Annotated in this window: 50 protein-coding genes (2 of these 50 cut by a window edge); 16 read left to right on the top strand and 34 right to left on the bottom strand. The window is 68.1% G+C overall.

The window, feature by feature from the left end; genetic code table 11:
• The 6 genes from J2S76_RS17935 to J2S76_RS17910 form a co-directional block, all read right to left on the bottom strand.
• On the bottom strand, positions 1-285 hold the 5' portion of the coding sequence (locus J2S76_RS17935) for a branched-chain amino acid ABC transporter permease (protein WP_307062616.1). The gene continues 792 nt to the left of window position 1, outside the view; only the first 285 of its 1077 coding nucleotides appear in the window; it begins with the start codon at positions 283-285; its stop codon lies beyond the left edge, outside the window.
• Between the two features lie 21 nt (positions 286-306).
• Positions 307-1179: an ABC transporter permease subunit gene (locus J2S76_RS17930; protein ID WP_307062614.1), complete on the bottom strand. Its 873-nt coding sequence runs from the start codon at positions 1177-1179 to the stop codon at positions 307-309.
• A gap of 496 nt (positions 1180-1675) precedes the next feature.
• Positions 1676-2914: an urea ABC transporter substrate-binding protein gene (locus J2S76_RS17925; protein WP_307062612.1), complete on the bottom strand. Its 1239-nt coding sequence runs from the start codon at positions 2912-2914 to the stop codon at positions 1676-1678.
• Between the two features lie 19 nt (positions 2915-2933).
• Entirely contained in the window at positions 2934-3590 is a 657-nt protein-coding gene (locus J2S76_RS17920) for an ANTAR domain-containing response regulator (protein WP_307062610.1), read from the bottom strand.
• Positions 3590-4738: a transporter substrate-binding domain-containing protein gene (locus J2S76_RS17915; protein ID WP_307062608.1), complete on the bottom strand. Its 1149-nt coding sequence runs from the start codon at positions 4736-4738 to the stop codon at positions 3590-3592. The genes J2S76_RS17920 and J2S76_RS17915 overlap by 1 nt, the downstream gene beginning before the upstream one ends.
• Positions 4739-4946: 208 nt before the next feature.
• Entirely contained in the window at positions 4947-5876 is a 930-nt protein-coding gene (locus J2S76_RS17910; protein ID WP_307062606.1) for a LysR family transcriptional regulator, read from the bottom strand.
• Positions 5877-6025: 149 nt separating this feature from the next.
• Between J2S76_RS17910 and choX the strand changes: the two genes are divergently transcribed.
• From choX to J2S76_RS17895, 3 genes are all read left to right on the top strand, one after another.
• Positions 6026-6970 (top strand): choline ABC transporter substrate-binding protein, encoded by a 945-nt coding sequence (choX, locus tag J2S76_RS17905; RefSeq protein WP_307062604.1) that lies wholly within the window; start codon positions 6026-6028, stop codon positions 6968-6970.
• An 89-nt stretch (positions 6971-7059) separates the two neighbouring features.
• Positions 7060-8574, top strand: a complete 1515-nt coding sequence (gene betC, locus J2S76_RS17900; RefSeq protein WP_307062602.1) for a choline-sulfatase — start codon at positions 7060-7062, stop codon at positions 8572-8574.
• Between the two features lie 271 nt (positions 8575-8845).
• On the top strand, positions 8846-9163 hold the full coding sequence (locus tag J2S76_RS17895) for a hypothetical protein (protein WP_307062600.1): 318 nt from the start codon (positions 8846-8848) through the stop codon (positions 9161-9163).
• 77 nt (positions 9164-9240) lie between these two features.
• Here the strand turns inward: J2S76_RS17895 and J2S76_RS17890 are convergent, their stop codons facing one another.
• The 8 genes from J2S76_RS17890 to J2S76_RS17855 form a co-directional block, all read right to left on the bottom strand.
• Positions 9241-9972, bottom strand: coding sequence for a DUF1028 domain-containing protein (locus J2S76_RS17890; protein ID WP_307062598.1), 732 nt, complete (start codon positions 9970-9972; stop codon positions 9241-9243).
• A gap of 10 nt (positions 9973-9982) precedes the next feature.
• Positions 9983-10681 carry an ABC transporter ATP-binding protein gene (locus J2S76_RS17885; protein ID WP_307062596.1) on the bottom strand — a complete coding sequence of 233 codons (699 nt, stop codon included), beginning with the start codon at positions 10679-10681 and terminating at the stop codon, positions 9983-9985.
• Positions 10678-12507, bottom strand: a complete 1830-nt coding sequence (locus tag J2S76_RS17880; RefSeq protein WP_307062594.1) for an ABC transporter permease subunit — start codon at positions 12505-12507, stop codon at positions 10678-10680. The genes J2S76_RS17885 and J2S76_RS17880 overlap by 4 nt, the downstream gene beginning before the upstream one ends.
• Complete coding sequence (locus J2S76_RS17875; RefSeq protein WP_307062592.1) at positions 12500-13336, bottom strand: branched-chain amino acid ABC transporter permease; 837 nt, start codon at positions 13334-13336, stop codon at positions 12500-12502. Before J2S76_RS17875 ends, J2S76_RS17880 begins: the two co-directional genes overlap by 8 nt.
• A gap of 288 nt (positions 13337-13624) precedes the next feature.
• Entirely contained in the window at positions 13625-14779 is a 1155-nt protein-coding gene (locus J2S76_RS17870; protein ID WP_370874778.1) for a substrate-binding protein, read from the bottom strand.
• A 57-nt stretch (positions 14780-14836) separates the two neighbouring features.
• Positions 14837-15667, bottom strand: a complete 831-nt coding sequence (locus J2S76_RS17865) for a nitrilase family protein (RefSeq protein WP_370874782.1) — start codon at positions 15665-15667, stop codon at positions 14837-14839.
• Between the two features lie 269 nt (positions 15668-15936).
• The gene (locus tag J2S76_RS17860; RefSeq protein WP_307062589.1) at positions 15937-16551 is read right to left on the bottom strand and encodes an ANTAR domain-containing response regulator; all 615 of its coding nucleotides are present in this window, start codon (positions 16549-16551) and stop codon (positions 15937-15939) included.
• 33 nt (positions 16552-16584) lie between these two features.
• Positions 16585-17742 carry a transporter substrate-binding domain-containing protein gene (locus tag J2S76_RS17855; protein WP_307062587.1) on the bottom strand — a complete coding sequence of 386 codons (1158 nt, stop codon included), beginning with the start codon at positions 17740-17742 and terminating at the stop codon, positions 16585-16587.
• 367 nt (positions 17743-18109) lie between these two features.
• Here J2S76_RS17855 and J2S76_RS17850 point away from each other — a divergent pair, with 367 nt between their 5' ends.
• The 4 genes from J2S76_RS17850 to J2S76_RS17835 are packed head-to-tail and all read left to right on the top strand — an operon-like array spanning position 18110 to position 21798.
• Entirely contained in the window at positions 18110-19132 is a 1023-nt protein-coding gene (locus J2S76_RS17850; RefSeq protein ID WP_307062585.1) for an ABC transporter substrate-binding protein, read from the top strand.
• Positions 19129-19956 (top strand): ABC transporter ATP-binding protein, encoded by an 828-nt coding sequence (locus tag J2S76_RS17845; RefSeq protein WP_370874776.1) that lies wholly within the window; start codon positions 19129-19131, stop codon positions 19954-19956. Before J2S76_RS17850 ends, J2S76_RS17845 begins: the two co-directional genes overlap by 4 nt.
• Before the next feature lie 10 nt (positions 19957-19966).
• Positions 19967-20833, top strand: coding sequence for an ABC transporter permease (locus J2S76_RS17840; RefSeq protein ID WP_307062581.1), 867 nt, complete (start codon positions 19967-19969; stop codon positions 20831-20833).
• A 41-nt stretch (positions 20834-20874) separates the two neighbouring features.
• On the top strand, positions 20875-21798 hold the full coding sequence (locus J2S76_RS17835; protein ID WP_307062579.1) for an acetamidase/formamidase family protein: 924 nt from the start codon (positions 20875-20877) through the stop codon (positions 21796-21798).
• A gap of 10 nt (positions 21799-21808) precedes the next feature.
• On the opposite strand, the gene J2S76_RS17830 is transcribed toward J2S76_RS17835, so the two are convergent.
• The 9 genes from J2S76_RS17830 to J2S76_RS17790 form a co-directional block, all read right to left on the bottom strand.
• A complete protein-coding gene (locus J2S76_RS17830; protein WP_307062577.1) occupies positions 21809-23680 on the bottom strand; it encodes a response regulator in 1872 nt (623 codons plus the stop codon).
• On the bottom strand, positions 23667-24551 hold the full coding sequence (locus J2S76_RS17825) for a CheR family methyltransferase (protein ID WP_307062576.1): 885 nt from the start codon (positions 24549-24551) through the stop codon (positions 23667-23669). Before J2S76_RS17825 ends, J2S76_RS17830 begins: the two co-directional genes overlap by 14 nt.
• The gene (locus J2S76_RS17820) at positions 24548-27676 is read right to left on the bottom strand and encodes a response regulator (protein WP_307062574.1); all 3129 of its coding nucleotides are present in this window, start codon (positions 27674-27676) and stop codon (positions 24548-24550) included. The genes J2S76_RS17825 and J2S76_RS17820 overlap by 4 nt, the downstream gene beginning before the upstream one ends.
• 214 nt (positions 27677-27890) lie before the next feature.
• The gene (locus J2S76_RS17815; protein ID WP_307062573.1) at positions 27891-29630 is read right to left on the bottom strand and encodes an ABC transporter ATP-binding protein; all 1740 of its coding nucleotides are present in this window, start codon (positions 29628-29630) and stop codon (positions 27891-27893) included.
• 21 nt (positions 29631-29651) lie between these two features.
• Positions 29652-30731 carry a siderophore-interacting protein gene (locus J2S76_RS17810; protein ID WP_307062571.1) on the bottom strand — a complete coding sequence of 360 codons (1080 nt, stop codon included), beginning with the start codon at positions 30729-30731 and terminating at the stop codon, positions 29652-29654.
• On the bottom strand, positions 30724-32712 hold the full coding sequence (gene fhuB / locus J2S76_RS17805; protein WP_307062569.1) for a Fe(3+)-hydroxamate ABC transporter permease FhuB: 1989 nt from the start codon (positions 32710-32712) through the stop codon (positions 30724-30726). Before fhuB ends, J2S76_RS17810 begins: the two co-directional genes overlap by 8 nt.
• Positions 32705-33613, bottom strand: coding sequence for an ABC transporter substrate-binding protein (locus tag J2S76_RS17800; protein ID WP_307062567.1), 909 nt, complete (start codon positions 33611-33613; stop codon positions 32705-32707). The genes fhuB and J2S76_RS17800 overlap by 8 nt, the downstream gene beginning before the upstream one ends.
• A complete protein-coding gene (locus J2S76_RS17795) occupies positions 33610-34437 on the bottom strand; it encodes an ATP-binding cassette domain-containing protein (RefSeq protein WP_307062566.1) in 828 nt (275 codons plus the stop codon). Before J2S76_RS17795 ends, J2S76_RS17800 begins: the two co-directional genes overlap by 4 nt.
• Entirely contained in the window at positions 34431-36563 is a 2133-nt protein-coding gene (locus tag J2S76_RS17790; protein ID WP_307062563.1) for a TonB-dependent siderophore receptor, read from the bottom strand. Before J2S76_RS17790 ends, J2S76_RS17795 begins: the two co-directional genes overlap by 7 nt.
• A 245-nt stretch (positions 36564-36808) precedes the next feature.
• Between J2S76_RS17790 and J2S76_RS17785 the strand changes: the two genes are divergently transcribed.
• Entirely contained in the window at positions 36809-37699 is an 891-nt protein-coding gene (locus tag J2S76_RS17785) for an AraC family transcriptional regulator (RefSeq protein ID WP_307062561.1), read from the top strand.
• 50 nt (positions 37700-37749) lie between these two features.
• A complete protein-coding gene (locus J2S76_RS17780) occupies positions 37750-38907 on the top strand; it encodes a YncE family protein (protein ID WP_307062558.1) in 1158 nt (385 codons plus the stop codon).
• On the opposite strand, the gene J2S76_RS17775 is transcribed toward J2S76_RS17780, so the two are convergent.
• The 5 genes from J2S76_RS17775 to J2S76_RS17755 form a co-directional block, all read right to left on the bottom strand.
• On the bottom strand, positions 38790-39482 hold the full coding sequence (locus J2S76_RS17775) for a TetR family transcriptional regulator (RefSeq protein ID WP_307062556.1): 693 nt from the start codon (positions 39480-39482) through the stop codon (positions 38790-38792). The genes J2S76_RS17780 and J2S76_RS17775 overlap by 118 nt on opposite strands.
• Positions 39479-40705 carry an amidase gene (locus tag J2S76_RS17770; RefSeq protein ID WP_307062554.1) on the bottom strand — a complete coding sequence of 409 codons (1227 nt, stop codon included), beginning with the start codon at positions 40703-40705 and terminating at the stop codon, positions 39479-39481. Before J2S76_RS17770 ends, J2S76_RS17775 begins: the two co-directional genes overlap by 4 nt.
• Positions 40706-40714: 9 nt before the next feature.
• Positions 40715-41947, bottom strand: coding sequence for an amidohydrolase family protein (locus J2S76_RS17765; RefSeq protein WP_307062552.1), 1233 nt, complete (start codon positions 41945-41947; stop codon positions 40715-40717).
• A 319-nt stretch (positions 41948-42266) separates the two neighbouring features.
• A complete protein-coding gene (locus J2S76_RS17760; RefSeq protein ID WP_307062550.1) occupies positions 42267-42932 on the bottom strand; it encodes a GntR family transcriptional regulator in 666 nt (221 codons plus the stop codon).
• Positions 42933-42937: 5 nt separating this feature from the next.
• Positions 42938-43711: a maleate cis-trans isomerase family protein gene (locus J2S76_RS17755; RefSeq protein WP_307062548.1), complete on the bottom strand. Its 774-nt coding sequence runs from the start codon at positions 43709-43711 to the stop codon at positions 42938-42940.
• Between the two features lie 293 nt (positions 43712-44004).
• Here J2S76_RS17755 and J2S76_RS17750 point away from each other — a divergent pair, with 293 nt between their 5' ends.
• From J2S76_RS17750 to J2S76_RS17720, 7 genes are read left to right on the top strand one after another with little or no spacing between them, the layout of a single operon-like run.
• Positions 44005-45606, top strand: coding sequence for an ABC transporter substrate-binding protein (locus tag J2S76_RS17750; protein WP_307062546.1), 1602 nt, complete (start codon positions 44005-44007; stop codon positions 45604-45606).
• A gap of 23 nt (positions 45607-45629) precedes the next feature.
• Positions 45630-46613, top strand: coding sequence for an ABC transporter permease (locus J2S76_RS17745; protein ID WP_307062544.1), 984 nt, complete (start codon positions 45630-45632; stop codon positions 46611-46613).
• Complete coding sequence (locus J2S76_RS17740) at positions 46610-47542, top strand: ABC transporter permease (RefSeq protein ID WP_307062542.1); 933 nt, start codon at positions 46610-46612, stop codon at positions 47540-47542. The genes J2S76_RS17745 and J2S76_RS17740 overlap by 4 nt, the downstream gene beginning before the upstream one ends.
• Positions 47539-48519 (top strand): ABC transporter ATP-binding protein, encoded by a 981-nt coding sequence (locus J2S76_RS17735; protein WP_307062540.1) that lies wholly within the window; start codon positions 47539-47541, stop codon positions 48517-48519. Before J2S76_RS17740 ends, J2S76_RS17735 begins: the two co-directional genes overlap by 4 nt.
• On the top strand, positions 48516-49574 hold the full coding sequence (locus tag J2S76_RS17730) for an ABC transporter ATP-binding protein (RefSeq protein ID WP_307062538.1): 1059 nt from the start codon (positions 48516-48518) through the stop codon (positions 49572-49574). Before J2S76_RS17735 ends, J2S76_RS17730 begins: the two co-directional genes overlap by 4 nt.
• Positions 49571-51073: an amidohydrolase family protein gene (locus tag J2S76_RS17725; RefSeq protein WP_307062535.1), complete on the top strand. Its 1503-nt coding sequence runs from the start codon at positions 49571-49573 to the stop codon at positions 51071-51073. Before J2S76_RS17730 ends, J2S76_RS17725 begins: the two co-directional genes overlap by 4 nt.
• Before the next feature lie 8 nt (positions 51074-51081).
• Positions 51082-51672, top strand: coding sequence for a GAF domain-containing protein (locus J2S76_RS17720; protein WP_307062534.1), 591 nt, complete (start codon positions 51082-51084; stop codon positions 51670-51672).
• A gap of 22 nt (positions 51673-51694) precedes the next feature.
• Here J2S76_RS17720 and J2S76_RS17715 read toward each other — a convergent pair whose 3' ends face one another.
• The 6 genes in view from J2S76_RS17715 to J2S76_RS17690 are tightly spaced (at most 12 nt apart) and all read right to left on the bottom strand, a layout consistent with a single transcriptional unit that may run on beyond the window.
• On the bottom strand, positions 51695-53299 hold the full coding sequence (locus tag J2S76_RS17715) for a gamma-glutamyltransferase family protein (RefSeq protein ID WP_307062532.1): 1605 nt from the start codon (positions 53297-53299) through the stop codon (positions 51695-51697).
• A complete protein-coding gene (locus tag J2S76_RS17710; RefSeq protein ID WP_307062530.1) occupies positions 53296-54180 on the bottom strand; it encodes an amidohydrolase family protein in 885 nt (294 codons plus the stop codon). The genes J2S76_RS17715 and J2S76_RS17710 overlap by 4 nt, the downstream gene beginning before the upstream one ends.
• Entirely contained in the window at positions 54177-55175 is a 999-nt protein-coding gene (locus tag J2S76_RS17705; protein WP_307062527.1) for an NAD(P)-dependent oxidoreductase, read from the bottom strand. The genes J2S76_RS17710 and J2S76_RS17705 overlap by 4 nt, the downstream gene beginning before the upstream one ends.
• Positions 55172-56329 carry an aromatic ring-hydroxylating oxygenase subunit alpha gene (locus J2S76_RS17700; protein WP_307062525.1) on the bottom strand — a complete coding sequence of 386 codons (1158 nt, stop codon included), beginning with the start codon at positions 56327-56329 and terminating at the stop codon, positions 55172-55174. The genes J2S76_RS17705 and J2S76_RS17700 overlap by 4 nt, the downstream gene beginning before the upstream one ends.
• A gap of 12 nt (positions 56330-56341) precedes the next feature.
• On the bottom strand, positions 56342-57292 hold the full coding sequence (locus J2S76_RS17695; RefSeq protein WP_307062523.1) for an arginase family protein: 951 nt from the start codon (positions 57290-57292) through the stop codon (positions 56342-56344).
• Positions 57289-57367, bottom strand: the end of a protein-coding gene (locus tag J2S76_RS17690; RefSeq protein ID WP_307062716.1) for an ABC transporter ATP-binding protein. Its footprint extends 581 nt past the window's final position; only the last 79 of its 660 coding nucleotides appear in the window; its start codon lies beyond the right edge, outside the window; the stop codon is at positions 57289-57291. Before J2S76_RS17690 ends, J2S76_RS17695 begins: the two co-directional genes overlap by 4 nt.

Below are 57367 nucleotides of genomic sequence, written 5' to 3'. Positions count from 1 at the left end.
GCCGAAATTGATGGTGAGGATGCCATAGGCATAGCCGGCAATGCCGAAGAACGCCGTCTGGCCGAAGCTGAGCGCGCCGCCATAGCCCCAGATCAGGGACAGGCCGAGCGCCATGAAGATCCAGGTGAAGAAATATACCGTGTTGCCGACCGTGTAGCCGTCCGAGAACAGCGGGTAGGCGCAGGCGCCGGCCAGCACGATAAGGAAGCCGATCCAGAAACCGGGGCCCCGGCCCAGCGTCTGCGGGCCTTCGAGGCGGGCGAAGAAACGTGAGAGCGCGTTCATGTCAGTTTTCCGTGTCCGGGATCAGGCCCGCTCGCGCAGGAGGAAGCCGGAGATGCCGCGCGGCAGCACCCGGATGACGATGATGACAGCCATCAGCAGGCCGATCTGCCCGGCCAGCTGGCCGTACCAGGAGGTCATGCTCGCCTTGACCACGGCGAGAATCGCCGCCGCCGGGGCGGTGCCGAGGAACACATCGGCGCCGCCGACCACCACGGTGACGAAGGCTTCCATGATGAAGGTGGTGCCCATGGTCGGCACCAGCGTCATGGTCGGGGCGTAGAGCCCGCCCGCAAGGCCGGCGAGGCCGGCGCCGAGCGCGAAGGTGAGGCTGTAGACGAGCCGGGTGTCGATGCCGAGCGCGGCTGCCATGTGCGGCACCTGGATGGTGGCGCGGGCCATGACGCCAAAGCGCGTCCAGTTGAACAGCGCGTAGAGCCCGGCGATCACCACCACCGCCATGCCGCACAGCACGAGGCGATAGAGCGAATAGGAATAATCGCCGACGGTGAAGCTGCCGAAGGGCGTGCCCACCCCGGCCATGGTGGAGCCGAGCACGATCAGCGTGCCCTGGGTGAAGATGAGGCTGAGGCCCCAGGTGGCGACGATGGTGTCGAGCGGGCGGTCATAGAGATGGCGGATGATGAGGATCTCCACCAGCGCCCCGACCGCCGCCGAGGCGAGGGCGCCGATGAGGATGGCGAGCGGCAGCGGCACGCCGGCATGGGCGGCCGAGACGGTGACATAGGCCCCGCACATGATGAATTCGCCATGCGCCAGGTTGATCACGCCCATCATGCCGAAGATGACGGCGAGGCCGCAGGCGGACAGCACCAGAAAGGCGAAGGCATCGCCGAACTGGTAGAGCGCGGAGAAGGCGAGTGTTCCGACATCCATGTGCGGTGGGGCCCTTGATCTTTCGCTTCGAGAGGACGGCATCATCCTGAGATGCGCGGAAGCCGCGCCTCGAAGGAGGGCCGTCCGGGTGAGCCTCCTTCGAGGCCGGCCTGTCGGCCGGCGCCTCGGGATGACGCCGTTGATGCGTCACCTCGGGATGACGCCGTTGATGCGTCACCTCAGGATGACGCCGTTGATGCGTCACCTCGGGATGACGCCGTTCGTGCAGGACGTCTTTACTGAAGTCGTCTTTACTGAAGTCGTCTTTACCGATCAGGCGATCGCCCCGGCCAAGCTGGGGGGTCGGGCCGGGGCGATGCCTTCGGGTGCCGCCGAGGGGGACAGGGCGGCAGCCGGGTGGGTGAGCTTTCTGTTCCCTCTCCCCGCTGGGGAGAGGTGGCCCGCGCAGCGGGTCGGTGAGGGGCTCTTTGCAGAACCCTGCCAAGCCCCCTCACCCCAACCCTCTCCCCGCCGGGGAGAGGGAGTGGTCGACCGATCAGTTCTTCGGCGGCGGGTTGGAGGGCGTGTACTGCGCGCTCGGGTCGCTCTTGGTCAGGTCGCAGCCGGCTTCGCCCAGCCAGTACGGCTTGATGCCCTCCCACACCTTCGGGAAGGTGATGGAGTGATCCGCGCCGACCTTGGCGAGATAGATGGTGTGCGACATGTGCTGGCTCTTCGGGTCGAGGCAGACCTTGCCCTCGGGCGCGTCCATGCAGACATCGCCCTTGGCGATCTCCTTGCGCAGGTCGTCGCGCTTGGTCGACTTCGCCCGCTCCACCATCTGCTTGTAGAGATAGACGGCGAGATAGGAGTTCTCGGCTTCCTGGTTCACATAGGGCTCGTCCGGGAACTTGGCCTTGAACTTAGCGAAGAAGTCCTTCGAGGCCGGGGTGTCGACTTCCTCGATGTAGTTGGTGGTGACGTACATGTCCTTGAGCGATGGCGGCTTGAAGCGCTTGTGCTCATAGCCCTGACCGACATTGACCGAGGAGGCCATCGGCAGGTTGACGTTGGCGGAGGCGGCCTGCTCGTAATAGGAGGCCTGCGCGGTGCCGACCAGCAGCGTCACCACGAAGTCGGGCTTGGCCTTCTGGATGTTCTGGATGTTCTGCGAGAACTGCGACACGCCGAGCGGGATGAAATCCTCGCCGACCATTTCGCCGCCATTCTCCTTGACGATGTTGCGCACCCATTCGGCCGAGATCTGGCCGAAATTATAGTCGGCGGCGAGTGTGTAGACCTTCTTGCCGTACTTCTCCATGAGGTACGGGATGAGGGTCGAGAACTGCTGCTCGGGCACCGCGCCGGTGACGATCATGTTGGCGTCGCAGACGCCGCCTTCATACTGGTTGTTGTAGAAGGCGAGGCCGTCGAACTGGTTGACGATCGGGCGGTAGGCCTCGCGCGAGGCGGAGGAGAAGCCGGCGAACACCACGTCGACCTTGTCGCGCTGCAGCACGCGGCGCATGAATTCCTGGTAGCGGGTGTTGTCGGACTGGGTGTCGTAGATCACCAGTTCGAGCGGGCGGCCATCGATGCCGCCGGCCTTGTTGATCTCCTCGGCGGCGAGCTGGATGGCGTGCACCTTGCCGATGGTCGCGGCGGCGAAGTCGCCGGACTGGTCTTCAAGCACGCCGAGCTTGATCGGATCGGCGGCGAAAGCGTGGGCGACGCTGAGCAAAAGCGTTCCCGTGAGGGCTGCGGCACGCAGCCCCCGCATGGTCTTTCCGTTCATTTTCTTCTCCTGTGAAAGGTTATCTTCTTTCCGCGCGTGGCTCCGCCGGGCGGAGCTGCATCGGTTCATCGAGGGGGCCAGCCCTCGCCGTCAGGAACGCCTCGCAATAGGCCTCGAGGGTCTGCCGCGAGCGCATGCTTTCGCGCCGAAGCCATTCATAGGCCTCGTCGTCATCGACGCCCGCCTCGGCCATGCGGGCGATGATGGACTTCACCACCGCGCGGCGGCCACGCCGGCGGCGATCCATGTCGTCGAGCCGCGCCCGAAGGTCGCCGCGCAACAGGAACTGGTTGATGCCGAGGAACAGCGCGGTGTAGACGGCGCCGCCCTGCACCGGCTTGCGCAGGAACGCCGAGGCGCCGAGCTGGATCAGGTGCTTCAGCCGGCTGGGCGCTTCCACCCCGACCAGGCCGATCACCGGAACGGGGGGATGATGGGCGCCGGCGTCGGTGTCCAGCGCCACCGGGTTGTCGAGATCGCCATCGATGAACAGGATGTCGCGCTCGGGCTGAAGGCTGGCGAGGTCGATCTGCGCCCGCCCGTCCACCAGTTCGGGATAGACCGCGGTGACGCCGAGCTTGCCGAGCGTCTTTTCCAGCGCTTCCACCGCGGTGAGGCTGGACGTGACGATGTGCGCCCGCCCGCCATTGAAGTTCTGCAGCAGCCGAGGTGCCATCACTTTACCACTCTCAGTGAAGAGTTGCGGGCAGCGACCGCATAGCGCGGCGAGGACTGGACGAGATAGGGGTCCGGGCGCACCGGGCCGGGCGCCTCGACGAGAATGTCGAAGCGCGCCTGCGCATTTGAAATCCCGATTCGTGGCGTGAGATAGGCGTGCAGGGTCTGCGGGTCGATCCGCACCTCGCCCTGCGGGGCGAGCAGATGCTGGCGGGTGGCGGCTTCCTTCACCGCCTCGACATCGTCGGTGCCGGCCTCGGCCAGCGAGAGGATCAGCAGCTTCATCGCGATATAGGAGGCTTCCGCATCGGCCGAGCTGGTGGGGCCGTCGGGGAAGGTCTCGCCATAGAAGCGGGTGAAGGCGGCGTTGGCGGGGGAGGCGAGCGAGGAGAAATAGACCGAGGAGGAGAGATGCCCGTCCACCGCCTCCTGGCCGATCTCCTCCAGCTCCGGCTCGGAGAGGGTGCAGCTGACCACCGGGAAGGCCGTGCGCTGGTCGATGCCGCGCGCGGCGCAGGCGGCGCGGAAGGCGCGGAAGAAGGCGTAGTTGCTGGTGCCGATCAAATTGTTGAACACGAAGGCGGGCCGCGCCTCCAGGATCGCCTCGACCACCTGGTCGATCTCGGTGTCGCCCACCGGCACATAGCGCTCGGCCAGCACCCGGGCGCCGCGCGCGGTCATCGCCTCGCGGAAGATGCGGGTGTTCTCCCACGCCCAGATATAGTTGGAGCCGACGCAGAAGGCGGAGGAGCCGAGCGTCGCCAGCGCGTGGTCGACGAGCGGCAGCACATGCTGGTTCGGCGAGGCACCGGTGTAGATGACATTGTTGGAGCTCTCGAAGCCCTCATAATGCGAGGGGTACCAGAGCAGCCCGTCATGCTTCTCGAAGCAGGGAATGACTTCCTTGCGGCTGGACGAGGTGTAGCAGCCCACGACATGGCGGATGCCGTCATGCAGCAGGTCGCGGCTCAGCGCGGCGTAGCGGCCAAGCTCGCCGCCGGGATTGACCACGACAGGCTCGATGGCGAGGCCCGGTGCCGGACGTTCCGCCACCGCCAGCAGGGCGCCGTTCAGCATCGAGCGCGCGACCACGCTGTAGGGCCCCGTGGTCGAGAACATGACGCCTATGCGGACGGGCTTCGACACGCCTTGCTCCAACCGGGCCTAGGGCCCAAACGATTGCGGGCCGAAGCCCAAAACAAAAAACGCCCGCCGGCCGTCAGGCCGTGGGCGTCGTTGCCACCAACCAGCAGCGCGAAAACGCCGTCGTTGGAAATGTTGTCCGAAAGTGCCGCGACAATGGGCAGCTTTGCCCGTCGCTCGTTTCTTAGGCTCGCGTGAAGTCACCTTCTTGTCAAGAACCTTTTTCACGCGCGGGCCCGCCTGTGGAGCCTGCGCGCGCCTCGCCGAGAATCCAGGCGATAAGATCGCGCGCCGGCTCGGACAGGGTGGCGCCCGGCGCCAGCCAATAGCCGGTCTCGCGGCGTGCCAGCGACGGGCCGACCGCCACCAGCGTGCCGTCCGCCAGCGCCCCGTCGATCAGCCCGGCCCAGCCCAGCGCCACCCCCTGGTCGGCCATCGCCGCCTGCACCACAAGGCCATAGGTGTTGAGGCTGAGATCGCTTCCCGCCGGCCCGCGCGCCAGCCCCATGGCGGCGAACCAGTCGCTCCAGCCGAACCAGCGCGGATGCGGCGTGCTTTCCAGATGCAGCAGCGGCAGGTTGCCAATGCGCGCCGGGTCCTGCCCGAGGCCGTGACGGGCGGCGAAGCCGGGGCTGCACACCGGCCAGATCCGTTCCTCGACCAGTTGCACGCTCTCGGGCGGAAAGTCCCGCCGGGCGCCGAACAGCACGGCGACATCCTCCGCCCCGTCGAGGCCGTGATCGGCGCCGGCGGAGGCGATGATGTGCACGTCGGTCTCCGGGTGTACCTGCCGGAAGGCGGCGACGCGCGGCATCATCCAGAACGAGGCGAAACCGTAATCGGTGAACAGCCGCACCACCGGCCGCCGGCTGAGGCGCCGCACCGCGCGGGCGGCATTGTCGATCTCGCCGGCCGCCGCCCGGGCGGCGCGGTGCAGCACCTCGCCCGCCGGGGTGAGCGCGCTGCCGCGATGGCCGCGCACCAGAAGCGGCGTGCCGAGCTGGGTTTCCAGCTCGCGCACCACATAGCTCACCGCCGGCTGCGACAGGCCGAGCGCGCGGGCGGCGCCTGTGATCGAACCGAGCCGCCCGACCGCCTCGAACACGCGGATCCAGCCAAGGTCGAGAGCGCGTTCAGACATAGAGCCAGCTTATGTCTTTCATCGAAAATATCCGGCTTCACAGGCCAAAGCATTTAACCGCCTGATGTGCGGGAGGCAAGGAAGCGGCCGGTCTCACAAGGCGGCTCCTTGCACATTTCACGCGTCTCATCCCCTTCCAGAGGTGTCTCATGATGACCCGTACCGTGCTGGCCGCTTCGGCCCTTTCGCTGCTTCTCCTGGCCGGCCCCGCGGCGGCGGCCGACGCGCCCGCCTGCAAGACCATCCGCATGTCGGACCCCGGCTGGACCGACATCACGTCCACCAATGCCATTGCCGGCGTGCTGCTGGGTGGTCTCGGCTACACCCAGGACGTGAAGACGCTCTCGGTGCCGATCGGCTATGAATCGATGAAGAACGGCAATGTCGACGTCTTCCTCGGCAACTGGATGCCGGCGCAGCAGAAATTCATCGACGCGCTGAACGAGGCGAAGGCGGTGGACGTGCTCGCCACCAATCTCGAAGGCGCCAAGTTCACCCTCGCCGTGCCGAACTATGTCGCCGAGGCGGGGGTGAAGGACTTCAAGGACCTGGCCGCCAACGCCGACAAGTTCGACAGCAAGATCTACGGCATCGAGCCCGGCGCGCCGGCCAACCAGAACATGCTGAAGATGATCGAGGCCAATGATTTCGGCCTGAAGGGCTGGAAGGTGGTGGAATCGGGCGAGCAGGCCATGCTGGCGCAGGTGAAGCGCTCGCAGAACGGCAAGAACTGGATCGTCTTCCTCGCCTGGGCGCCGCACCCGATGAACGAGACCTTCGACCTCACCTATCTCTCCGGTGGCGACGCCTATTTCGGTGCTAATTTCGGCGGCGCGGATGTGCGCACCCTCGCCCGCGCCGGCTGGGCCACGCAGTGCCCGAACGCGGCGACCTTCTTCAAGCAGCTGACGTTCGACCTCGCGACCGAGAACGCCATGATGGGCAAGATCCTCGATGACGGGCAGACCCCCGAGGCCGCCGCCAAGGCCTGGATCAAGGCCAATCCGGCCGCGCTCGGCCCCTGGCTCGACGGCGTGACCACCTTGGACGGCAAGCCCGGCCTGCCGGCGGTGAAGGCCTCGCTCGGCCTGTGAGCCCTTGCGGCGAGGCCGGCGGCGACCGCTGCCGGCCTGCGCCCGCCTCGTCCTGACCTCGACACTCCGCCTGCCGCCTGGAACGTGCCATGACGCGCCCGAACATCCTCATCCTGATGGTCGACCAGCTGAACGGGACGCTGTTTCCCGACGGGCCGGCCGATTTCCTGCACGCGCCGCATCTCAAGGCGCTGGCGGCGCGCTCGGTGCGCTTTTCCAACACCTATACGGCGAGCCCGCTCTGCGCGCCGGCACGGGCCTCCTTCATGTCCGGCCAGCTGCCCAGCCGCACGCGGGTCTATGACAATGCCGCCGAGTTCACCTCTGATATCCCGACCTTCGCCCACCATCTGCGCCGCGCCGGCTACCACACCGCGCTGTCGGGCAAGATGCACTTTGTCGGGCCGGACCAGTTGCACGGCTATGAGGAACGGCTGACCACGGATATCTATCCCGCCGATTTCGGCTGGACACCGGACTATACCAAGCCGGGCGAGCGCATCGATTGGTGGTACCACAATCTGGGTTCCGTCACCGGCGCGGGGGTGGCCGAGATCACCAACCAGCTCGAATATGACGACGAGGTGGCCTATCACGCCACCCGCAAGCTCTACGATCTCGCGCGCGGGCACGATGCCCGGCCCTGGTGCCTCACCGTGAGCTTCACCCACCCGCACGACCCCTATGTCGCCCGCAAGCGCTTCTGGGACCTCTATGCGGACTGCCCGGCGCTGGACCCTGTGGTGCCGCCGATCCCGTTCGCGCAGCAGGACCCGCACGCGCAGCGCCTGATGCTGGCGAGCGACCATGCCGCCAGTGCCGTGACGCCGGAGGATGTGCGCCGCGCGCGCCGGGCCTATTTCGCCAACATCTCCTATATCGACGAGAAGATCGGCGAACTGCTCGACGTGCTGGAACGTTGCCGGCTAAGCGACGGCACGATTGTCGTCTTCGTTTCCGACCATGGCGACATGCTGGGCGAGCGCGGCCTGTGGTTCAAGATGAACTTCCTGGAGGGCTCGGCGCGGGTGCCGCTGATGTTTGCCGCGCCCGGCCTTCCCGCCGGCCGCATCGACCGCGCGGCCTCAACCCTCGACGTGCTGCCGACTTTGGCGGAACTCGTCGGGCTCGACCTTGGTGGGGTGATGCCCTGGACCGATGGCGAGAGCCTGGTTGGCCCCGCGCAGGGGCGCGGCGAGCGCAGCCCAGTGCCGATGGAATATGCGGCGGAAGGCTCCTATGCCCCGCTGGTGGCGCTGCGCGACGGGCCGTGGAAGCTGATCCTGTGCGAACTCGACCCGCCGATCCTCACCCATCTCGACGACGACCCGCAGGAACGCATCAACCGCGCGCAGGATCCGGCCTGCGCCGGGGTGATGGCGCGCATGACGGCGGCGATGAATGCCCGCTGGGACCTCGCCCGCTTCGACGCCGAGGTGCGCGCCAGCCAGGCGCGGCGCCATGTGGTGTATGAGGCGCTGCGCAACGGCGCCTATTACCCCTGGGATTTCCAGCCGCTGCAGAAGGCCTCGGAGCGCTATATGCGCAACCATATGGACCTGAACGTGCTGGAAGACGGCCAGCGCTTTCCGCGCGGCGAATAAGGTTCCGCCTCTCTTCCCGGTCACGGCTCGAACCGCCAGGAACCGCCAGTATGCTGCGCCGCGGCGCAGATGAGTTGCGGCGCATCACGCTATTGCGATCGAGAAGCGCCCGTCGAGTGGAAACAATGGCGCGGGGCGCACGTTGTCCTGGCAGATTCACCGGCTGCGCAGATGTGATGCGGTGAGGTGAATGAGAGTTGAAACAATAGACGTGACGTGTTTGCGCGCTGACTAATGTGCCAAAGTGTCGCTCTGTTCAAAGGATGTTATTATGAAGAAGACTGTTTCCATTCCGATGCTGGGTGCTGTTCTCGCGGCTGCGTTTGTCGGCCCCGCTCTTGCCGACACCAACCGTCCGATCATCGGCCAGAATTCCGGCTGGTCGCCGCAGACCAACCAGACCCAGAACCATGCCGCGCCGCGCCATGAGGGCTGGTCGCAGCAGGGCCAGGGTACCATGTATGAGGGGCGCAACGCCGCCACCATGTATGAGGGGCGCAACGCGGCCCCGATGGGTAGCCCGAACACCCAGGGCGTCGAGCCCTACATCGCCAACCAGATCGAGCAGAACGCGCGCAGCACCGACTGAGTGCGGCCCTCTCCTGAGGGCGTGCGATGAAACGATGGCGGTCCCGCAGGGGGCCGCCATTTTTCATGGGAGCGCGCTCAGCCCGGCCCGCTGCCACCACCGCCCGGCCGTTGCGGCGGGGCGAGCGCCAGCATCGACGTCACGGCCTCCGGCGCCGGGCCGGCCGCAATGCCGCGCCGGGGCATGCCTTCGACGAAGGGCACGAGTTGCAGCCGGGCGATCTCCAGCACCCGCCGCAGCTCGGCGACGGGCTGGGGATGTTCATCGACGCGCAGATCGAGCGCGCAATACTCTTCCGCGCCCTGCACCCGCAAACTGGCCGATTGCCGGCCGCGCTTGTCGCCGCCCGCTCGGTCCCCCGCTTCCATCGCCCGCATCAGCCGCTCGTCGAGCGGCTGGCCGTCGCTGGCGCGGAAGGCGCTCGCCATGCTGGCGATCACCTCGGGCCCGGTGAGCATGTTGCCCTGCACGGCAAACCCCTCGCCGACTTCCTGCCCGCACCAGGGCGTGCAGTCCGCGCCGGTGAAGGCGCTGGCCTCGCCCGCGTGATCCACCACGCCGATCTGGCGCAGCGCGCGCGCCTCATCCTCCGCCAGCGCCGCATCAACCGCCGCACGGGCGCCTTGCCCGCCGGCAATGGCCTCCAGCACGCCCAGCGCCAGATAGGGATTGACCCAGGACTGGGTCGAGGCGGCGCCCACCTTCGCCCGGGTGAACGGGCACATGGAGCCGACGGCGGGCACAGCCGTGGCCACCGCGACGCCGAAGAGGCCGCTGGTTGAGCAGCGGGCGACGATGGAGAAGGTCATGAATCTGGCCTCACACGCTTAAGTGTTTCAGCACCCTCGCACGGGAATCCGGCTCGGTGGAGGCGCCCGTCTCGGCGATTTCGCCGCGATCCAGCACCGCCCAGCGGTCGGCCACCGCCAAAGCGAAGGGCAGATGCTGCTCGACCAAGAGCATGGTGGTGCCGTGCCGGTCGCGGGCGCTGCGGATGACCCCGGCGAGCCGGTCGATGACCGAGGGCTGCAACCCTTCCGTGATCTCGTCGACCAGCAGCAGCTTCGCCCCCGTCGCCAGCGAGCGGGCCATCAGCAGCATCTTCTGCTCGCCGCCGGACAGCGTGCCGGCGCGCTGCTTGAGGCGTTGCAGCAGGAAGGGGAAGGAGGCTTCCACCTCGGCCAGGGCGGCTTCAAAATCCGGCCGGCGCACGGCGAGGCGCAGGTTCTCCTCCACGCTCATGTCCTGGAACAGCGCCTTTTCCTGCGCGACATAGCCCACACCGAGGCGGGCGACGCGGTGCGGGGGCAGCCGCGTTGCCTCGTTGCCGGATATGGCCACGCTGCCGGTCATTTTCGGCAGGAAGCCCATCACCGCTTTGAGCAAGGTGGACTTGCCCATGCCGTTCTTGCCGAGCACGGCGAGGATTTCGCCCGGCGCGAGCGCAAGGCTCACCTCGCGCAGCACCACGGCGCCGGCATAGCCGCTGGAGAGGTTGTCGACAGCGAGGATGCTCATGCCGGCAGCTCCGTGTGGGGGGAGGGGGCCGTCTCGTGGTCGATGCCGGCATGGCCGGAACCGGCATAGACCTGCTTGACGAGTTCGGAGGCGACCACTTCTTCCACCGAGCCGTCGAGCACGATGCGGCCCTGGTGCAGCACGATGACGCGCGAGGAAATCTCGCGCACGAAATCGAGATCATGCTCGACCAGCAGCACGCACAGACCCTGCTTCTTCGCGAGGTCGATCAATATGGCGCCGATCTGCATCCGCTCGGTCTTGGTGAGGCCGGCGGTGGGCTCGTCCAGCAGCAGCACGCGCGGCTCCAGCGCCAGCACCATGGAGAGTTCCAGCGCCTGCTTCATGCCGTGCGAGAGCAGATGCGCGGGGGTGGAAAGCTGCTTGTCGAGCCCGGTGGTCGCCAGCACATGCATCGCCGCTTCCGGCAGGGGCAGGTCCTGCGCGCGGCGCCAGAGCGAGGGGCGGGCATGGCGCACCCGGGCGATCTGCAGGCATTGCGCGACGGTGAGCGTCTCGAACACATTGGCCATCTGGAACTTGCGGCCGACGCCGAGCGCGACGCAGGCCTCCGGCGGCTTGCGGCCGATATCGTAGCCATTGACGGCGATGCGGCCGGCGGTGCGCTCGGCGCCATCGGCGATGCAGCGCATCAGCGTGGTCTTGCCGGCGCCATTGGGGCCGACCAGGCTGACGAGTTCGCCGGCGCGGGCCTCGAAATCGATGCCCTCCAGCACGGTGAGGCTGCCGAAGCGCTTGACCACGCCGGCAACCGTGAGCGCCGGCCCTTCGCCCGGCTCGACCCCTTGGGTGTCGGCGGGGTCGAGGGTGGAGAGCGTCACGCTGGCGGCCGGCGTCGGCACGCGCGGGCGGAAGAGGCCGAGCAGCTTGCGGGGAAGGTCGAACACCACAGGCAGCAGGCCGCGCGGAAAGGCGACGATCACAAGCACGAACAGCGTGCCGATGATGAGCTGCCAGACGAAGGGATAATCGCCGGCGAGCTGGGCGCTCTCGTAATCGACGATCAGCGCGCCGAACACCGGGCCGAGCAGCGTGCCGCGCCCGCCCAGCGCGGTCCAGATGACGAGCTCGGTGCCGAAGACGAAGCCGGCGAGTTCCGGCGCCACCACCATGGCATAGCCGGCATAGATATAGCCGGCGATGGCGGCGATGGCGGCGCAGGCGAGATAAACGAGGATCTTCAGCCGCGACGTGTCGAGGCCGAGATATTTGCAGCGCTGCTCGTTCTCGCGCACGGCGACCAGCAGGCGGCCGGCATCGCTCTTGACGAAGATGTAGGCGAGCGTCGTTACCCCGACGAGGAAGCTGCCCGACAGCCAGAACCACGCCTCCATCGACAGGTCGAAGCTCATGAAGCCCGACAGGCCGCTGGACGAGCCGGTGAAGGTGCCGCCGGAATAGAGCAGCTGCGTCGCCACGATCGGCAGCACCAGGGTGATCACCGAGGCATAGAGCGCCGAGGCGCCGTGCCAGAAGGCGAGCCAGCCGACGATGGCGGCGACCAGCAGCGCGCCGCCGACCCCCAGCCCCAGCGCCAGGAAGGCGTTGGAAGTGGAAAAATCCATATGGGTGAAGACGAGGCCCGCCGCATAGGCGCCGCAGGCGAAGAACACCGACTGGCCGAAGGTGAGGATGCCGAGGAAGCCCCAGAGCAGGTCCACCGTCAGCGCCACCGCCGCATAGAGCAGCGAGCGGGTGAGCACGTTCACCGAATAGGTGTCGAGCAGATAGGGGCCGGCGAAGATCGCCGCCAGCGCGGCGAAGGAAACGGCGAGGATGAGGGAAAGGCGGCGCGCTTCAGTCACGGGCGAACCCCTGAGGCCGGATGCGCAGAATGATGGCGGCGAGCACGGCGATGGTCAGGCCTCCGAGTACCGGGCTGAAATGGGTGGCGACCAGCACCTGCGCCCCGCCCAGCACCAGGCAGGCGAACAGCAGGCTGACCAGCGAGGCGCCTGACACCAGCACCAGCATGAAGGCGTTGACCAGCCAGGGCACGCCCATGGAAGGATCGACGCTCGACAGCGGCGTGATCAGCGCGCCGGCCACGCCCGCCAGCGCCGAGCCGAGAGTGAAGGTGAGGAAGCGCACCAGCCCGCTATTGATGCCGAGCCCGCGCGCCAGATCCTCGTTCATGATGACGGCGCGGGTCTCCAGCCCCAGCCGCGTGCCCTGAAGCAGCGCGGTCAGCCCGATGCCGAGCACGGCGGCGATGCCGACCAAAGCGAGGCGGTAGGCGGAATAGCTCTCGCCCCACAGATCGAGCGTGCCGTTCAGCGGCGATTCCGCGAACTGCACGCCGCGGCCGAAGGCGATGGTGATCAGCTGGCCGATGATGATCGACAGGCCCCAGGTGGCGAGGATGGCGTCGAGCGGGCGGTTATAGAGCGGGCGGACGACGAAGCGTTCGATCGCCATGCCGACCACGCCGCCGAACAGCGCGGCGGCGGGAATGGCCAGCCAGGGGTTCAGCCCGGCCTGGGTGGTGAGAAGCGCGGCATAGCCGCCCAGCGTCATCAGCCCCCCATGGGCGAAATTGATGATCTTCATGACGCCGAACACGAGCAGCAGCCCGGTCGCCACCGCATAGAGGATGGCGGCGGTGGTCACGATGTCCAGCGTCTGGCCGATCATGTGAAGTCCTTTGGGGTTTGAGGCACGGCGGGTCGAGAGCCACGTCATCCCGCAAAACCCGGCTTTGCCGGGCGCCGCAGGATGACGTCGCAAGGCGGGTCGCAAGTATCGCGCCATCCCGCCGGTAAGTGTGACACGGCGCCGCCGCGAGGCTCCCTCTCCCCGCGGGGGGAGAGAGAGGGGGTGAGGCGCCCCGGCGGGCCAGGCACGGAAGCCGAGGTCCCTCACCCCGCACGTCGCACCCGCCTCGTGGCGATGGCGAGAGGCGGGTGGTTCACGCGGATGGGCTCACTTCAGCTTCGGGCACTGCTCGCCGGGATCGACGTCCTTGAAGGTGGAGATGATGCTCACCGAGCCGTCGCCCTTCACCTGGCCGAGATACATGGTGAGCGGCGCATGGCGCTGCTTGTTCATGATGATGGTGCCGCGCGGGCCTTCCACCGCGACTTCGGCCAGCGCCGGGATCACCTTGGCGGCCTCCGTCGTGCCGGCCTTCTCGACGGCGGCCTTGTAGGCATAGACGGCTTCATATTCCGGCACGGAGAGGTCGTTCGGCGTCTTCAGATCCTTGCCGAACTTCTTCTCCATCGCGGCGAGGAAGGCCTTGTTGGCGGGGGTGTCGATATTGGTGAAGTAGGAGCCGGCGATGTAGATGCCCTCGGCATCCGGGCCCATGGACTTGGCGGTGCCTTCATCCACGGCGAGGTTGCCATAGAGCGACTTGATGCCCGCCGCGCGCAGCTGCTTGGTGAGCGTCACGTTCGGCGCGCCGCCGGCGGTGGAGGTGATGATGGCGTCGGGATTGGCCGCCTTCACCTTGGAGAGGATGGCGGTCCAGTCGGTGGCGTCCATCGGGGCGTATTCGTCGCCGACGATCTTGCCGCCGGTCTTCTCGATGTACTCCTTCGTGAAGGCCAGCATGCCGCGCCCGAAGGCGTAGTCGGAGCCGATCAGGAAATAGGTCTTGGCGCCTTCCTTGTTGAAGAAGTCGACGATGGGGGCGACCTGCTGGTCGGGCACCCAGGCGTTCACGAACATGTAGGGGCTGCAGGAGCGGCCCTCATAGAACGAGGTGTAGATGTAGGGCACCTTGCCGCGATTGACGATCGGCAGGCCGGCATTGCGGGCGGCCGAGGTCTCCATCGAGATCAGCGCATCGACCTTCTTCTGGAAGATCAGCGAATCGAAGGCCTTCTGCGCGCCGGCCGCGCCGGAGGCGTCGTCGGCGACTTCGAGCACCACCTTCTTGCCGAGGATGCCGCCCTTGGCGTTGATCTCTTCCACCGCCAGTTCGGCGGACTGGACGACGGAAGGCGCGACCACGGAATTGGCGCCGGACAGGCCGACGGGAATGCCGATGGTGATGGTGTCGGCGGCGAGCGCCGGGCCGGCGAGCAGGCCGGCGGCGAACACGCCGGCCATCAGCAGGGAGCTACGGGACATAGGCTTTCTCCGGAAGGTTGCGGTTCTTGTTGGGGTGGAGGGCGGAGCGGGGGCCGGTCAGTACCAGCCCCGGGAAATGTCGGAGCCGAGCATCTCGGCATAGACATCGGTGCGCCGGTCGCGCAGCACCTGGTTGAAGTCGTTCCAGTTGCGGGCGCGGCGGGCGGCGCCGAGGTCGATTTCGGCCGAGACGATCTCCTCGCCGGTGCGGCTGGCCGGGCCGGCTTCGGGCCAGCCGGTGTAGCTGAGGATGAGGCTCTGGCCCTCGAAGGGCTGGCCACGCTCGGTGCCGATGCGGTCGGCGCAGGCGATGTAGAGCGAATTGGAATGGGCGGCGGCCATGGCGAGGATGTTGGCCATCGCCTCGCGGCCTTCCATCTGGCCGGGGATCGGCACCCAGTTGGTCGGCACGCAGACGATGTCCGCGCCCTGCAGCGCCTGCAGCCGGTAGGTCTCGGGGAACCAGCCATCGTAGCAGATGGCGACGCCGATCCGCCCCAGTGGGGTCTGGAACACCGGGAAGCCGTTATTGCCGGGCTCGAAGAACAGGTTCTCGTTGCCCCACAGATGCATCTTGCGATAGGTGCCGATATGGCCGTCGGGGCCGATCACCACAGCGCTGTTGTAGAGCGACGTGCCCTCGCGCTCGGTGATGCCGGCGACGATGTGCAGGCCGCGCTCATTGGCGATCTTCATCCACGCGGCGCAGGTCGGTCCGTCGGGAATGGTCTCGGCGAGGCCGAAGGCTTCCTCGCGGGTTTCGAACACGTAGCCGGTATTGGCGAGTTCCGGCAGCACGACCAGCTTGGCGCCGTCGTCCGCCGCGCGGGAGATGAGACCAAGCGAATGGGCGACATTGGCGCGGGTGTCGCCGAAGCGCGGCTCCATCTGGATGCAGGCGACGCGGACAAGGCTGGAGACCGGCATGGAGGCACACCTCTGCGATCGCCGCGGCGGCCCGCGGCGTGAAAACAAAAAGCCCCCGGCAGTGCCTTCCGGCACCATCGAGGGCTGCATAGCCTGGATGTTGAGCGGCAACGCTGCCGCCACGCTCACGAAGCGTTGGACCTATGGAAGCGCAGCGCCGGGGTCCTGTCAAGCGCCAATGCACGCGTTAAGGGCACAGTCGCATTTGCCTAGGAGTTAGGCAGGAAGGCTTACTTGTCCGGCTCGCCGTCGCGGTCGAGCTCGGCCAGCATCGCATGGGCATTGATGATCGAGCCGGCAATGGTGCCGATCGGTACCCGCTTGGCGGTCGCCTGCTTGCGCAGGAACTGGTAGGCGTCGTCCTCGGAAAGATTGCGCAGGCCCATCAAGAGCCGCGTCGCCTTTTCGACGTCGCGGCGGGTGCGCAGCGTGTCTTCCAGCTTGGTGATCTTGGCCAGCAGCCGCCCCTCATAGCCGCGCTGCGAGAGCGCCAGGACGAGGCTGGAGAGCACACCGGAGGCACGGATCGGGCGCACCAGCACGCCATGGGCGCTGGAATCCAGCAGCGCCTTCAGCACGGTCGGGTTCTCGTAGTCGACAATGGCGATATGGGCGATGGCGAGGTCCGCCATCCGCCACGGCATGGAGCTGCGGGTGTCGCGGTCGAGCAGGAAGAACACCGCGTCGAGGGGAAGCGGCAGCTGCGAGGGCGGGGGCCACACCACCTGCACCTGGCAGCCGATGCGCTGGAGCTGGCGCACGAGGTCGTCGCCGTCCTGGTCGCGCGGGTGCACCACGGCGACGCGGGTATTGCGCAGGTTCTGGATGAGCTGCGAGGCGCTCATGCCGGCCGCCTCCGCGCCGTCTGGCGGGCCGGCTCACGCATGGTCATAGATGTGGTCGACGAGATAGGGGTCGGGCTTCACCGGCGCCTTGGCCTCCCACACCACGTCGAAATCGCCATGCTCGTTCACCATGCCGATGCGCGGCAGGAGATAGGTGTGGTTGTTGTCCGGGTCGATGCGGATGCGGCCCTGCGGCGCGTCATATTCGGTGCCGAGCGCGGCGTCGACCAGGCGCTGGGTGTCGAGCGACTTCGCCCGCTTGAGCGCATCGGCGAACAGGTGGATCTGGAAATAGGCGGCCTCGGCATACATCGTCACCGCCGCGTCGCGGCCGAAACGGGCGCGGTAGGCCGCGACGAAGCGGCGATTGGCCGGGGTGTCGACGGTGGAGAAATAGGGCGCCGAGGTGATGTGGCCGACGCAGAGTTCCGGCCCGATGGCGCGGATCTCGCCCTCCGACATGGTGAGGCTGGCGATCGGCAGCGTGCGCGGGTCAAGCCCCGCCTCGCGGAACAGCCGGTAGAGCAGATGCGCGCCCTGGCCGACCACGGTGGAGAACACCACCGAGGGGGCGCGGCGGCGGATATCTTCCACCACGCGGCGAATCTGGTCCTCGTGCGGCTGTTCCGGCACATAGGTTTCCGCCACCACCTCGCCGCCCTCGCGCGAGACGAGGTCGCGCATGATGCGGTTGGATTCGCGGGGATAGATGTAGTCCGAGCCGACTAGATAGAAGCGCGGCCCGAAGCGGGACAGCAGATGGCGGGCGAGCTGCAGGCTGTTCTGGTTCGGTGCCGCGCCGGTATAGATGACGTTCGGCGAATATTCGAAGCCCTCATAGAGCGAGGGGTACCAGAGCAGCGCGTTGCGCCGTTCCACCGTGGCGAGGATCGCCTTGCGGCAGGAGGAAGTGCAGCAGCCGAAAATGGTGCTGATGCCGTCCTCGGTCAGCAGCCGCTCGGCGTAGCGGCGATAGAGTTCCGGGCTCGATTCCGGGTCGTAGCACACCGGCTCGATCGGCCGGCCGAGCACGCCCCCCGCGAGGTTGATCTCCTCGATGGCGAGCGCCGTGCCGCGGAAATGCTCGGTCTCCGGCTCGCGCATATGCCCCTTGCGGGAGAACAGCACGCCGACCCGCCAGGGCGTGCCCGACGTGCCGGAACCGTTCTCTACGCTGCCGAGACTCGTCACCGGCGCCTGCCCTGTGCCCTGTTTTCCCGGCGACGCCGAGCTGGCCCGTTTTGGCGCGCGCGCAGCCAGCAGGTCAAGTCCGCGCGGCGCGCGGCCGGGCAGGATGCTGATATATCGGGCGGCCAATCTGGCAAAAATGACATTACGCCGGGCGGCGCGCAAAAATACTCGGCGCCAAGCCGGCGCGGTGAGCACGCCGCTCACAAGGATTGGTCAGGCGAGGTGTCAAAAGCGTCATTATTCAGATGTCGTCCGCCCGGCGTCTGGCAACGGCCGAAAGCTGCGCTCTATTTCGCCTTGTCTGAAAACAGGGGGAGATTTCTCATGGTGCCAATCTCTCGACTATTTCGGGAACCGGAGAGCGCACATGTCGAACATTTTCCGCAACGGCGTCGACCGTCGCAATTTCCTCAAGACCTCCATGGCAGCGGCCGGCGGCCTCGTCGCCATGCCCTATATCGCCACCCGCGCCACGGGGGCGACGCTGAAGACGGTGAATTTCAGCGAGGCGGTGCACAATCTCGGTTACATCAACCTCTATGTCGGCATGCATGACGGCATCTTCGCCAAGCACGGGCTCGACATGAAGGTCTCGGCCGCCGGCGGCGACACCCAGACCTTCGCCGCCGTGCTCGGCGGGTCGGCCGATTTCGCCATTGGCGACGCCACCATGGCGCAGATCTCGCGCGAGAATGGCGGCCCCGGCGTCGTCGTCGGCACGGTGGTGCAGCGGGCGCATTATTTCGGCGTGTCGAAGACCATGGAGCCCTTCACCGACCCGAAGGACCTCAAGGGCAAGAAGGTTGTCACCTCGCCGGAGCCGAACACCAATTATTCCGTCACCAAGCGCATGGTCGAGCAGGCCGGGCTGAAGCTCGGCACCGATGTGACCATCGTTCCGGTGAGCCCCGGCACCGAGATCGGCGCCATGCTGGCGGGACAGGCCGACATGGCGGTGGCCTACCAGCCGAGCGTCGCCGCCGCCGAGGCGCAGGGCTCCAAGGTGGTGTTCGACTTCTCGAACTATATCGGCCCGTTCTGCAACACCGGCATCATGGTGCTGCCCAGCACCATCGCCAAGGACCCGGAAATGGTGCAGGCGCTGGTGACGGCGTTCGAGGAAGCCTCGCGCAAGACCTATGCCGACCCGGCCTTCGCCAAGAAGGTGGCGCGGCTCGAATTCCCCGATCTGCCGGGCGAGGTGGTCGACAAGGCGATCGACGCCGAGCTGAAATATCTCATCCCGGCGCAGTCGGTCGTCACCAAGCCCGACCAGTGGAAGAACCTGATGGACATGCAGCTCTACCTCGGCAACATCAAGGGCACGGTGAGCTTCGACCAGATCATCGACAACTCCTTCGCCGACAAGGCCGTCAAGCAGCTCGGGTGAGCGCGGTGGTTTCCCCCGCCATCGCGGCAGGGGCGCGCCCCCCGGCGCAAGCCGGCGCGCCGCCCCTCGTGGTCGCGCATGTGGCCAAGAGCTTCGACGCCGATGGGCGGGTGGTGCCCGTCATCGGCGACTTGTCGCTGACCCTGAACGAGGGCGAGATCGTCGCCATTGTCGGCCCCTCGGGCTGCGGCAAGACCACGTTGCTCAACACGCTGTGCGGCCTCATCGCCCCCGATTCCGGCCGCGTGAGTTGGTTCGGCCGGGAAATGTCCGGCCAGCCCGCCGGCGTCGGCTACATGCTGCAGAAGGACCTGCTGCTGCCCTGGCGCACGGCGCTGCGCAATGTGATGCTGGGGCTGGAGATACGCGGGGTGAGCCTTTCCGAGGCGGAGGAGCGTGCCCATGTCATGCTCGACCAGCTCGGCCTGCACGGCTTTGCCGACCATTACCCCACAACGCTATCGGGCGGCATGCGCCAGCGCGTGGCGCTGGCCCGCACGCTGGTGAACGAGCCGGACGTGCTGCTGCTCGACGAGCCCTTCGCCGCGCTCGACTTCCAGACCAAGCTGCTGATCGAGAGCGACACCGCCAAGCTGGTGCGCGAGAGCCGGCGCTCGGTGCTGCTCATCACCCATGACATCGAGGAGGCGGTCTCCATCGCCGACCGGGTGATCGTGCTGAGCAAACGCCCGACGCGGGTGAAGGCGATCTACGACATCGCGCTCGGCACCGAGCGCACCGACATGATCGCCGCCCGCGAGAGCGCCGGCTTCGTCGATTACGTCAGGCGCATCTGGGCCGATCTCGACGTGACGCGGAACTAGGAGGAACGCGATGAACGGTTCCCCCCTCCCGCCCCGCGCCGTCGCCGACGCTGGCATCGACTCGGCCGCAGAAAACGCCGCCGCTCGGCGCCTCGCCGCGCACAGGCGGGCCCGCCTGTGCGCGAGCCTGCTGGTGCTGGCAAGCCAGATCGCGCTGCTGGCGGCCTTCATCGCCTTCTGGGAGTACATGACCGCCTTCGACAAGCAGGCGGCCTTCATGTTCGGCTCGCCCTCGGCCATAGCCGGCTTTCTCCTCACCATGGCGAGCGATGGCAGCCTGTGGCGCGACACCTATGTCACCGGGGTGGAGACGCTGCTCGGCTTCCTGGTCGGCAATGTCATCGGCACGCTGATCGGCCTGTCGCTGTGGTATTCGCGCTTCGTCTCGCGGGTGATCGAGCCCTTCGTCATCGCGCTCGGCTCGATCCCGATCATCGCGCTGGCGCCGATCATCATCATCTGGTTCGGCACCGGCCTCACCTCGAAGATCGCCATGTCGACGCTCTCCGTGGTCATCGTCGCGCTGGTGACGTCCTATAAGGGCGCGGTCGGGGTCGATGCCGACCAGATCAATTTGATGCGGACGCTCGGCGCCTCGAAGTTCCAGATCTTCCGCAAGCTGGTGGTGCCGGCCTCGCTGACCGATATCTTCGCCGGCTTCAAGCTCACCGTCGGCTTCGCGCTGATCGGCGCCATCGTCGGCGAGTTCATGTCGTCCTCGGAAGGGCTCGGCCATGCCATTTTCAAGGCCGGCTCGCTCTACATCATCCCCAAGGTGTTCGCCGCGCTGGTCGCCACCATCGCGCTCGCCCTCGTCCTCACCTTCATCGTCGGCAAGGTGGAAAAGCTGCTCATGCCCTGGCGTCGCCTCGGCTGAGCGCGTTTCGACCTGCCGCGCCCGTGCCCAAAGGAGTGACCATGAACCAGCGTGTCAGCAAGGCCGGCAACATCAAATACGCCCTGTCGGCCAATGATGCCTTCGTCGCCGCAGTCTCGCCCGGCGAGACCTTCGTGGTGGAGTGCGCCATCAACGCCAATGACGGCACCATCCGCCATCTCGGCCAGCAGCTGACCGAGGCGGATGTGTCGCTGCCCTTCGTCAATGGCGCCACCGGACCGATCGAGGTCAAGGGCGCCAAGCGCGGCGACATGCTGAAGCTTGAAATCCTCGGCATGGAGCTCGACACGCTCGGCTTCACCGCGCTGTGGCCGGGCATCGGCATGTTTCCGGACTGGGTGCGGCAGAAGGAGTTCGGCATGCGCACCCATGTCGTCGAGGTGAAGGACGGCATCGTCCACTGGAGCGACAAGGTGAAGCTGCCGGTGCGCCCGATGATCGGCGTCGCCGGCGTCGCCCCGGTGCATGGCGGTGTGCTCACGGTGGACAACGGCACCCATGGCGGCAATCTCGACGTGCAGGAGATTACCCCCGGCAACACGGTGATGTTCCGGGTGAACCATGACGGCGCCCATCTCTTCCTTGGCGATTGCCACGCGCTGCAGGGCGATGGCGAGGCCAATGGCATGGGCGCGATCGAGATCGCCGCCACGCTCACCGTGCGGGTGACGCTGGAAGAGGCGCCGGCCCGGCTCAGTCATCCCCGCATCGAGACGCCGACCCATATCTGCACGCTCGGCTGCGCCCGCCCGCTGGAGGACGCGATGCGGATTGCCTTCCAGGAGATGATCTACTGGCTGGAAGACGCGTACGGCATCCCGGCGGCGGAGGGCTACATGCTGCTCGGCCAGATCGCCGAGGCGCGCTGCACCCAGGTGGTGAACCCGAAATACACCTATATCTGCAAGGTCGACAAAAGCGTGCTCGCCCAGTTCGCCGGCTAAAAGTGACCGGTCAGCGCGGCACGGCGGCGGCGGGGAAGGCGACGACGTTCTCCTCCCGCCGCGTCAGGCTGCCGGCGATCTCCACCAGCTGGTGCGGGGTGAAGGGCTTGCCGATGACAGGAGCGTGGGCGAAGGCGGCCGGGAGGTTTTCCCGGCCATAGCCGCTGACGAAGGCGAAGCGGAGGCCCCGCCGGGTCAGCGCGGCGGCCACCGCATCCACCGGCTTGCCGTGCAGATTGCCGTCGAGCAGGGCGGCGTCGAAGCTCTCGGCCTCGATCATCTCAAGCGCTTCCTCGACAGTACGGGCCGGGCCGCACACTGTGGCGCCGGCATCCTCCAGCACCGCGATGAGTTCGAGCGCGACCAATGCCTCGTCCTCGACCACCAGAAGGCGGCAGCCATCGAGCGCCTGCGCCTCGCGCGCCGGTGCCAGTGCCGGCGCGGCGGCCAGCCTGCCCGTCCGCTCGGCGCCCGGGGCGGCAGGGCCGTCGAGCTTCATGGCGAGGTCCCAGACCACGCCGTCGCTGCGGAAGGAGACGGTGGCGGTGCCGCCATCCGATTTCATGCTGCTGTCGATGAGGGTCGAGCCGAAGCCGCGCTTCAGCGGCGCCTGCACCGGCGGACCGCCGCTTTCCTGCCAGCGCAGCTGCAGTTGCTCGCCTTCCACCGACCATTCCAGCACGACCCGGCCGGCGGGCCGGGAAAAGGCGCCATATTTGAGCGCATTGGTCGCCAGCTCGTGCAGGATCAGTGCGAGGCGCAGCGCCGGCTGCGGCAGCAGCTGCACCCGGGGGCCGCTGGCCTGCAGGCGCGCGGGGTCAATCGTGCCGAGCCGCAGCTGGTCGCGCACGAGGTCCATCAGGTCGGCGCCCTGCCAGGTGCGGTCGCTCAGCATGCCATGGGCGCGCGCCAGCGCCTGGATGCGGCCGGAAAAGGTGGCGGAGAACTGGTCGGGGTTGCGGGTGTAGCGCAGGGTCTGGGTGGCGATGGCTTGCACGCTGGCCAGCGTGTTCTTCACCCGGTGGTTCAGCTCGCCGATGAGCAGCAGCTGGGTTTCCTCGGCGCGGCGGCGATCGGTGATGTCGAGGATCTGCACGCTCAGCGACACCGGCGTGCCGTCCGGGCGGCGCAGCACCGAGCTGTACCATTCGCAGTCGAGCATGCTGCCGTCGCGGGCGCGGCAGCGCACCGTGTCGTGCCCGCGCTGGTGCGAGGTGTCGGCCATCGAGGCGGAGAACAGCGCGACCATATCGGCGATGCAGCTGTCCGGCATCCAGCCGAGATCGGCCAGCGGATGGCCGATCATCTCCGGCGCGGTCCAGCCAAACATGCGCTCGGCGCCCTTCGACCAGCCGAGCAGCCGCATGTCGGGATCGAACTCGACGATGGCGAGCGGCGAATTGTCGGTGTGGGCCTGAAGCCGGTCGAGCGCGCCGCTCAGCTCGGCTGCTGCTTTGGCGAGCGCGTCCTTCTGCAGGGCCAGCTGCTCATGCTGGCGGGCGATGGAGAAGAACACGTCCGCCTTGCTCTTCAGGATGAGCGGGTCGATCGGCTTGTAGATGAAGTCGACCGCGCCGGCCTCGTAGCCCTTGAAGCGGCGGCCCTCATCGGTGGCGGCGGCGGTGACGAAGATGATCGGCACGCGGCGGGTGCGCCCGGTGCCGCGCATCATCTCGGCCAGCTCAAAGCCATCCATGTCAGGCATCTGCACGTCGAGCAGAGCGAGGGCGAAATCATGCTCCAGCAGCAGTTCCAGCGCCTCGATGCCGGAGCGGGCCTTGTACAGCGCCAGCCCGTCGCGGCGCAGCAGCGCCTCCAGTGCGCGCAGATTCTCGTCGATGTCGTCGACCAGGAGGAACTTCACCGGCTCAGGCGACGCCATGGCGGGTCTCCATCTGCGCCACCATCGCCAGCCGGCGATAGATGCGCTCATCGGGGGCGAAGGAGGCGAAGGCGTCGGCGTGCTCGGAAAAGCGCAGGCTCTCATTCATGCCGAGACCGAGAAAGCCGCCGCGCGTCAGCGAGTCCCGGAACAGGCCCAGCGCCCGGTCCTGCAGGTTCGAATCGAAATAGATCAGCACGTTGCGGCAGGAGATCAGGTGCATTTCGGAAAACACCTGGTCGGAGGCGAGGCTGTGCTCGGCGAACACGGTGCGCGCGCGCAGCGACTTGTCGAACACCGCCCCGCCATAGGCGGCGGTGTAGTAGTCCGAGAGCGAGGAATGCCCGCCAGCCTTGCGGTGGTTCTCGGTGAACAGGGGGATGCGGTCGAGATCGAAAATGCCGAGCTCGGCCCGGGCCAGTGCCACCGGGTTGGTGTCGGTGGCGTAGAACATGGTGCGCGCTTCCAGCCCCTCCTCGCGGAACAGGATCGCCAGCGAATACAGCTCCTCGCCGGCGCTGCACCCCGCCACCCACACTTTGAGCGAGGGGAAGGTGCGCAGATGCGGGATCACCTGCTCGCGCAGGGCGCGGAAATAGGCGGGATCGCGGAACATCTCGCTCACCTGCACGGTGAGGCACTCGATCATGAGCGGCAGCAGCTCGGGCTCGCGCAGCAGGCGCGCCTGCACATGCGAGAGCGTGTCGCAGTGCAGACGCTGGCGCAGCAGCTCGGCCCGGCGGCTCAGCGAGGAGCGCGAATAGGAGCGGAAATCATAGTGGTAGCGGCGATGGATCGCTTCCACCAGCAGGTCGAGCTCGATCTTCTCGCTGACACTCGTGTGGCCCATCACGCTGGCGAGGCCCGTCATCGCGACATCCACACCCGGGCGAGGGAGAGCAGCTTGTCGACATCAAGCGGCTTGGCGAGATAGTCATTGGCGCCCGCCGCCAGGCACTGTTCCTGGTCGTCCGCCATCGCCTTGGCGGTGAGCATGATGACCGGCAGCGTCTCCCAGCCCGGCCGCCGGCGGATCTCCCGCGTGGCGGTGAGGCCGTCCATTTCCGGCATCATCACATCCATCAGCACCAGGTCGATTGGCGGACCGCCCTCCGCCTTCTCCAGGAATTCCAGCGCCTCGCGGCCATTGCGGGCGATCTGCACCCGGGCGCCGTGCGGTTCGAAGATGGAGGTGAGGGCGAAGACGTTGCGCACATCGTCCTCCACCACGAGGATGTGGCGGCCCTCCAGGCGGGCGTCGCGGTTGAGCGAGGTGGCGAGCAGCTTCTGCTGCTGCACCGGCAGGTCGGACACCACCTGGTGCAGGAACAGCGTCACCTCGTCGATCAGCCGCTCCGGCGATTTCGCGCCCTTGATGATGATCGACTTGGAGTAGCGGCGCAGCCGAAGCTCCTCGGCATCGGTCAGCTCGCGCGCGGTGTAGACGATAACAGGCGGGAACGCCGCCGCCTCATTGTCGGCGAGCCGGCTCAGCAGATCGAAGCCGGTGGCGTCCGGCAGCGTCATGTCGAGCACCATGCAGTCGAAGGTCTCGCTCTCCAGCCGGGCCAGCGCCTCGGCGGCGGTGGCGGCGCCGACCGTCTCGACCTCCTTTGCCGAGAGAAGCTCGCTGAGGCCCCGCAGCTGGGCCGGGTCGTCCTCGACGATCAGGATGCGGCGCAGCTGGCGCGCCATGCGGAATTCGAGCCGCTCCAGCGCCTGCACCAGCTCGTCGCGCCTGACCGGCTTCATCATGTAGCTGACCGCGCCATAGGCCAGGGCGGTCTGCTCGTAATCGCTGGCGGAGACCACATGGACGGCGATATGGCGGGTGCGGGCATCGTGCTTCAGCCGGTCGAGAACGGTGAGGCCGGAATGGTCCGGCAGCCCCATGTCGAGCACCACCGCGTGCGGCAGATATTGCCGCGCGGCGATCACCCCGTCGTCGGCGGTCGTGGTGACGATGCACTGGAAGCCGAGCTCATGGGCGAGATCGAGCAGGATGCGGGCGAAAGCGAGATCGTCCTCCACCACCAGGATGACCCGGGAGCCGGCGGTGAGGCGGGCGCGGTCGTCGTCGATGCCGGCGGGCGCACGGGGGGAAAGGGTGGCGGCCTCGTCGGCCGGCACGGGTCGTGGCGCGTCCTTGCGGGCGGCCGGGCTGCGGCGGCCCGAGCGGGTGGGCGGGGCCGGACTGGCGCTGTCGACGACGATGCCGCGGAAGCGGGTCGGCACCACCAGGCTGAAGGTGCTGCCCTCGCCGAGCCGGCTCTCCAGCTGGATCTCGCCGCCGAGAAGAACGGTCAGCTCGCGGGAGATCGACAGGCCGAGCCCGGTGCCGCCATAGCGGCGATCAATGGTGCCGTCGGCCTGGCGGAAGGCCTCGAAGATCGCCTCCTGCTGTTCCTCGGCGATGCCGATGCCGGAATCGCGGACCGCGAACACGACATGGTCGTCCGGGTCGGTGTCGATGGCGAGAACCACCTCGCCCTGCGCGGTGAACTTGATCGCGTTGGAGAGGAAGTTCTTCAGCACCTGTTCGAGGCGCTGCGGGTCGCTTTCCAAAAGCTGCGGCACGTGCGGCGCCACCTCGGCCCGCAGGGCGACACCCTTCTGCGCCGCCTGCGGCTCGAAGCTGCGGATCAGCTTCTCGGCCAGCGCCGCGATCGCCACCTGCTGCGGCTTCAGCTCCAGCTTGCCGGCCTCGATCTTCGACAGGTCGAGAATGTCGTTGATGAGGGTGAGCAGGTCGTTGCCCGAGGTTTCGATCATCTGGGCGAAGCCCACCTGGTCCTCGGTCAGGTTGCCGTGCCGGTTCTCGCCGAGCAGCCGCGCCATGATGAGCAGCGCGTTGAGCGGCGTGCGCAGCTCGTGCGACATGTTGGCGAGGAATTCGGACTTGTAGCGGCTGGCGGTGGCGAGGTCGTTGGCCCGCTCCTTCAGCGCCCCCTGAGTGCGGGCGAGATCGTCGCGCTGGGCTTCCAGCAGCTGCGTCTGCTCCTCCAGCTGGGCGTTGAACTCCTCCAGCTCCGCCTGCTGCCGCTCCAGCCGGCGCTGCGACTCCTGCAGCGCCTGGCTCTGTTCGTGCAGCTCCTCATTGGCGGAGGTCAGCTCCTCGCCATGGGCGCGCAGTTCTTCCGCCTGCCGGCGGGTTTCCTCCAGCAGCTCTTCCAGCCGTGTGCGGTACTGCGCCGAGCGCAGCGCCACGCCGACCGCGCCGGCGGTGCGCTCCAGGAATTCCAGCGCCTCGGCGCCCGGCTTGCGGCGGAAGCCGAGCTCCAGCACGCCGTTGACGGCATCGTCCTCGCGGGTGGGGGTCAGCAGCAGCCAGTCGGGCTTGGCCTTGCCGAGCGAGGAGCCGAAATAGAGATAGCCCTCGGGCACGGCGTCGACGGTGAAGCTGCGATTATCGGCGATCACCTGGCCGACCAGGCCGTCGCCGCGGCTTATCCGGGCCGGCACCGGCGCCTCGGCGGGCACGCCATAGCTGGCGGCGCGGGCAAAGGCGTCGTGGTCGCGGGCATAGAAGAGAGCGGCCTGCGCGCCGAGCCGCTCGGCCAGAAAGGCGAGGACGCGCTCGCCCAGCTCCTGGCTGGACAGGTCGCCCATCATTCGGCGCGACAGGTCTACCTGCGCCGTGCGGATCCATTCCTCGCGGCGCACGGCCAGCTTGTTGCGGATGAAGAAGAAGCCCGTCGCCGCCAGGATCCACACCGTGGCCGTGCCCATGGAGCGGTTGAGCAGGGCGATGCTGGGGTCGATGCCGGGGCGGTCGACCATATAGCCCGCGACGATGACGCTGGTGACGGCAGCGGCGGTGACGAGCGGCACGTGGGTGCGCCAGGCGAGAAAGGCGAGCACCACCGGGATGAAATAGATAACCCACACGGCGACGCCGAGCGGAAACGAAAGGTCCGCCAGAAACACCAGCGCGGTGAGCGCGGCGAGAAGGACATAGAGAAGGACCGGCTTCTCCCCGAGCGCCCTGAACTGCACGCTGCCCTCACTCCCCTGAAAAGACGCTGCGAGGCTGCGTGCCGCCGACCCGCCAGATGCCGTGACGTCCGCCGCGTCAGGTGCTGGCGCACCTGCAGCGCCGCTCATTCCGCGCAGGACGCATTTCCCCGGCGCCCATAAACATTTCTGCCGCGGGAAGGTTCCGGCTATTTGGAAAGAAAGTGGAGCGAGCCGGCAGCCTGGCCGGCGCAGCTCACGCCGGGATGCGGTCCGCCTCGGCGAACTGGGTCCGCACCATGCGGGCGTAGAGGCCGCCCCGCGCCACCAGTTCGGCATGATTGCCCTGCTCGGCGACACCGTCACGGGTGACGACGACGATGCGGTCGGCGGTGCGGATGGTCGACAGGCGGTGGGCGATGATCAGCGTGGTGCGCCCGACCGAGAGCGCCGCCAGGGCGCGCTGGATCTCCCACTCGGTCTCGCTGTCCAGCGCCGAGGTCGCCTCGTCGAGAATGAGGATGGGCGGATCCTTCAGGAACATGCGGGCGATGGCGAGCCGCTGCTTCTGCCCGCCCGAGAGCTTCACCCCGCGCTCGCCGATCACCGTGTCGAGCCCGAGCGGCAGCTCGGCGAGCAGGCCGTCGAGCTGCGCCCGGCGCGCCGCCTCCAGGATCGCGGCCTCGCTGGCGTCGAGCCGGCCATAGGCGATGTTCTCGCGAATGGTGCCGCCGAACAGGAACACGTCCTGCTGGACGATGCCGATGTTCCGGCGCAGCGAGTCGAGGCGCACATCGCGTATATCGTGCCCGTCTATGCTGATGCGCCCACCGGTGACGTCGTAGAAGCGTGGCAGCAGCGAGCACAGCGTGGTCTTGCCGGCGCCTGAGGGGCCGACAAAGGCGACGCTCTCGCCAGCGCGTATGTCGAGGTCGATCCCGTTCAGCACCGGCGCCGCAGGGCCATAGGCAAAGCGCACGCCCTCATAGCGGATGGCGCCCTTGACGCCGGCCAGCTCGATCGCGCCGGGGCGATCGGCGACATCCGGCTTGGTGGCGAGGAAGTCGAGATAGGAGCGCAGGCCGGCAATGCCCTTGGGGTAGACTTCCATGACAGCCGCGATCTTCTCCAGCGGCCGGAAGAACACCCCGACCAGCAGCAGGAAGCCGACAAAGCCGCCATTGCTGAGTTCGCCGCGCAGCACGAACCAGGTGCCGGCCAGCATGATGATGACCTGCGTGAGCCGCATGCCGAGATAGGACAGCGAGGCATTGGCCGCCAGCAGCCGGTAGGCTTCCAGCTTGGTGCTGCGGTAATGCGCATTCTCCACCGCGAAAAGCCGGCTTTCATGCTCCTCATTGGCGAAGGACTGCACCACGCGGATGCCGCCGATATTCTCCTCGATGCGGGCGTTGAAGGCGCCGACCCGGCCGAACAGCGCACGGAAATTCGCCGTCATCCGCCGCCCGTAGCGGGTGGTGATGAGGGCGCTGGCGGGCACGATGATGGCGGTGAGCAGGGCAAGGTGGACATTCACGCTCAGCATCACCAAGAAGGCGCCGACGAAGGTCATCACGGCTATGAACACGTCCTCGGGGCCGTGATGGGCGACCTCGCCGATCTCCTCCAGATCCTTGGTGAGGCGGGCGACGAGATGGCCGGTCTTGTGGTTGTCGAAATAGGAGAAGGATAGCTTCTGCACATGATCGAAGGCGCGCCGGCGCATCTCGGTCTCGATATTGATGCCGAGCATGTGGCCCCAATAGGTGACGATGGCCATCAGCGCCGCATTGAGCAGGTAGATCACCAGCAGCCCCACCGCCGCCCAGACGATGAGGTGCCAGTCCTGCCCCGGCAGCAGGTGGTCAATAAACAGCTTCACCGCCAGCGGGAAGCCCAGCTCCAGCAGGCCGGACAGCACCGCGCAGGAAAAATCGAGCATGAACAGCCCCTTATAGGGGGCGTAATAGGTCAGGAACGGCCGGATGAGCTGCATGATGGATCGCTTATAGCGGCCTCAATCGGCCAGATCGATACCGGGATGGCCCAGCCGCCAATAGGCGGCGATGGCGCATCGGCGTTTGGCGAGGCCGCGCTCGCCGGTGATGAGCCGGCGAAGCGCCCGCGCCGTCTTCTGCTCGCAGCCCGCCCACACATGAACGTTCTCCACGTCCCGCGGAAAGGCGAGCGCCCGCACCGCCCGTTCCAGCTGATCGCCCGTGCCGGGGGCGGCGCCGTCGCGGTGCAGCCATTGCACGTCGAGCCGGGCGAGGGAAGGCAGGGGCTGCTGCTCGCGCGCATCCGCCACTTCCAGCCGGATCACGGCCTCGGCATTGGCGGGCAGCGCGGCAACCATGCGGGCGATGGCCGGCAGCGCGGTCTCGTCCCCCGCGAGCAGGTACCAGCGGGCCGGCGGCAGGCCGGCGCCGCCGGGCCCGAGCAGGCCGACCCGGTCGCCGGCACGGGCCTGACGGGACCAGTCCGCCCCCGGCGTGGCGATGCCGGGGTGCTGCATCACGTCGAGCGCGATTTCGCACCGGGCCAGATCCACCTCCCGCACCGTGTAGACGCGCGGCGTCAGTGCGTCCGCGCCGGTGGGCCAGATCGTGCGCCCGTCCGGCGCGGCATGGGGCCAGACCGGATCGCGGCCGGTCGGGGGAATGAGCACCCGCACATGCAGCCCGCCAGTGGCGAAATGCGCGGCGTCGCCTTCCAGCACCACGCGGCGCATCAGGGGAGTGAGCTGCCGGGTCCGGGCGACACGCATCTCGCGGAAATAGGGCAGGCAGGGATTGCCCGCGCCATGGCCTTCCCAGGCGAAGGCGGCGACGGTACCGGCCGTCGCCGCATGGATGTGCTCGGCCAGCTGCATCTTGAGCACCGCCAGCCGGTCCTCGCGGTCGCTGCGGGCGCGCAGGGAGAGACAGCCGGCCGCCTCGACCGCGAGATCGACCTTGCCGCACCAGTTCTCCAGCCGGGCGGTGCCGGGCGAACGGTGGCGGGTCGCCTCCGGTTCCAGCCGGTCGCACAGAAGGGCCAGCAGCTCCGCCGGCGCCGCGCAGGGTATGTGCGCAGAAGCGGTGAATGGGTCAGCCATGCCGGCCTCCTCCCCGTTGCAGAAGCCAGATGAGGTAGGGCCCGCCGACCAGCGCCGCGAGCAGGCCGGTGGGCAGCTGATAGGGAAAGGCCAGCATGCGGGCCAGCCAGTCGGCGAGCAGCAGCACCCCCGCGCCGATCAGCGCCGAGGCGAAGACGAAGGATCGTCCCGAGGCGAAGCCGGTGAGGCGCGCCAGATGCGGGCCGATCAGCCCGACGAGGCTCAGCGGGCCGACGAAGAACGCCGCCACCCCGGTCATCAGCGCCGCCAGCAAGGTGAGGGCGAGCTGGCTGGCGCCGACCGGCACGCCGAGCGCCGCGCTCACCCCCGCACCGAGCGGCAGGATCTCCAGCCAGCGGCCGAGAACGGCAACGGGCAGCAGCAGCACCAGCGCGGCGGCCGCGAGCATCCAGGCCTCATTGGCGCCGACCCTGTCGGTGGAGCCGGACATCCAGGCCAGCAGCCGGAAGCTGCCGGGCCCGCCGGCGGCGAAGACGGCGGAGAGCAGAGCGAACCCGGTGCAGCCGAGGGCGATGCCGCACAGCAGCAGCCGTTCCGCCGCGAATCCGGTCCAGGCCGCCATCAGCAGCACCAGAGCGAGCGCCCCGAGCGCCCCGCCGGCGCTGGCGGCGAGCAGCAGGGCGGCGCTCGGCGCGGGCGAGAGGGTGAGCGCGAGTGCGAGGCCGACCCCGGCGCCGGCGCTCACCCCCAGCACTTCCGGCCCGGCCAGCGGATTGCCGGTGAGCCGCTGCATGATCGCCCCCGCCGCCCCGAGCAGCCCGCCCGCCGCCGCCGCCGCGACGATGCGCGGGATACGGAACACCGCCAGCTCCGCCAGAAGCGGGCCGGTGGTGAGCGCCCAGCCTTCGAGGTCGCGCCCGGCCAGCAGCGCGAGGATGGCGATGAGCGTCGCTCCGGCCGCCAGCAGGGCCAGGGCCCGGCCGGGCCGGCGCAGGCGCCGGGCGTGGCCGGTGGCCCTAAGCGGTTGCGGTGCGGAGGCCGGCAGCCGCGGCAGCAGCCAGAGCAGCAGCGGCCCGCCGAGCAGGCCGACCGCCGCGCCGGTGGGAATGAGATCACCGCCGCCGCTGGCCGTCAGCTGCACCAGGCTGTCGGTGATCCACAGCATCAGCGCCCCGATCAGCGGCGCGGCGAGCAGCACGGCGCCTGGCCGGCGCGCGCCGCCAAGGCGGGCGAAAGCGGGGGCGGCGAGGCCGACAAAGCCGATCACGCCCACCTGGGAGACGACGCTGGCCGCCAGCCAGACGGCGAGCGCGATGATGGCAAGTCGCATGCCCTGCACCGCCATGCCGAGGCTGCGGGCGGCGGCATCGTCCAGCATCATCAGCTCCAGCGGGCGCAGCAGCAGCAAGGCGGCGCCGGCGCCGAGCGCCAGCCGCGTGCCGATCAGCAGCGCCGGCTGCCAGTTCTGCTGGTGCAGCGCGCCGGCGCCCCAGATGAACAGCGAGAACACATAGTCCCCGCGCGCCAGGATCAGCGCCGCGCTCATCGCCCCCGCCATGAGCGAGAGCGTCATGCCGGCGACGACGACCGTGACCGGCTCGAAGCCGCGCCGCCAGCTCATCGCCAGAACCAGCGCCACGGCAAGGATGCCACCGGCAAAGGCGGTGCCTTCGCGGGAGAAGGCGAGCAGCGCCGGGGCGAAGGCGATGGCGAGCGTCAGCGCCAGCTGGGCGCCGGCGGCGATGCCCAGCGTCGAGGGATCGGCGATCGGGTTGCGCAGCACGCGCTGCAGCAGGGCGCCGGAAAGCCCCAGCGCCGCCCCTGCCAGCAGCGCCGTCGCGGCGCGCGGCAGCAGGCTGTGCCAGAGCAGCAGCTGTTCCAACGCCGTGGCGTCCGGTCCCTCCAGCGCCGGCTGGCGGGCCAGCACCAGCGCGAACAGAACCGTGCCGAACAGGGCGAGCGCCAGCCCGGCCTGGAGCGGGCGCAGGCGGGCGGGGCGGGTAAGCGTCAGCTCAGCCAAGGCTTCCCCCTTGCCGGGCGGCGTCGCCCTCGGCCCGCAGCGCCGCGCTCAGCAGCCGGGCGAAGCGCGCGGCGGTCGGCAGGCCGCCGAACGGATCGACGCTGTCAAGCACGGCGAGGCGATGGTCGCGGACATTGGGCAGCGCGTTCCACAGCGCGCTCGTCGACAGCACCCGCGCCGCATCCGGCGGCACCGGGCGCAGGATGACGAGGAAGGCCTCGGGAAAACGCGCCAGCGCCTCCAGTCCGATCGGGGCGGAGGCGGCGTAGGAGGTGCGGTCGCCCCACGCATTGGCGAGGCCGAGGCGGACCAGCACCTCGCCGAACAGGCTGTCGGCGCCGAAGACGCGGAAATGTCTGGAATCGCCGAGATTGAGCACCAGCACCGGCCGGCCGGCATGGCGTGCGAGGTCGCCACGCTCGGCGTCGATCTGCGCGTTGACGCGGGCGATCAGCGCGCCGGCGGCCTCCTCCCGCCCGGTCAGCGCGCCGATCCGCGCCGCCGCCGCCTCGGCGCGCGCGAAGGGCGGGTCGCCGGTGCGGTAGATCGAGAGGGTCTCGACCGGGGCGATGAGGCGCAGCGTCGGCTCCATCTCGGCATAGTAGTTCGAGCTGAAGATGAGGTCGGGACGCGCCAGCCTCAGCGCCTCGAAATTCGGCGCGCCGCGCAGGCCGATATCGATCACGGAAGGCGGCACCGGCGGCTCGACCGCCACCTGGCGGAACAGCACCAGCTCGGCCGCCGCCACCGGCGTGATCCCCATGCCGAGAAGTGTTTCCAGCAGCGCCCAGTCGACGGTGGCGACCCGCAGCGCGGCAGATTCGGCGCGCGCGCCCGGTGCGGCGAGCGCCAGTGGGGCCGCGAGCAGGGCGCGGCGGCTGAGGCCCGGTCCTGATCTCACAGCACATAGCTCATCGGCGTGCCGCTGACCGGGTGCGCCATCACGCCCATGTCGAGCCCATAGATCGCGCGCAGCCGCTCCGGCTCCATGATCTCATGGCACGGCCCATGGGCGATGAGCCGGCCGCCGCGCAGCGCCAGCAGCGCGTCGCAGGTGCGCGCGGCGAGGTTGATGTCGTGCAGGATGACGATGACGGTCATGGCGCCTTGCTGCCCCGGCCCGCCGGTGGCCTCGCCGCCCAATTCGCGCAGGATGGCGAGCACCTCCATCTGATGGGCGATGTCGAGCGCCGAGGTCGGCTCGTCGAGCAGCAGGCAGCGCGCCCCCTGCGCCAGCATCAGCGCCAGCCAGGCGCGCTGGCGCTCGCCGCCGGACAGGCTGTCCACCGCGCGCTCGCGAAAGGCGGCGAGCCCGGTGCGCTGGATCGCCGCCTCCACCCGCGCCGCGTCTTCGGCGCTGAAGCGGCCGAGCGCGCCATGCCAGGGGTAGCGGCCGAGGCTGACCAGCTCGCGCACATTCATGCCGTCGGAAGCCGGCATGAACTGCGGCATATAGGCGACTTCCCGGGCGAAGGCGCGCCCGGCCCAGGCGCCGAGCGGGCGGCCGTCGAAGCGCAGTTCCCCGCCGCTGGGGGCGAGCTGGCGCGCCATCATCTTCAGCAGCGTGCTCTTGCCGGAACCGTTCGGGCCGATCAGCCCATAGACGCGCCCGGCCGGCAGGTCGAGCGTCAGGGGCTCAAGGATCGCCCGCTCGCCGAGCGTGAAGGCCGCCCCGCGCAGGGACCAGTGCGCGCCGGCCGGCGCTGGGTGCGCCCGCTCTACCATTTGTAGGAGAGGGTCCCGACCACGGTGCGGCCATCGCCATAGTAGCAGCCGAAGAAGCCGCAGCTGGCGACATAGGTCTCGTCGGCGATGTTGTTCACATTGAGCTGGGCCTTGAAGGGCCCCTTCTCATAATGGATGGCGGCGTCGAACAGGGTGTTGGAGGAGAGGAAGATGCTGTTGTCGTCCAGCGCGTAGCGGTCGCCGACAAAGCGCACGCCGCCGCCAAAGCCGAAGCCGGCGAGGGTGCCGGAGGGAATGGTGTAGTCGAGCCAGACATTGGCCATGTTCTCGGGCACGTTGGCCGGGCGGTTGCCGGCATATTCGCCCTGCGTGATCTCGGCGTTCATATAGGTGTAGTTGGCGATCAAATTGAGCCCGTCCGCCAGCCCGGCCACGGCGGTGAACTCGAAGCCCTTCACCCGCACCTCGCCGAGCTGGGTCTCATAGCTGACGCCATCGATCAGCTCGGTCGACACCACATTGGACTGGGTGATGTCATAGGCGGCGAGGGTGAAGAAGCCGTTCCAGCCGACCGGCTGGTACTTCACGCCCACTTCCACCTGCTCGCCCTGCATCGGCTGGAACGCCGCCCCGCCGAGCTGGGTCGGCATGTTGCCGATGACCGGCTCAAAGGAGGTGGAGTAGTTGAAATAAGGGGCGATGCCGTTGTCGAACAGATAGGTCAGCCCGACGCGGCCGGTGAAGGCGCTGTCGTCCTGGTCCTGTGCGGTGTCGCCGAAATTGGTCAGGCTGGTCGAATCGGTGGTCGCCCAGTCATGGCGCAGGCCGACGGTGAGCAGCCAGTTCTGCAGGCGGATCTGGTCCTGTGCATAGACGCCGGTCTGGGAGATGGTGCCGTCGACATCCGCCGTGTACCACGGCGTGCCGCTGACCGGCTGGTTGTAGACCGGGAACAGGATGTTGATCGGCGAGGCGGTGCCGAAGGCGGTGTCGTTCGATTCGCTGTAGCGGCGATAATCGACGCCGATCAGCACCTTATGGCTGAGCGGGCCGGTCTCGAACGTTCCGTGCAGCTGGCTGTCGACGTTGAAGGTCTGCTGGTCTTCCGAATTCTCCGACGAGCCGCGATTGGCGACCAGCGGATCGGTGGTGCTGAGCGCGCTGTAGTAGAGGCTGTTATAATCCCAGTCGAGCACCGCATAACGGGTGTTCTGGCGGAATTCCCAGGCCTCGTTGAGGCGGTGCTTGAACTCGTAGCCGACGCTGCCGAAGGTGCGGTTGGAGTTGTCGTAGTCGGGATCGCCGAGGAACAGGCTGCGCGGCAGGCGAAGGCCGCCATCGGCATCCACCGTGTACTGCACCGGCAGCCCGACCGGGGTGCCCGACTGGTCGTACTGGATGTTGGCCAGCACGGTGAGCGAGGTGTCGGTGGAGGGCTGCCAGGTCAGCGCCGGGGCGAAGAACAGGCGGTTATCGTCGACATAGTCCGTCTGGGTGCCGCCGTCGCGGGCGAGACCGGTGAACCGATAGGCGAAATCGGCATGATCGGGGATCACGCCGCCAATGTCGAAACGGCCGGTGTAGCGGTCGAAGCTGCCAAATTCTGCCTGCACCTCGCCGAAATTGGTGAAGGTTGGCCGCTTGGAGATGAAGTCGATCAGGCCGCCGGGATTGCCCTGGCCATAGAGCACCGAGGCCGGGCCGCGCAGCACGTCGATCCGCTCCATGCCATAGGGATCGAGCGCCGTGACGCCGGCCTGGCGCATCAGCTTCAGGCCGTTGAGATACATGCTGTTATCGGCCTTGAAGCCGCGGATGATCGGGCTGTCGAAGCGGGGGTCGGTGCCGAAGGGCTGGGAGACGACGCCGGCGGTGTAGTCGAGCGCCTGGCCGACATTCTGCACGGCGCGGGCGTCCATCTGGTCGCGCGTCACCACCGAGATCGACTGCGGCACCTCGATCAGCGGCGTGTTGGTCTTGGTGCCGGCGGTGCTGGTGCGAGCGACATAGCCATCGGTGTCGTCGGTACGCTGGCCCTGGATGTCGATCTGTTCGAGCTCGATCGCCGCCGCGCCGTCCTGCGCCCGCGCCAGGCTGGCCGGAACAATCATCGCCGCGCTGCCCATCAGCAGCGATACCATCGAGAGGCCCAGCCGTTCGCGCATCATGCTACCCGTTCTGAAACAGTTGAGATGAATTATAAAGAAGCGTTTCCCTCCGGCCCCAGGAAACACCGCTTCATATCAATGAACATCCCGCCGTTCTTGTCGCATCCTCTTGTGTTTTGGACGATCGTGTTTTCTATTGCGCGTTGATCGAATGGATTTGGCGCCAGAATAAGGCGAAGTGCTAGTTCATATTGATTCTAAGCTATGAAATCCCGCATTGATCTTGGCGAGCGGCACGCAGGATGACATTCCAACCTCGCATGACCTCGTCGGTGGAGGGCATAACCCTTCTGGATGAGCTGCACTGGCGGCGCTGGAACGGGATCATCGCCGATGTCTGGCATGTCGCCTGCGCGGCGGGGGCGCGTGGCCACTATGTCTCGCGCGACGCCCGGCTGTTCGTGGTGCTGGAGCGCGAGGGCGCGCGCTCGGATGTGCAGCTCTCGGCCGATGGCAGCCCCCGCACGGTGCAGCGCGTCCCGCACCGGATGAGCTTCGTGCCCGCCGACATGCCGATCTGGTCGCATATCGACGAGCCGGTACGGGTGCGGCATCTCGATCTGCATTTCCATGCGCCCACGCTGAGCGAGCGGCTGGGCGAGGATCTCGCCGGCGACCAGCTGTCGACGCCGCGGTTGGACTTCCTCGACCCGCGCCTCTTCACCCTGGCGCAGCTGATCGCCGAGGAATGCACCGGCCCGGACCGCCATCATGATCTCTATGGCGACGGGCTGACGCTGGCGCTGTTCATCGACCTGCTGCGCCTCGGCCGCCCCACGCCGGGGGCGCAGGCCCCGCGCGCCACGCTGTCGCCGCGCCAGCTCCGGCGCGTGACCGATTTCATCGAGGCCAATTGCTCACGCAATATCCGGCTGCATGAACTGGCGGAACTGACCGGCCTGTCGCAGTCCTATTTCAGCCACGCCTTCAAGGCGGCGACCGGGGTGCCGCCTTATCAGTGGCACATGAAGGCGCGGCTGCGGAAGGTGCAGGCGCTGCTCGCCGATTCCGACCTGCCGCTCACCCAGATCGCCTCCGCCACCGGCTTTACCGATCAGGCGCATCTGACCCGCAGCTTCCGCCGCCTCACCGGTGCCACCCCCGCCGCCTGGCGGCGCGCCCAGGGAAGCTGAGGCCACGCTCCCCCGATTGCCGGAGCGGCCGCTGGGATGCGTGCCTCGCCGTGGTCGACATCGACGCGGCGCTTGACCCCGCCTGCCATGACACGGACCGGGCGGTGGTAGCGCGGCCCCGCGTCACCCCCGATCTTGTGGGGGAGGACGGCACAGGCTTGCCGGCGCGCGATCGGCTGCTGGTGGTCAACCATACCGGGGCCACCGCGCCGCAAGCGATTCAGGGGGGCCCGCACGGCCATGCCGGCGCGGTGGCACTGTTCGATCTGCGGGCGATACTGTCGGGGGAGGCGACGGCGCCCGCTCTGCTGCTGGCGACCGGCACGTTCGGCCCGGTGGACTGCGTCGTCGCGCCGGATGGTCGCCCTGTGCTGGCGGCGGCCGGCGAGGGCGCGGGGCTGGAGGATGGCGGCTACCGGATCAGCGTGATCGACTTGGAAGCGTCGGCGCTGCGGCACAATTTCGAGATGCCCCATGCGGGCGACCCCTGCCCGCACCCCTCGCCGGATGAGGGCTTTGGCGGCTTTCCCAACCCCGCCGGCCTCGCTCTTGCGCGCGGGGCGCCGGACCTTGTGCTGACCGCCGACGGCGGCAGCGGCACGGTCAGCGTGTTTGCGCTGGCCGATGTGCTCGCGGGCGGGCGGCATCCGCCGCTGGCGCGCGTGGCGGTGCCGAGCGGACCTTTCGGCATCGCCGCCAGCCCCGATGGCGCGCAGGCGGTGGTGGCCAACCGGGAATGCCCGCGCACCGGCGCGGAAGGCAACAGCGTCAGCTTCCTCGACCTTGCCGCCCTGCGTCGCGGCGAGGCGGCGGCCCTCGTCCATGTCGTGATCTGCAGCGAGGACGGGCAGCCGAGCCGGCCGATGGGCGTCGCCTTCGCCCCCTCCGGCGCCGCTGCGGCGGTGCTTTTCATCGCCATCCCGGTGATCGCCGGGCTACATCTCTATCTCGGCACCCGCAATGTCGACTTCGCCGACATCTTCCGCTGCGCGGCCGCGAGATCATTGCTCACATCGTGGAGAAGGCCATGGCGCGCGAAGCGGTGGGACAGGGTGATGTCCGTTGCCACGGTCCTCCGCCGGCCCCGGCGTTATCTGGCCGGTGTAGCGACGATGGAGCGCGTCACCACATCGACCACGATCGCCTTGCGCCGGGCCAGCCAGTCGGGCGCGGCGAAATCGTGCTGGAACATGCTGCCGAGCGTGTAGCGGTTCGACACATGGATGAAGCACAGGCCGAGGATCGAGATATAGAGGTCCTCGGCGTCCATCTCCCGGTGGAAGATCTTCTCCTTCTGGCCGCGCGCCAGCAGGGTGCGCAGCTGCTCCAGCAGCGGGCGCGTCATATGCGGGATGGTGGCCGAGCGCTGGGCGGTGCGGCCCATCATCAGGTTCTCGTTCATGATCAGCCGCACGAAATGCGGATCGGTGCTGAGGAAATCGAAGGTCAGTTCGACCAGGGCCTTCAGCGCCTGGCGGGGATCGGCATGGGCGATGTCGAGCGTCTGCTCGCGGTCGCGGATGATCTTGTAGGAGGCCTCCAGCGCCGCGAGGTACAGATCGTCCTTGTTGCCGAAATAATGGTAGATCATGCCGACATTGGCGCTGGCGCCGGCGGCGATGCGCTCGATGCGGCTGCCGCTGAAGCCATGCTCGGCGAATTCCGCCAACGCCACGTCGAGAATGCGCTGGCGGGTCGCGGCGGCGTTGCGCTTGCCGGGCGTGCGGGCGGGGGGCAGCGCGGCATTCTCGGGCGCGGCATTCTCGGACGGGGCAGAACTCATCGTTTCTCCGGCGGGCTTGGCAGGTCGGCGAAAGCCTGCGCTGCAACCTCCAGCAATGCCATGTCCCGGCCGCCTCGCGCCAGGATCGACAGCCCCACCGGCGCGCCATCCACCGCTCCCACCGGCACGGTGATCTGCGGCAGGCCGCCGAGCCCCGCCGGGCACAGCAGCTGCATGGCGCGCGCCCGATAGGCATTCTCGATCTCGGCCGAGGCGGTGGCGCGCAAGGGGGGCAGGCCCGGCGTCGTCGGCAGACAGATGAGCGCGTCTGCGATGGTCGCGTCCAGTTCCCCGGCGATGGTGTCGGCCTGCTGCCGGGCGGCCTGCGCCTCCGTTCCGCCGACCTTGGCGGCGGCGGCGAGGCGCTGGCCGACGCCGGCGCCAAAGCCGGGACGCTCGCGCTCGATCCAGCCGCCGAGCGACTGCCAGATTTCAAAGGCCTGCACGCTGCGGAAAATGTCCAGCCAGCGGTCGAGTCCGAGCGGGCTGAGCGGCGCCGCGCCGCGAGCCGGCAGGAGGCGCGCGAGCCGCGCCACGCCGTCATCGAGAACGGCGCGGACATTGGCATCGCAACGCGCGAACGCATCGGTGGCGACGACGAGGCGGGAGAAGCCGGGGCGCGGTGCGGGCTCCGGCGCGCTCCCGAGCAGCACCACGCCAATCTTCTTCAGCAGGGCGGCGTCGCGGGCGAACCAGCCAACCGTGTCGAAGCGCGGCGCGAACGGCGCGACACCGGCGAGGGACACGCGGCCATGGGTCGGGCGCATGCCGAACAGCCCGCAATAGGCCGCCGGCACCCGCACCGAGCCACCGCAATCCGTGCCAATTGCGAAATCCACCAGCCCGGCCGCCACCGCCACCGCCGAGCCGCTGGAGGAGCCGCCCGGCAGCCGGTCGCGCGCGGCGGGGTTGATCGGCATGCCGTAGTGAAAATTCTCGCCCGAGATCGAGTAGCACAGCTCGTCGCTCAGCGTGCGGCCGCGCAGATCGGCGCCGGCGGCGAGCAGGCGCGTCACCGCCTCCGCCGTCACCATGGCGGGGGGGTGGGTGGCGAGCCAGGCGGGATGGCCGAAGCCGGTGCGGCTGCCGGCGACGTCGAACACGTCCTTCAGGCCGAAGCTGAGCCCCGACAGGGATCCTTCGCCGGTGGCCGGGTGGGCGACATGGTTCTCCTGGCAGAACGCACCGAAGGGCTCGGCGGGCGGGTGGGCGTCGGGGGGCATGCGTGTCACTCAGCGGGCCGGCGGGCGATGCAGCATTGCTGCGGGCCGCGTCAGGGTGCGTCGGCCTCGCTTATAGGCGAACAGGACGGGGGCGAGCTCGGCCACTGCTTCTTCGGTCCGCGCGCAGTCGAGCACGACGAAATCGGCCGCCTTGCCGGGAGCGAGGCCATAGTCGGGAGCGTTTATCAGCCGGGCCGAGCGCTCTGTTATCATGTTGAAGCACTCGCGAATGTCGGCGGCGGCGCCGATATGGCAGATATTGGCGTTGAGGTTGGCCATGCGGACGAGGGAGCAGTCGCCGAACGGTGTGAACGGGTTGAGCACATTGTTGGTCGACAGCGAGCAGTTCACCCCGTGATGCAGCAACTTATGGGTGTGGGTGACGCCGCGCGACTGGTGGCAGTCACAGTCGCGACCCATGAGGAACAGGTCGGTGGAGGGCAGCACGGTGAGCGCCACGCCGGCGTCGCGCATCCGCCGGGCCGCCGCCTCGAAACGAGCCGGGCTCGCCCCCGCCAGTTTGGTGACATGGCCGATGGCGGTGCGCCCGCCCCAGCGGTAACGATCCGCCAGCGTGCAGACATAGTCGAGGTCGAGATTGTCGGCGCTCGGGCCGAAGTCGAGATGCATGTCGATATCGGCGTCGAATTCGCGCGCCAGCTCGAAGACCCGGTCGATCTGGCCGTGCGGGTCGCTGTCGGTATAGGGCGCGGCGCCGACCACGCGGGCGCCGTTGTTCAGCGCCGCGACCATGAGCTCGTCAGTGCCCGGATTGTTCAGCAGGCCTTCCTGCGGGAAGACGCAGATCTCGATGTCGATCGCCCAGCGATATTCCTCGATCAGCGCCCGCACGCCCTCCAGCCCGCGCAGGCCGATGCCGGGGTCCACCTCCAGCTGGGTCCGCATATGGGTGGTGCCCTGCAGCAGGCATTTTTCCAGCGTGCGCTTGGCCCGGGCATAGACATCCTCCGGGGTGAAGCCGGCCTTGGCCTTCGCCACCTCGCCAATCGCCTCGGACAGGTCGCCGCGCACCGACTGGCAGCGGTCGAGGATGCAGGATTTGTCGAGATGGATATGGGTCTCAATGAAGCCGGGCGAGACCAGCCGCCCGCCGACATCCAGTTCCTCGCCCTCGGCGGCGAGACCGGCCTCGATCACCGCGATGCGCCCGGCTTTGATACCGATATCGACGGTACGGTCGGGGGCGCCGGGAAGGCGGGCATTCCTTACGATCAGGTCCATTGCGGGCCTCCTCCGGCCGGCGTTGCGGGCGGCGTGCGGTTCAGTCGGCGCGCCGGGAACGGGGCCGGTCGGCGCGCTCATCAGCGCCGCGCATCGGGCCCGGGGCGAACAAGGCGCGAGAGCGACGCAATTAAGCGTTTACTTAGTTTGCGGCAGGGCGCGGGCGCGGTAAAGCCGATTGATTGGCCATCCTTGGCCCATTCAACATGCTGCTGCCGAAGGGGTTTTCGCAAAAGTCGGGGCGCCGTGCGCGCCACGCGGGCAGGGGGTGCCTAGAATCCGCTCGGGAAGCCGCTCCCGCGCCGGAGCGGCGGGTGACTCAGGCGCTCTCGCCCTTGAGCGTGCGCATCACCGCCTCGCCGGTGAGCCGGTTATGCTCTTCCAGCCGCTCGGCGAGATCGAGACGGGCGCGGGCGCGGAAGGCGACCATGATGCCCTCATGCTCGCCGAAGGATTCAAGCACGCGCTGCGGGTTCTCGTTGACGACAAAGCGCAGCCGCAGCACCCGTTTCTGCAGATTGTCATAGCTCTGCAGCAGCACGGGATTGTGCGTCGCCACCGCCAGCGCGCGATGGAAATCCTGGTTCAGAGCCGTATAGGCCGCCGGGTCGGCAGGCCGGCCGAGCGCGGCATGGGCCCGCTCGATCCGTTCGGCGTCCTCCGGCGTGGCCCGCACCGCCGCGAGGCGCCCGATCATCTGCTCAAGCGCGCCCTTCATCTCGAACAGATGGCCCACCTCGACCGGATCGATCGGCGCGACAATGGAGCCGCGATTGGGCCGAAGCTCGATGAAGCCCTCGGCGGCGAGCACCTTCAGCGCCTCGCGCAGCGGGGTGCGGGAAATGCCGAAGCGCAGGCACAGCTGGGCCTCGGGAATGCGCGTGCCATCGGCCAGCTCGCCATTCAGCAGCACGGCGCGCAGCTTGCTGACGATCTGCTCGTGCAGCGTGCCGGTTTCGGCCTCGCTCAGCGCCGGCGCGGCCATCGCCCTCACTCCCCGGCCAGCGCCAGGCCGGACCCGGACGGGCCGGCGAAGAGCGAGCCGAAGGGGGTGAGCGGGGCGGTGGGGACGCCCATCGCCCGCAGGCAGCCCCACAGCGTGGTGCTGACGGAATCGAACACCGGAATGCCCAGCGCGCGCTCGACCTGCGCCCCCACCAGCGCACCGCGCATATTGGTGCAGACAATGGCGATGGCATCCGGTGCCGCGCCGGCGACGTCCGTGCACATCTGCCCGATGCGGTCCTCGTCGATTTCGGCGAAGGAGAAATTGTCGGACAGGCCCTCATGCGCGCCGGCCACCACTTCGACGCCGATCGACGCGTAATTGGCGACGATGCGCGCGCCGACATCGCCGGTATAGGGCGTGACCAGGCCGAGCCGCTTCACGCCGCGCTCCGCGATCAGCCGGTTGAGGCTGAGGATGGCGCTGGTGGCCTGCACGCCGGTGCGGGCCTGGATTTCCGCGCAGAGACGCGCGTCGGTGTCGAAGCCGAGCCAGCTCGCCGAGGTGCCGTTCCAGGCGATGATATCGGTGCGCGCATCCGCCAGCAGCTCGGCGGCGGCGAGAATGGGCTCCTGGCGGAACTGGTCGGAGGCGCTGTCGTCGAGGGCAATGCGCGTCACCCGGAACCGGCCGAAATGCGCCGAGACGCCGGGAAACAGCGGTTCCAGCATGCGCGCCGTGTAGGGCTCCAGCACGGTGTTGGACGAGGGCGTGAGCATGCCGATGAGATGCCGGGTGTAGGGGACGACATTTTGCATTCAAAAATGACCCGACAAAAGCGACGTTGATCACCGGGCGTGGCCTTCACCTGCGTGCATGCCGCGCCCCTCATTCTTCGTCTTGCCCTGAGCGCCGACATCCGTCAATCCGGACGAGCGCTCTGAAATCAACGAGAATGCATAGTTATCGTGCAGGGCCTGGCGCGCCGCGCGGCAGCGCCCTGACCGCGCTTCCGGCGCCGTGCCTACTATTTGGTATTTAAGTGACCACTTAGTTGCTGCAGACTTGGCTCACGATAATGAATGCAAAAAATCCTTCCAGGAGCCGTGTCATGCGCTTGCCCCTTCTGCTGACCACCGCGCTTTCCGCTGCCTTCCTCGCCGCCGCGCCGGTGCTGTTCCCGGCTCCGGCGCAGGCGCAGGAGGGCAAGACCTTCCGCTATGCCTACCGGGTCGATCCGGCCTCGCTCGACCCGCACGCGTTGGCCGAGACCTTCACCCTCTCCTGGCTCGGTCAGGTCTATGAGCCGCTGGTCGGGCGCGGCAAGAAGCTGGAACTGGTGCCGGCGCTGGCGACCACATGGGAACAGCCGGAGCCGAATGTGTGGCGCTTCCATTTGCGCGAGGGCGTCAAATTCGCCGATGGCACGCCGCTCACCGCCGACGATGTCGTCTTCTCGCTGCAGCGGGTGAAGAAGGACGGCTCGGACATGGCCTATACGGTCGCCTCGGTGACCGACATCAAGAAGGTCGACGATCTCACCGTCGATCTGGTCATGGCCAAGCCGAACCCGATCCTGCCGGTGCAGATCACCTCCACCTACATCATGAGCAAGGCATGGGCGGAGAAGAACGGTGCCACCGCGCCGGCGAGCGTGAAGGCGAAGGTCGAGAACTTCGCGTCCACCAATGCCAACGGCACCGGCCCGTTCATGATCGCCTCGCGCCAGGCCGGGGTGAAGACCGAGCTGGTGCCGAACCCGAACTGGTGGGGCGAGAAAAGCTCCAATGTCGACAAGGTCGTGTTCACGCCGATCCAGTCCGACGCCACCCGCGTCGCCGCCCTGCTCTCGGGCGAGGTCGACATGGTCTATCCGGTGCCGCAGCAGGACGTGGCGCGCATCGAGGGCAACGATGGCACCAAGGTGATCAAGGGCTCCGAGCTCCGCACCATGATGCTCGCCATGGACCAGCACCGCGACGAGCTGCAGAACTCCGACGCCAAAGGCAAGAACCCCCTCAAGGACAAGCGTGTCCGTCAGGCGATCTACCAGGCGATCGACATGAACGCGATCCGCGACCGCATCATGGGCGGCACCTCGCACATCGCCGGCACCATGATCGCGCCGGGAATCAATGGCTACGACCCCAAGCTCGACGACCGCGCCGCGCCCTATGACCCGGAAGCGTCGAAGAAGCTGCTGGCCGAGGCGGGCTATCCCAACGGCTTCACCTTCACCATGGATTGTTCCAACGACCGCTATGTGAATGACGAGCGCATCTGCCAGGCCATTGTCGGCATGCTCGGACGTGTCGGGCTGAAGGTGACGCTGAACGCCCAGACCCGCTCCAAATTCTTCGAGAAGGTGCTCTCCCGCGATACGTCCTTCGCGATGATCGGCTGGCAGCCGCTGAGCTACGACGCCCATTCGACGCTGCAGGACACGATGAACACGCCGGTGGAGAAGGTCGGCACCTACAATGTCGGCAACTACTCCAACCCCAAGGTCGACGAACTGACCCAGAAGATCGAGGTCGAGGTCGATCCGGCCAAGCGCAACGCCATGATCTTCGAGGCGATGATGCTGGACAAGGCGGACTATGGCCACATCCCGGTGCATCAGGCCGGCCTCGCCTGGGGCGTGCGCAAGGGCGTGAACGTGGTGCAGCGCTCGGATGACAGCCTCGAGCTGAAATGGGTGAGCGTCGACTGACGCTCTGAAAGGGAGGCCGCGACATGAGCTTCGTTCTCGGACGGCTCGGGCAGACCGTGCTCGTGCTGCTCGTCGCGGCCTTCGTCAGCTTCGCGCTGTTCCGCTATGTCGGCGATCCCGTCAACAACATGGTCGGCCAGAGCGCCAGCCTCGCCGACCGCGAGGCGATGCGCGCGGCGCTGGGGCTGGACGATGCCTTCATCCTCCAGTTCGCCCGCTTCGTCGGCAACGCGCTGACCGGCGATTTCGGCATGTCCTACCGTTTCGGCCAGCCCGTGGCGACGCTGATCGCCGAGCGCTTCCCGGCGACGCTGGAGCTGGCGCTGATCTCCATGCTGATCGCCACCGGCCTCGGCGTGCCGCTGGGGGTGTGGACGGCGCTCCACCGCGACCACTGGGCAGCGCAGGCGCTGATGGCGGCCTCGCTGATCGGCGTGGCGCTGCCGACCTTTCTCATCGGCATCGCGCTGATCCTGTTCTTCTCGGTCTGGCTCGGCTGGCTGCCCTCCTTCGGGCGCGGCCAGGTGGTCGCGATCGGCGGCTGGAGCACCGGGCTGCTCACGACAAGCGGCCTGCGGGCGCTGGTGCTGCCCGCCGTCACGCTCGGCGTGTTCCAGCTGGCGCTGATCCTGCGGCTGGCGCGGGCGGAGATGCTGGAGGTGATGCGCGCCGACTTCATCCGCTTCGCGAGGGCGCGGGGGCTGAAGCCGCGCGCCATCCAGTACCGGCATGCGCTGCGCAACACGCTGGTGCCTGTGGTGACCATGATCGGGCTGCAGTTCGGCAATGTGTTCGCCTTCTCCATCATCGTCGAGACGGTGTTCCAGTGGCCGGGGCTGGGGCTGCTGGTGATCCAGGCGATCCAGTTCGCCGATGTGCCGCTGCTCGCCGCCTATCTCGTGCTCATCGCCCTGTGCTTCGCCGTGATCAATCTGGCGGTGGACCTTGCCTATGTCGCCATCGACCCGCGCGTGCGGTCCGGTGCCGGCGTGAGGAGGACGGCATGAGCCTCGCCGCGCTTCGCCATAGTCTGGGTAATTGGTGGCGGGGCGATCTCGCCTATCGCTTCCGCCGCTCGCCGGTGGCGATCCTCGCCGCGCTGGTCGGCCTCGCTTTGCTGGTCGCGGCGATGGGCGCGCCTGTCCTGGCGCCGTATGACGCCTTCGATCCCGCCGCCGCCAATGCCGCCGATGCCCGCCTGCCGCCCTGCGTCGAGGGGATGTTCGGTGATGTCTATCTGCTCGGCACCGACCCGCAGGGCCGCGACATGCTCTCGGCCATGCTCTACGGGCTGCGCACCTCGCTGGTGGTGGGCCTCGCCAGTGTCGCCGCCGCCGCCCTTGCCGGCGTGCTGCTGGGGCTGATCGCCGGCTATTTCGGTGGCGTGCTCGACGCCTTCATCATGCGCGCGGCCGATGTGCAGCTGAGCTTTCCCGCCATCCTGATCGCCCTGCTGATCGACGGGGTGGCGCGCACCGCCATGCCGGCGGCGCTGCATGCCGAACTGGCGGTGCCTATCCTCATTGCCGCCATCGCCGCCTCGTTCTGGGTCCAGTATGCCCGCACGGTGCGCGGCCTCGTGCTGGTGGAGCGCGGACGCGACTATGTGCTGGCGGCGAAAGTGACCGGGGTGAGTACGCCGCGCATCCTCATCTCCCATATCCTGCCCAATGTGCTCGGCCCGGTGCTGGTGATCGCCACCATCAATCTCGCTCTGGCGATCCTGACCGAATCGACGCTGTCCTTCCTCGGCGTCGGCCTGCCCTCGACCCAGCCCTCGCTCGGCTCGCTGGTGCGGATCGGCAATGAGTTCGTGTTCTCCGGCGACTGGTGGATCAGCGCGCTGCCCGGGCTGCTGCTGGTACTGCTCTCCCTGTCGGTGAACATCTTTGGCGACTGGCTGCGCGACGCGCTCAACCCGAAGCTCGCCTCATGAGCGCGCTTCTCTCGGTTCAGGGCCTCCGGGTCGAGATCGCCCGACGCGGCCGAGCGATGACCGCGATCGATGATGTGTCGTTCGAGATCGCCGCTGGCGAGATCCTTGGTGTCGTCGGTGAATCCGGCGCCGGCAAGTCGGTCACCGGCACCGCCGTGCTCGGCCTGCTGGAGCGGCCGGCCCGGCAGGCCGGCGGGCGTATCCTGTTCGACGGGCGGCGGATCGACACGCTGGACGAGGACGCGATGCGCGCCTTGCGCGGCAAGGAGATCGCCGCCGTGTTCCAGGACCCGCTGACCAGCCTCGACCCGCTGATGACCATCGGCGACCAGCTGACCGAAACCATCCGCACCCATCTCGACCTGAACCCGGCCGAGGCGGTGGAGCGCGCTGCGCGGCTGCTGGCGGAGGTCGGCATTCCCGCCCCGCGCGAGCGGTTGGCGAGCTACCCGCACGAAATGTCCGGTGGCATGCGCCAGCGCGTGGTGCTGGCGCTCGCCTTCAGCTGCGAGCCGCGCCTCATCATCGCCGATGAGCCGACCACGGCGCTTGATGTGTCGATCCAGGCGCAGATCCTCGACCTGCTGCGCGCCATGTGCCGCGAGCGCGGCACCGCCGTGATGCTGGTGACGCACGATATGGGCGTGATCGCCGAGGTCGCCGACCGGGTGGCGGTGATGTATGCCGGCCGGCTGGTCGAGGTCGGGCCGACCGCCAGCCTGCTCGCCGCCGCCGCTCATCCCTATACGCGCGGGCTGATGGCCTCGATCCCCGACCTGCACCGGCGGGATGTGGAGCTGGCGCAGATTCCCGGCTCAATGCCACGCCCGGACGCGCCGGTGCCGGGCTGTGCCTTCCATCCGCGCTGCCCGCGCGCGCTGGTACGCTGCGCCAGCGAGCGCCCCCCGACCTTCACTGTCGGCGCCTCCGAGGTCGCCTGCTGGCTGGCCGACCCCGTGGCGAGGAGCGCGGCATGAGCGGTGGCAAGGACACCCTTCTCTCGGTCGACCGCCTCACCGTGCGCTTCGATGCCTCGCCCTCGCTCATCAAGCGGCTTCTCACCGGCGCCCGTCGGCGCACCGTGCACGCGGTGGAGGAGGTGGAGTTCGAGGTGACGCGCGGCTCCACCTTCGCGCTGGTGGGGGAATCCGGCTGCGGCAAGTCCACCATCGCCCGCACCATTGCCGGCATCCAGCCGCCGAGCGGCGGCAGCGTCTCCTTCATGGGCGTCGATATCGCCGGGTTCCGCACCCGCCACGCCGCCATGCCCTACCGCCGCAACCTGCAGATGATTTTCCAGGACCCCTATGCGAGCCTCAACCCGCGCTGGCGGGTCGGCCGCATCATTGCCGAGCCGATCCTTACCCATGGGCTGATGAAGCGTGGCGTGGCGCTCGACGAGCGGGTGGCGGAACTGCTTGATACCGTCGGCCTCGCGCCCGGGGATGCCGCCAAATTTCCGCACCAGTTCTCCGGCGGCCAGCGCCAGCGCATCTCCATCGCCCGCGCGCTGGCGGCGAACCCGGCCTTCATCGTCTGCGACGAGCCGACCTCGGCGCTCGATGTGTCGGTGCAGGCGCAGATCCTCAATCTGATGAAGCGCCTGCAGCGCGAGCGTGGGCTGACCTATCTGCTGATCTCGCACAATCTCGCCGTCGTCGCCCACATGGCCGACGCGATGGGGGTGATGTATCTCGGCCGGCTGGTGGAGCAGGGCGATGCCGGCCAGATTCTCGCCCGGCCACTGCACCCCTATACGCGGCTCCTGCTCGACACCGTGCCCGATCCGCGCGCGCCCAAACGGGCCCGTGCCCGGCTTGCCGGCGAGGTGCCGAGCCCGCTCGCCCCGCCGACGGGCTGCGCCTTTCACCCGCGCTGCCCGCTGGCCAATGCGCGCTGCGCCCGCGAGCGGCCGCTGCCGCTCCGCGTCGAGGCAGCCCTCGTCGCCTGTCATGCCGTGGAGGAGGGGCGGCTGCCGTCCCGCCCGCCCGCCAATGAGAACTGCCTCGCCACATCGGGAGACGCCGCATGAAGACCACGATTCTCAACTGCCGCGCCCTGCTCGGCGAGGCCGCTGCGCCGTCGCCGGGCCCGGTCGATATCGAGATCGACGGCCGCGTGATCACCGAGATCCGCCCCGCCGGCGCGCGCGAGCCGGCCGCTGGCGAAGTGATCGACGGGCGCGAGCTCTTGATCGCCGCCGGTCTCATCAATGGCCACCATCACAGCCATGAAGGCTTCTACAAGGGCCGCAAGGACAATCTGCCGCTTGAACTCTGGATGAACTATGTCCGGCCGCTCAAGCCGATCGAGCTGACCCCGCGCGACGTCTATCTGCGCACCATGATCGGCGCCATCGAGGCGGTGAGGAGCGGCACCACCACATTATGCGACGACACCAACCAGAGCCCGCGCATCCGCCCCGACCATGTCGAGCAGGTGTTCCAGGCCTATGAGGACATCGGCATCCGCGCCAATGTCGGCATCACCCTGTTCGACAAGCCGTTCTTCCGCGCGGTGCCCTTCGTCGACGAGGAGTTCCCCAAGGACCTGCTCGCCGAATTCGACGGCACCCGCATGTATAGCGGCGCCGAACTGCTCGACTTCGTGCGCGGCCTCGCCCGCGACCATCACCCCTCCACCCACCGCGTCGCCTATATGGCCGCGCCCTCGGCGCCGCAGCGCTGCACGCAGGAGTTCCTGCTCGATGTGCGCCGCATGGCGGATGATTTCGACCTGCCGCTGATGATCCATGTGCAGGAGACGCGGATGCAGGTGGTGACGGGCCATCTGTTCTACGGCTCGACCATGATCGAGTATCTCCACCGCATCGGCTTCATGAAGCCGAAGACAGCCTTCATCCACGGCATCTGGCTGAACCCGCGCGAGATCGAGCTGCTGGCGAAGACGGGCGTGTCGATCCAGCACAACCCGCCCTCCAATCTGAAGGTCGGCTCCGGCCTCGCGCCGTTGCGCGAACTGCTGAAGGCGGGGGTGAATGTGAGTCTGGGCACCGATGGCTGCGGCTCGATCGAGGGCACCGACATGCAGAACGCGCTCTATCTGGCCGCGCTGCTGCAGAAGCTGCGCGGCGACCACACCGACTGGGTCGGCGCCGAGGAGGCCTTCCATGCCGCCACCATGGGCGGGGCGCGCGCGCTCGGCCGCGACAAGGAGCTGGGCGCGGTGGAGGCGGGGCGGGTCGCCGATCTCGTCGGCTACCGGCTCGACCGCATCCCCTTCACGCCGCTCAACAATGCGGTCAACCAGCTGGTCTATGCCGCGAGCCGGGCGGAAGTCGATCTCGTCATGGTCGATGGCGCGGTGATCGAGCGCGACGGCCGGCTGACCCGCATCGATGAGGCGGCGATCATCGACGAGATCCGCGAGGCGCATGCCCGCATCGCGCCGCAGCTCGCCGCCTCGGAGGCGGATGTGGAGCGCATCTCCCCGCATTATGAGCGCATCTATCGCCGCTGCCAGTGCATGGACATTGCTGCCGACACCTATCCCGCCCGCCTCAGCCACTGAGTGACATCATGACCCGTCCCGCCGATTTCCACGCCCGCGCCATCGAGGTGCTGCACGATGCCAATGAGGCGGCCTGGCGCGAGAGCGACCCCGAGGAAGGGGTCCGTCACTTCACCAACGCCACGCGCGGGCTGCTCGGCGACCCCGACGTGGTGAACCAGCCCGGCGCGCTGAAGCCGGGCGAGACGCAGTTCGTCGTCTCCGCCTGCTTCTTCATCGCGCCGAGCCGTGACCACATGATTGTCTTCGCCGATAATTTCGGGCTGGGCCGGGCGCGCATCTCAGTCACCGACAGCCGGCCCGGCCACACGGTGCAGACGAAGCAGGCGGCGGTGGTGAAGAACACCGATGTCGATCCGATCTTCCGCCAGATCATCAAGACCGGGCGGGTCGGCTGCTCGATCTATGTGCCTGTTATGTGGAAGGGCGAGGTGATCGGCATGTTCAACACCGCCTCGCAGGCCCGCTACATTTATGACGAGACCGACATGCGGGTGCAGAAGCTGTTCGCCGCCTGCGCCGCCGCCGTGTGGATGGGGCTCGGCGGTTCCCAGCGCGTCGCCGAGGTCGCCGAGAGCCTCGGACCGTGGAACGCCTGAGGGCGCTCCACGGTCCGGCGCTTCAGAAGCCCATCGCGCAGCCATCCTTGCGCGGGTCGGAGCCGGCCATCAGGAAGCCGTTGGCGGGATCGCGCAGGATGATCTGCGCCCCGCCGAAGGGCTCGATGGCGAAAGTCACCTTGTGGCCGCGCGCTTCCAGCTCGGCCGGCAGGCTTTCGGGATAGGTTCGCTCGATCTCCAGCACGCCGTCATGGGCAAAGGCGCGCGGCGCATCCACCGCCGCCTGCAGGTCGAGGCCACGGTCGAGCAGGCCGGAGAGCAGTGCCGCCTGGCCGGAGGCCTGGTACTGCCCGCCCATCACGCCGAACGTGCCCACCGCCTCGCCATCCCTACGCAGCAGGCCGGGAATGATGGTGTGCATCGGCCGCTTGCCGGGCGCGATGGCGTTGGGGTGGCCCTCGATCAGCCGGAACGAGGCGCCGCGCGAATGCAGCAGCACGCCGGTCGCGGGGTCGATGCGGGTCGAGCCATAGCCGTGGAACAGCGAGTTGATGAAGGACACCATGTTGCCGTCGCGGTCGACGACGCTGATATAGACCGTGTCCTTGTGCTCGGGCTCGTCCCACAGCGCCGGCGGCAGGGCGCGTTTCATATCGATCCGCGCCGCAAGACGGCGTGCGGTCTCGCGCGAGAGCAGGGTTTCGACCGGCACCGTCATCGCCGACGGGTCGGCGAGCAGCGCGTCGCGGTTGTAATAGGCGAGCTTGCCGGCCTCGGCGTGGAGATGCACCCGGTCGGCGACCGACATTTCCTCGCCCAGGTCGAATTCGCTGAGGATGTTGAGGATCATCAGCGCCGCGAGGCCCTGTCCGTTGGGCGGGCACTCTTCCACCGTGTAGCCGCGATAGTCGCTGGAGATCGGCGTGGTGTAGAAGGCGCCGTCCTTCATCGCCGCGAAGTCGTCCAGCGTATGCAGCCCGCCCAGGCTGTTGAGATAGCGCACCACGGACTGCGCGGTCTCGCCCTCATAGAAGGCAGCCGCGCCCCGGGCGGCGATGTCGCGCAGGCGCTGGCCCAGAAGCGGCTGGGCGTGGCGGTCGCCGGCCACCAGCGGCTTGCCGTCCTTGAGGAAGAAGGCGGTGGCGTTTTCGTCCTGCACCAGCAGGGGGAAGTCGTCGGCCCAGTCGAAGGCGACGCGCTGGGTGATGGGATAGCCGTTCTCGGCATAGTCGATGGCGCGGGCGAACAGCCGGTCGAGCGGCAGGCTGGCATAGTCCGCGTGCAGTCGGGTCCAGGCGGAAATGGCACCCGGCACGGTGACGGCATGCGGGCTGGTGCGGGGAATCTCGCTGGTGAGCCCGGCCGCCTTCAGCGCCTCGATGCTGGCGGCCATCGGCGCCCGGCCGCTGCCGTTCAGCGCCACGGTCGGCTTGCCCTTGGGCGCGTAGAGGACGAAGCAGTCGCCGCCGATGCCGGTCATCGCCGGCTCGACCACGCATTGCGTCGCCACTGCCGCCAGCGCGGCATCCATGGCGTTGCCGCCGGCCTGCAACACCTCCAGCCCCGCCGCCGTGGAAAGCGGGTGCGAGGTGGCGATCGCCGCGTCGCGGGCAAAAAGGGTCGGACGGGCCGGGCCGAAGAAGTCGGTACGTTGGGTCGTGATCACGGGAGGCGTTCCTGCTCACCTGATGGACGGTCGAAGCCATACAGCTCCGCCGCATTGTCTGTCATGATTTTCGTAGCAATGGCATCGCTGCCGCACCAGTCGCGGAACAGGTCGACCAGTGCCGCGTCGTCCGGCGGGTTGCCGGGCTTGGACGGGTGCGGCCAATTGGTGGCGAACAGGCAGCGCTCCGGGGCATGGGCGATCAGCGCGCGGGCGAGCGCCGCGACATCAGCGTAACCGGGCGCGCCGAGGCGCGAGGTCTCGTAGACGCCTGACGTTTTCACAAAAGTGCGCCCATTGTCGAGCAGCCGGCGGAGGGCGACAAAACCGGGATGATCGAGGCCGACCGGCTGCAGGAACTTCCCATTATGGTCGATCACCAGTCGGCCCGGCAGGCGGGCGAGGCGCTCCGCCTCCTCGTGCAGCAGGCGCCCGTCCATCTGCATCTGTACATGCCAGCCAAAAGCGGCGGTCTTGGCGGCCAGCGTCTCGAGATCGTCCCAGCCGAGCGCCCCGCCGCCGATCATGAAGAAGCGGATGCCGCGTATGCCGAGCCCGGTCAGCCTTTCGAGTTCGTCGTCGCTCACGTCGGGCGGCACCACGGCGACGCCGCGCGCCTCCGTACCCAGCACCGCCATCGCGTCGAGCGTCGCGCGGTTGTCGAAGCCATAGACCGAGGGCTGCACAACCACGGCGCGGGTGAAGCCGAGCGTTTCGCGCACCTTCAGATAGGCGGCGATGTCGCCGCCGGCGACCGGGGGAAAGGGCGAACTCGGCGCCGGCGGATAGGTCTCCGCCGGGCCATAAATGTGCATGTGGCAGTCACAGGCGCCCGGAGGCGGCGTGAAGACCGGCGCCCGGCTGGGCAGGAGCGCGCTCATCGCGACAGCCAGTTGGGGATGCGGTGCGGGTTCCGGGCATGGATCGGCAGCCGGCCCGCCAGCATCGCCTTCACCTGCTCCACCGTCTCCATCGCCTGGAACTCCGAGGGCTCGATCATCAGCGCCGCCGAATGCGGGGTGGCGATGACATTCGGCAGGCGGGCGAGCCGCAGCGACGGCTGCTGGTCCGGCCCGTCGCCGACATCGAGCCCGGCCCCGGCGATGGTGCCCGATGTCAGCGCCGCCTCCAGCGCGTCCTCGTCAACCAGTATGCCGCGCGAGATGTTGATGAAGAAAGCGTCGCGGCGCATTTTGGCGAAGGCGCCCTCATTCATCATCCGCTCGGTTTCCGGCGTCGCATAGGCGGCGCAGACGACGAAATCCGGCTGGGAGAGCACCTCGTCCAGCCCCACCGGCATCACCGCGCCATTGTCGAAACGGGCATAGGGATCATGCACCGTGACCTTCATCTTGAAGGCCAGCGCCAGCTCGACAATGCGCCGGCCGATCGAGCCATAGCCGATCACCCCGACATGGGCGCCGGCCAGCTGCCGGCCGAACACCATGGCGTGGGAGGCCTCGCCCGCATGGTAGCGCTCGGCATCCCGCGTGATGTTGCGGGCGAGGTCGAGCATCAGGGCCAGCGCGTGCTCGGCCACCGCGTCGGCATAGCCTGAGGAGCAGTTGCAGACCAGGATGCCGGCCTCGGAGGCGGCGTCGACGTCGATATTGCGCATGTCGACGGCGCAGCGGGTGAACAGCTTCACGTCCTTCAGCCGCTCCATCACCGCGCGCGGGCCGGCTGCGAGGCGGTCTGATATGACCACCTCGCAGCCCTCCGCTGCCTTCACGAGGGCGTCTCCCGACAGGGGCTCATTACTGTCGTTCATCACCAGCTCGATCGGCAGTGCCTTCAGGGCGTCGACGGCCCTGTAACCATAGAAATGCTTGAGCAGGTCGTGGTTATGGGTGAGCAGCACGCGCATGTCGGTCATCCGTTTCCGTCGGTCATGCCGGCGACGATGTCGGCCGGCAGCTGCGCCATCACCCAGCGATTCATCGCCAGCACCATGTCGTCGCGCCAGGAGAGCGGGCCGGGGCGGGCGAGGCAGGAGGACAGGCCGACCTGCTGCTTCTCAAGGATGTCGACATCCTCCATCGCCACCGCTTGCCAGCGCTTGTAGTAGGGCGTGGCGCGCTCTTCGAAGTCGGGCAGCTCGGTATAGGCCCGGGGAAAGCAGCCGCCGACCGAAAGCACTGACCTGTCGACCGAAATCGGTCGCACGGCCAGCCACCACATGCAGTCCTGCGCGTAGACGAACTGCACGGTCGGCTCGATCACCGTGAAGAAGGTGCCCTGTTGCGCCTGCTCCGACAGGCCCTCAATGGCCGGGAAAGGCGGCTCCTGGCCGAGCACGGCGATCGACCGTTTGGCCTGAACCTGGATCACATGCCAGTTGCCAAGTGTCGGAAAACTCACGGATCTCTGGGCGCCGACGGTCGCGGCATGGACGATGCCGGTGTGGTAGGTCTCCATGGCGTTTTCGAGCAGCAGCTTCCAGTTGCAGCGCGTCTCGATCTCCATGTGCCAGGTCTTGACCATCTCGCCGAGCCGGTGGCTGCCGACCAGCTCCGGCATGTTGCCGAGATGGGTCATCAGGTCGGGGGCGTTGTCGTCGTAATTGAGGAAGACCGAGCCTTCCCACATCTCGAGGCGGATCGGGATGAGGCCGTGCGGCGGCTTCTCGAATTTCGGCACTTCGCGCATGCCCGGCGCGCCGGCCAGCGTGCCGTCGAGGCGGTAGTTCCAGGCGTGGTAGGGGCAGGTCAGGTTCTTCGCGTTGCCGCAGCCTTCCATGATGATGGAGGCGCGGTGGCGGCAGACATTGGCGAAGGCGCGCAGCACGCCATCCTCGCCGCGCACCAGCAGCGCCGGCCCGCCGACGCTGTCCAGCGCCTTGAAGTCACCCGGGTTCGCCACCTCTTCCACCCGCCCGGCGAAGAACCAGTTCTTGAGGTGGATGTGCTCCACCTCGGCCTTGAACACGGCCGGGTCGGTGTAGAACCGCGTCGGCGCGCTCTTGGCGTCGCCGAGCGGCGGCTCGGACCAGACATAGGGTTCGGGAACCAGCGTCGTTTCCAGACTCATGACGGCCTCCGTTCAGCGATGCCCGGCATTCAGGCGGTGCTCCGCCTGACCGAGCTGGACGAGATGAAGGGCGATGACGGCGACATGGCCGGCCAGCATGGCCGACATGCCTTGCACGTCATGAGGCGGGCTCAGCGTGTTGATGTCGACGCCGACCAGATCCAACCCCTTGAGCCCGTGCAGAAGATCGAACACTTCCGCCACCGGCGGCCCGCCCCAGGTGGGGGTGGCGACGCCGGGCGCGGCGGAGGGATCGAAATAATCCATGTCGAAGGACAGGTGAACGGGGCGCGTGCCGACCACCGCGCGCACCTCGGCGGCGATCGCCTCCGGCCCGCGCCGGCGGACCTCCTCGCCGGGGATCAGCCGGTAGCCCAGCGCCCGCGTATGATCATAGGCGCCGCCGACCAGCATGGTGCCGCGCGCGCCGATGTGGAAGGAGCGCTTGGCGTCGACCAGCCCTTCCTGCGCCGCCAGCGTGAAAGTGGTGCCGGTGTTGAGCTCCTCGCCGGGATAGGCGTCGGTATGGGCGTCGATATGGATCAGCACCAGCTCGGGAAAGCGCCGGGCCAGCGCCCGCAGCACCGGCAGCGTCACCGTGCCGTCGCCGCCGACGCAGAGCGGCACCGCATCGGCCTCCACCACGTCGAAAATGGCGGCTTCCATCGCCGCCATGGAGGGGCCGAGATCGGAGGCGACCACGTCGACATCGCCGAGATCCACCACGCGGCCGCCCGCGCGCGGGTCGACATCGGCGAGCGGGGGATAGAACGGGCGCACCTCGCTCGACATGGCGCGGAAGGAGGCCGGCCCCTGGCGCGAGCCGATGCGGGTGGCGTTGGTGCCGCAATCGAAGGGCAGGCCGATGACGGCGATCTGCCCGGCGCTGGCGGTCGTCGCCTGGGGCACGCCGAGAAAGGTTCCGAGCCGCATCCGGGGCGCAGCGCCAGGGTAATCCGTCATGAATCGGCTCCAAGATAGAAAGACTTCACGCGCTCTGGATCAATATTCGCGCCGCTATCCTCATGGACGATGCGG

The organism is Ancylobacter vacuolatus, assembly GCF_030813595.1.
GTDB lineage: Bacteria > Pseudomonadota > Alphaproteobacteria > Rhizobiales > Xanthobacteraceae > Ancylobacter > Ancylobacter vacuolatus.
This window is presented reverse-complemented; position numbering and strand designations above follow the sequence as displayed.

Bases quoted from the DNA above. Each gene is read 5' to 3' on its own strand.
- J2S76_RS17750 (WP_307062546.1), top strand. From the start codon at position 44,005: ATGCGCTTGCCCCTTCTGCTGACCACCGCGCTTTCCGCTGCCTTCCTC.
- J2S76_RS17745 (WP_307062544.1), top strand. From the start codon at position 45,630: ATGAGCTTCGTTCTCGGACGGCTCGGGCAGACCGTGCTCGTGCTGCTC.
- J2S76_RS17860 (WP_307062589.1), bottom strand. From the start codon at position 16,551: ATGAGCGCCTCGCAGCTCATCCAGAACCTGCGCAATACCCGCGTCGCC.
- J2S76_RS17815 (WP_307062573.1), bottom strand. From the start codon at position 29,630: ATGCAGCTCATCCGGCCGTTCCTGACCTATTACGCCCCCTATAAGGGG.
- J2S76_RS17775 (WP_307062556.1), bottom strand. From the start codon at position 39,482: ATGAGTTCTGCCCCGTCCGAGAATGCCGCGCCCGAGAATGCCGCGCTG.
- J2S76_RS17795 (WP_307062566.1), bottom strand. From the start codon at position 34,437: ATGGTAGAGCGGGCGCACCCAGCGCCGGCCGGCGCGCACTGGTCCCTG.
- J2S76_RS17830 (WP_307062577.1), bottom strand. From the start codon at position 23,680: ATGGCGTCGCCTGAGCCGGTGAAGTTCCTCCTGGTCGACGACATCGAC.
- choX (WP_307062604.1), top strand. From the start codon at position 6,026: ATGATGACCCGTACCGTGCTGGCCGCTTCGGCCCTTTCGCTGCTTCTC.
- J2S76_RS17895 (WP_307062600.1), top strand. From the start codon at position 8,846: ATGAAGAAGACTGTTTCCATTCCGATGCTGGGTGCTGTTCTCGCGGCT.
- J2S76_RS17930 (WP_307062614.1), bottom strand. From the start codon at position 1,179: ATGGATGTCGGAACACTCGCCTTCTCCGCGCTCTACCAGTTCGGCGAT.
- J2S76_RS17720 (WP_307062534.1), top strand. From the start codon at position 51,082: ATGACCCGTCCCGCCGATTTCCACGCCCGCGCCATCGAGGTGCTGCAC.
- J2S76_RS17810 (WP_307062571.1), bottom strand. From the start codon at position 30,731: ATGGCTGACCCATTCACCGCTTCTGCGCACATACCCTGCGCGGCGCCG.
- J2S76_RS17785 (WP_307062561.1), top strand. From the start codon at position 36,809: ATGACATTCCAACCTCGCATGACCTCGTCGGTGGAGGGCATAACCCTT.
- J2S76_RS17735 (WP_307062540.1), top strand. From the start codon at position 47,539: ATGAGCGCGCTTCTCTCGGTTCAGGGCCTCCGGGTCGAGATCGCCCGA.
- J2S76_RS17875 (WP_307062592.1), bottom strand. From the start codon at position 13,336: ATGATCGGCCAGACGCTGGACATCGTGACCACCGCCGCCATCCTCTAT.
- J2S76_RS17920 (WP_307062610.1), bottom strand. From the start codon at position 3,590: ATGGCACCTCGGCTGCTGCAGAACTTCAATGGCGGGCGGGCGCACATC.
- J2S76_RS17695 (WP_307062523.1), bottom strand. From the start codon at position 57,292: ATGACGGATTACCCTGGCGCTGCGCCCCGGATGCGGCTCGGAACCTTT.
- J2S76_RS17840 (WP_307062581.1), top strand. From the start codon at position 19,967: ATGAACGGTTCCCCCCTCCCGCCCCGCGCCGTCGCCGACGCTGGCATC.
- J2S76_RS17790 (WP_307062563.1), bottom strand. From the start codon at position 36,563: ATGCGCGAACGGCTGGGCCTCTCGATGGTATCGCTGCTGATGGGCAGC.
- J2S76_RS17850 (WP_307062585.1), top strand. From the start codon at position 18,110: ATGTCGAACATTTTCCGCAACGGCGTCGACCGTCGCAATTTCCTCAAG.
- J2S76_RS17865 (WP_370874782.1), bottom strand. From the start codon at position 15,667: ATGGAGCCGCGCTTCGGCGACACCCGCGCCAATGTCGCCCATTCGCTT.
- J2S76_RS17870 (WP_370874778.1), bottom strand. From the start codon at position 14,779: ATGTCCCGTAGCTCCCTGCTGATGGCCGGCGTGTTCGCCGCCGGCCTG.
- J2S76_RS17705 (WP_307062527.1), bottom strand. From the start codon at position 55,175: ATGACCGACATGCGCGTGCTGCTCACCCATAACCACGACCTGCTCAAG.
- J2S76_RS17700 (WP_307062525.1), bottom strand. From the start codon at position 56,329: ATGAGTCTGGAAACGACGCTGGTTCCCGAACCCTATGTCTGGTCCGAG.
- J2S76_RS17770 (WP_307062554.1), bottom strand. From the start codon at position 40,705: ATGCCCCCCGACGCCCACCCGCCCGCCGAGCCCTTCGGTGCGTTCTGC.
- J2S76_RS17890 (WP_307062598.1), bottom strand. From the start codon at position 9,972: ATGACCTTCTCCATCGTCGCCCGCTGCTCAACCAGCGGCCTCTTCGGC.
- betC (WP_307062602.1), top strand. From the start codon at position 7,060: ATGACGCGCCCGAACATCCTCATCCTGATGGTCGACCAGCTGAACGGG.
- J2S76_RS17835 (WP_307062579.1), top strand. From the start codon at position 20,875: ATGAACCAGCGTGTCAGCAAGGCCGGCAACATCAAATACGCCCTGTCG.
- J2S76_RS17740 (WP_307062542.1), top strand. From the start codon at position 46,610: ATGAGCCTCGCCGCGCTTCGCCATAGTCTGGGTAATTGGTGGCGGGGC.
- J2S76_RS17730 (WP_307062538.1), top strand. From the start codon at position 48,516: ATGAGCGGTGGCAAGGACACCCTTCTCTCGGTCGACCGCCTCACCGTG.
- J2S76_RS17910 (WP_307062606.1), bottom strand. From the start codon at position 5,876: ATGTCTGAACGCGCTCTCGACCTTGGCTGGATCCGCGTGTTCGAGGCG.
- J2S76_RS17825 (WP_307062576.1), bottom strand. From the start codon at position 24,551: ATGACGGGCCTCGCCAGCGTGATGGGCCACACGAGTGTCAGCGAGAAG.
- J2S76_RS17760 (WP_307062550.1), bottom strand. From the start codon at position 42,932: ATGGCCGCGCCGGCGCTGAGCGAGGCCGAAACCGGCACGCTGCACGAG.
- J2S76_RS17885 (WP_307062596.1), bottom strand. From the start codon at position 10,681: ATGAGCATCCTCGCTGTCGACAACCTCTCCAGCGGCTATGCCGGCGCC.
- J2S76_RS17725 (WP_307062535.1), top strand. From the start codon at position 49,571: ATGAAGACCACGATTCTCAACTGCCGCGCCCTGCTCGGCGAGGCCGCT.
- J2S76_RS17710 (WP_307062530.1), bottom strand. From the start codon at position 54,180: ATGAGCGCGCTCCTGCCCAGCCGGGCGCCGGTCTTCACGCCGCCTCCG.
- J2S76_RS17925 (WP_307062612.1), bottom strand. From the start codon at position 2,914: ATGAACGGAAAGACCATGCGGGGGCTGCGTGCCGCAGCCCTCACGGGA.
- J2S76_RS17765 (WP_307062552.1), bottom strand. From the start codon at position 41,947: ATGGACCTGATCGTAAGGAATGCCCGCCTTCCCGGCGCCCCCGACCGT.
- J2S76_RS17755 (WP_307062548.1), bottom strand. From the start codon at position 43,711: ATGCAAAATGTCGTCCCCTACACCCGGCATCTCATCGGCATGCTCACG.